General features: G+C 68.0%; 52 protein-coding genes and 4 pseudogenes (2 of these 56 only partly in view). 36 read left to right on the top strand and 20 right to left on the bottom strand.

Translation table 11 applies throughout. From position 1 onward, the window contains the following. Window positions 1-1,235 carry the 5' portion of a calcium-binding protein gene (locus MAA8898_RS19795; RefSeq protein WP_094022758.1) on the bottom strand. The gene continues 1,429 nt to the left of window position 1, outside the view, so 1,235 of the gene's 2,664 nt are visible here — the first part of the coding sequence; the start codon lies at window positions 1,233-1,235; its stop codon lies beyond the left edge, outside the window. Between the two features lie 394 nt (window positions 1,236-1,629). Between MAA8898_RS19795 and MAA8898_RS19790 the strand changes: the two genes are divergently transcribed. Together MAA8898_RS19790 and MAA8898_RS19785 are read left to right on the top strand one after the other, a co-directional pair. Beyond that, entirely contained in the window at window positions 1,630-2,700 is a 1,071-nt protein-coding gene (locus MAA8898_RS19790) for a sterol desaturase family protein (RefSeq protein WP_217900519.1), read from the top strand. Window positions 2,701-2,794: 94 nt separating this feature from the next. Continuing rightward, window positions 2,795-3,793: a LacI family DNA-binding transcriptional regulator gene (locus tag MAA8898_RS19785; RefSeq protein ID WP_094022756.1), complete on the top strand. Its 999-nt coding sequence runs from the start codon at window positions 2,795-2,797 to the stop codon at window positions 3,791-3,793. A 6-nt stretch (window positions 3,794-3,799) separates the two neighbouring features. Here MAA8898_RS19785 and MAA8898_RS19780 read toward each other — a convergent pair whose 3' ends face one another. The 4 genes from MAA8898_RS19780 to ugpB form a co-directional block, all read right to left on the bottom strand. Continuing rightward, a complete protein-coding gene (locus tag MAA8898_RS19780) occupies window positions 3,800-4,801 on the bottom strand; it encodes an ABC transporter ATP-binding protein (protein ID WP_094022755.1) in 1,002 nt (333 codons plus the stop codon). A 71-nt stretch (window positions 4,802-4,872) separates the two neighbouring features. Beyond that, window positions 4,873-5,709, bottom strand: a complete 837-nt coding sequence (ugpE, locus tag MAA8898_RS19775) for a sn-glycerol-3-phosphate ABC transporter permease UgpE (RefSeq protein ID WP_094022794.1) — start codon at window positions 5,707-5,709, stop codon at window positions 4,873-4,875. A 17-nt stretch (window positions 5,710-5,726) separates the two neighbouring features. Next, complete coding sequence (gene ugpA, locus MAA8898_RS19770; protein ID WP_094022754.1) at window positions 5,727-6,608, bottom strand: sn-glycerol-3-phosphate ABC transporter permease UgpA; 882 nt, start codon at window positions 6,606-6,608, stop codon at window positions 5,727-5,729. Window positions 6,609-6,712: 104 nt separating this feature from the next. Further along, window positions 6,713-8,014: a sn-glycerol-3-phosphate ABC transporter substrate-binding protein UgpB gene (gene ugpB, locus MAA8898_RS19765; protein WP_094022753.1), complete on the bottom strand. Its 1,302-nt coding sequence runs from the start codon at window positions 8,012-8,014 to the stop codon at window positions 6,713-6,715. Between the two features lie 280 nt (window positions 8,015-8,294). Between ugpB and MAA8898_RS19760 the strand changes: the two genes are divergently transcribed. The 6 genes from MAA8898_RS19760 to MAA8898_RS19735 all read left to right on the top strand — a co-directional run bounded on the left by MAA8898_RS19760 (window position 8,295) and on the right by MAA8898_RS19735 (window position 14,627). After that, window positions 8,295-9,665 carry a hypothetical protein gene (locus MAA8898_RS19760; RefSeq protein ID WP_094022752.1) on the top strand — a complete coding sequence of 457 codons (1,371 nt, stop codon included), beginning with the start codon at window positions 8,295-8,297 and terminating at the stop codon, window positions 9,663-9,665. A 77-nt stretch (window positions 9,666-9,742) separates the two neighbouring features. Next, window positions 9,743-11,119 carry an aminotransferase family protein gene (locus MAA8898_RS19755; RefSeq protein WP_094022751.1) on the top strand — a complete coding sequence of 459 codons (1,377 nt, stop codon included), beginning with the start codon at window positions 9,743-9,745 and terminating at the stop codon, window positions 11,117-11,119. Between the two features lie 10 nt (window positions 11,120-11,129). Beyond that, on the top strand, window positions 11,130-12,056 hold the full coding sequence (gene kce / locus MAA8898_RS19750; RefSeq protein ID WP_094022750.1) for a 3,5-dioxohexanoate:acetyl-CoA acetone transferase: 927 nt from the start codon (window positions 11,130-11,132) through the stop codon (window positions 12,054-12,056). Beyond that, window positions 12,056-12,517, top strand: a complete 462-nt coding sequence (locus MAA8898_RS19745) for a GNAT family N-acetyltransferase (RefSeq protein ID WP_094022749.1) — start codon at window positions 12,056-12,058, stop codon at window positions 12,515-12,517. Before kce ends, MAA8898_RS19745 begins: the two co-directional genes overlap by 1 nt. Then, entirely contained in the window at window positions 12,514-13,536 is a 1,023-nt protein-coding gene (locus tag MAA8898_RS19740; RefSeq protein ID WP_094022748.1) for a histone deacetylase family protein, read from the top strand. The genes MAA8898_RS19745 and MAA8898_RS19740 overlap by 4 nt, the downstream gene beginning before the upstream one ends. After that, the gene (locus MAA8898_RS19735; protein WP_094022747.1) at window positions 13,533-14,627 is read left to right on the top strand and encodes an NAD(P)/FAD-dependent oxidoreductase; all 1,095 of its coding nucleotides are present in this window, start codon (window positions 13,533-13,535) and stop codon (window positions 14,625-14,627) included. The genes MAA8898_RS19740 and MAA8898_RS19735 overlap by 4 nt, the downstream gene beginning before the upstream one ends. A 188-nt stretch (window positions 14,628-14,815) precedes the next feature. On the opposite strand, the gene MAA8898_RS19730 is transcribed toward MAA8898_RS19735, so the two are convergent. Continuing rightward, a complete protein-coding gene (locus MAA8898_RS19730) occupies window positions 14,816-16,048 on the bottom strand; it encodes a urate hydroxylase PuuD (RefSeq protein ID WP_094022746.1) in 1,233 nt (410 codons plus the stop codon). A gap of 100 nt (window positions 16,049-16,148) precedes the next feature. Here MAA8898_RS19730 and MAA8898_RS19725 point away from each other — a divergent pair, with 100 nt between their 5' ends. Then, window positions 16,149-17,081: a LysR family transcriptional regulator gene (locus MAA8898_RS19725; protein WP_094022745.1), complete on the top strand. Its 933-nt coding sequence runs from the start codon at window positions 16,149-16,151 to the stop codon at window positions 17,079-17,081. On the opposite strand, the gene uraH is transcribed toward MAA8898_RS19725, so the two are convergent. Then, on the bottom strand, window positions 17,066-17,422 hold the full coding sequence (gene uraH / locus MAA8898_RS19720; protein WP_094022744.1) for a hydroxyisourate hydrolase: 357 nt from the start codon (window positions 17,420-17,422) through the stop codon (window positions 17,066-17,068). The genes MAA8898_RS19725 and uraH overlap by 16 nt on opposite strands. A 147-nt stretch (window positions 17,423-17,569) precedes the next feature. On the opposite strand from uraH, the gene puuE reads away from it, so the two are divergent. From puuE to MAA8898_RS19705, 3 genes are all read left to right on the top strand, one after another. Next, entirely contained in the window at window positions 17,570-18,982 is a 1,413-nt protein-coding gene (gene puuE, locus MAA8898_RS19715; RefSeq protein ID WP_094022743.1) for an allantoinase PuuE, read from the top strand. 69 nt (window positions 18,983-19,051) lie between these two features. Continuing rightward, complete coding sequence (locus tag MAA8898_RS19710) at window positions 19,052-20,518, top strand: uracil-xanthine permease family protein (protein WP_094022742.1); 1,467 nt, start codon at window positions 19,052-19,054, stop codon at window positions 20,516-20,518. A 158-nt stretch (window positions 20,519-20,676) separates the two neighbouring features. Beyond that, window positions 20,677-21,105, top strand: coding sequence for a GFA family protein (locus tag MAA8898_RS19705; protein WP_094022741.1), 429 nt, complete (start codon window positions 20,677-20,679; stop codon window positions 21,103-21,105). A 133-nt stretch (window positions 21,106-21,238) separates the two neighbouring features. On the opposite strand, the gene MAA8898_RS19700 is transcribed toward MAA8898_RS19705, so the two are convergent. Continuing rightward, entirely contained in the window at window positions 21,239-22,069 is an 831-nt protein-coding gene (locus MAA8898_RS19700; protein WP_094022740.1) for a bifunctional allantoicase/(S)-ureidoglycine aminohydrolase, read from the bottom strand. A gap of 443 nt (window positions 22,070-22,512) precedes the next feature. Here MAA8898_RS19700 and MAA8898_RS26390 point away from each other — a divergent pair, with 443 nt between their 5' ends. Next, complete coding sequence (locus tag MAA8898_RS26390) at window positions 22,513-22,650, top strand: hypothetical protein (RefSeq protein WP_176445242.1); 138 nt, start codon at window positions 22,513-22,515, stop codon at window positions 22,648-22,650. 24 nt (window positions 22,651-22,674) lie between these two features. Here the strand turns inward: MAA8898_RS26390 and MAA8898_RS19695 are convergent, their stop codons facing one another. The 4 genes and pseudogenes from MAA8898_RS19695 to MAA8898_RS27320 all read right to left on the bottom strand — a co-directional run. Then, window positions 22,675-23,415: a maleate cis-trans isomerase family protein gene (locus tag MAA8898_RS19695; RefSeq protein ID WP_503100497.1), complete on the bottom strand. Its 741-nt coding sequence runs from the start codon at window positions 23,413-23,415 to the stop codon at window positions 22,675-22,677. Continuing rightward, window positions 23,409-24,575 carry a M24 family metallopeptidase gene (locus MAA8898_RS19690; RefSeq protein ID WP_094022738.1) on the bottom strand — a complete coding sequence of 389 codons (1,167 nt, stop codon included), beginning with the start codon at window positions 24,573-24,575 and terminating at the stop codon, window positions 23,409-23,411. Before MAA8898_RS19690 ends, MAA8898_RS19695 begins: the two co-directional genes overlap by 7 nt. Further along, on the bottom strand, window positions 24,568-25,608 hold the full coding sequence (locus MAA8898_RS19685) for a pyridoxal-phosphate dependent enzyme (RefSeq protein ID WP_245853496.1): 1,041 nt from the start codon (window positions 25,606-25,608) through the stop codon (window positions 24,568-24,570). Before MAA8898_RS19685 ends, MAA8898_RS19690 begins: the two co-directional genes overlap by 8 nt. 225 nt (window positions 25,609-25,833) lie before the next feature. Then, window positions 25,834-26,343: pseudogene (locus tag MAA8898_RS27320) on the bottom strand (GNAT family N-acetyltransferase); the annotation flags it as partial. A 123-nt stretch (window positions 26,344-26,466) separates the two neighbouring features. Between MAA8898_RS27320 and MAA8898_RS19680 the strand changes: the two are divergent. From MAA8898_RS19680 to MAA8898_RS19620, 14 genes and pseudogenes are all read left to right on the top strand, one after another. Beyond that, on the top strand, window positions 26,467-26,706 hold the full coding sequence (locus tag MAA8898_RS19680; RefSeq protein ID WP_094022737.1) for a hypothetical protein: 240 nt from the start codon (window positions 26,467-26,469) through the stop codon (window positions 26,704-26,706). Next, window positions 26,700-26,964: pseudogene (locus MAA8898_RS26850) on the top strand (ABC transporter substrate-binding protein); the annotation flags it as partial. The gene MAA8898_RS19680 and the pseudogene MAA8898_RS26850, both read left to right, overlap by 7 nt. A gap of 150 nt (window positions 26,965-27,114) precedes the next feature. Next, window positions 27,115-27,939 (top strand): ABC transporter permease, encoded by an 825-nt coding sequence (locus MAA8898_RS19675; protein WP_094022736.1) that lies wholly within the window; start codon window positions 27,115-27,117, stop codon window positions 27,937-27,939. Between the two features lie 82 nt (window positions 27,940-28,021). Next, window positions 28,022-28,871, top strand: a pseudogene (locus tag MAA8898_RS19670) (ABC transporter permease). Between the two features lie 23 nt (window positions 28,872-28,894). After that, window positions 28,895-29,666, top strand: a pseudogene (locus tag MAA8898_RS27315) (aspartate/glutamate racemase family protein). Then, the gene (locus MAA8898_RS19660) at window positions 29,557-31,083 is read left to right on the top strand and encodes an aldehyde dehydrogenase (NADP(+)) (RefSeq protein WP_094022735.1); all 1,527 of its coding nucleotides are present in this window, start codon (window positions 29,557-29,559) and stop codon (window positions 31,081-31,083) included. Before MAA8898_RS27315 ends, MAA8898_RS19660 begins: the two are co-directional and overlap by 110 nt. 150 nt (window positions 31,084-31,233) lie before the next feature. Continuing rightward, entirely contained in the window at window positions 31,234-31,941 is a 708-nt protein-coding gene (locus tag MAA8898_RS19655) for a DUF1326 domain-containing protein (RefSeq protein WP_094022734.1), read from the top strand. Next, window positions 31,938-32,456, top strand: a complete 519-nt coding sequence (locus tag MAA8898_RS19650; protein ID WP_094022733.1) for a DinB family protein — start codon at window positions 31,938-31,940, stop codon at window positions 32,454-32,456. Before MAA8898_RS19655 ends, MAA8898_RS19650 begins: the two co-directional genes overlap by 4 nt. Window positions 32,457-32,490: 34 nt before the next feature. Then, window positions 32,491-33,486 (top strand): acryloyl-CoA reductase, encoded by a 996-nt coding sequence (gene acuI / locus MAA8898_RS19645; RefSeq protein WP_094022732.1) that lies wholly within the window; start codon window positions 32,491-32,493, stop codon window positions 33,484-33,486. After that, window positions 33,483-33,899 carry an HIT family protein gene (locus tag MAA8898_RS19640; RefSeq protein ID WP_094022731.1) on the top strand — a complete coding sequence of 139 codons (417 nt, stop codon included), beginning with the start codon at window positions 33,483-33,485 and terminating at the stop codon, window positions 33,897-33,899. The genes acuI and MAA8898_RS19640 overlap by 4 nt, the downstream gene beginning before the upstream one ends. Window positions 33,900-34,165: 266 nt before the next feature. Beyond that, entirely contained in the window at window positions 34,166-34,579 is a 414-nt protein-coding gene (locus tag MAA8898_RS19635) for a universal stress protein (RefSeq protein ID WP_094022730.1), read from the top strand. A 69-nt stretch (window positions 34,580-34,648) separates the two neighbouring features. Beyond that, window positions 34,649-36,304, top strand: coding sequence for a BCCT family transporter (locus MAA8898_RS19630; protein ID WP_094022729.1), 1,656 nt, complete (start codon window positions 34,649-34,651; stop codon window positions 36,302-36,304). Between the two features lie 137 nt (window positions 36,305-36,441). Continuing rightward, a complete protein-coding gene (locus tag MAA8898_RS19625; protein WP_094022728.1) occupies window positions 36,442-37,641 on the top strand; it encodes an aminotransferase class V-fold PLP-dependent enzyme in 1,200 nt (399 codons plus the stop codon). A gap of 69 nt (window positions 37,642-37,710) precedes the next feature. Beyond that, on the top strand, window positions 37,711-39,132 hold the full coding sequence (locus MAA8898_RS19620; protein ID WP_094022727.1) for a cryptochrome/photolyase family protein: 1,422 nt from the start codon (window positions 37,711-37,713) through the stop codon (window positions 39,130-39,132). An 8-nt stretch (window positions 39,133-39,140) separates the two neighbouring features. Here the strand turns inward: MAA8898_RS19620 and MAA8898_RS19615 are convergent, their stop codons facing one another. Further along, window positions 39,141-39,479: a hypothetical protein gene (locus MAA8898_RS19615; RefSeq protein WP_176445241.1), complete on the bottom strand. Its 339-nt coding sequence runs from the start codon at window positions 39,477-39,479 to the stop codon at window positions 39,141-39,143. Window positions 39,480-39,697: 218 nt separating this feature from the next. Here MAA8898_RS19615 and MAA8898_RS19610 point away from each other — a divergent pair, with 218 nt between their 5' ends. The 7 genes from MAA8898_RS19610 to MAA8898_RS19580 all read left to right on the top strand — a co-directional run bounded on the left by MAA8898_RS19610 (window position 39,698) and on the right by MAA8898_RS19580 (window position 47,375). Continuing rightward, window positions 39,698-40,903, top strand: coding sequence for an SAM-dependent methyltransferase (locus tag MAA8898_RS19610; RefSeq protein WP_176445240.1), 1,206 nt, complete (start codon window positions 39,698-39,700; stop codon window positions 40,901-40,903). An 18-nt stretch (window positions 40,904-40,921) separates the two neighbouring features. Further along, a complete protein-coding gene (locus MAA8898_RS19605; protein ID WP_094022724.1) occupies window positions 40,922-41,362 on the top strand; it encodes a TrgA family protein in 441 nt (146 codons plus the stop codon). Continuing rightward, the gene (locus MAA8898_RS19600) at window positions 41,343-42,485 is read left to right on the top strand and encodes a gamma-glutamylcyclotransferase (RefSeq protein ID WP_245853494.1); all 1,143 of its coding nucleotides are present in this window, start codon (window positions 41,343-41,345) and stop codon (window positions 42,483-42,485) included. The genes MAA8898_RS19605 and MAA8898_RS19600 overlap by 20 nt, the downstream gene beginning before the upstream one ends. A 280-nt stretch (window positions 42,486-42,765) precedes the next feature. Beyond that, window positions 42,766-43,800: a cysteine synthase A gene (locus MAA8898_RS19595; RefSeq protein WP_094022723.1), complete on the top strand. Its 1,035-nt coding sequence runs from the start codon at window positions 42,766-42,768 to the stop codon at window positions 43,798-43,800. Beyond that, a complete protein-coding gene (locus MAA8898_RS19590) occupies window positions 43,797-46,232 on the top strand; it encodes a DUF3772 domain-containing protein (RefSeq protein WP_094022722.1) in 2,436 nt (811 codons plus the stop codon). The genes MAA8898_RS19595 and MAA8898_RS19590 overlap by 4 nt, the downstream gene beginning before the upstream one ends. Window positions 46,233-46,235: 3 nt before the next feature. Further along, a complete protein-coding gene (locus MAA8898_RS19585) occupies window positions 46,236-46,952 on the top strand; it encodes an alanyl-tRNA editing protein (protein WP_094022721.1) in 717 nt (238 codons plus the stop codon). A gap of 72 nt (window positions 46,953-47,024) precedes the next feature. Further along, window positions 47,025-47,375, top strand: coding sequence for a hypothetical protein (locus MAA8898_RS19580; protein WP_094022720.1), 351 nt, complete (start codon window positions 47,025-47,027; stop codon window positions 47,373-47,375). A gap of 147 nt (window positions 47,376-47,522) precedes the next feature. Here the strand turns inward: MAA8898_RS19580 and MAA8898_RS19575 are convergent, their stop codons facing one another. From MAA8898_RS19575 to MAA8898_RS19565, 3 genes are read right to left on the bottom strand one after another with little or no spacing between them, the layout of a single operon-like run. Then, entirely contained in the window at window positions 47,523-47,936 is a 414-nt protein-coding gene (locus MAA8898_RS19575) for a Fur family transcriptional regulator (RefSeq protein ID WP_094022719.1), read from the bottom strand. After that, window positions 47,933-48,859, bottom strand: coding sequence for a DMT family transporter (locus MAA8898_RS19570; RefSeq protein ID WP_094022718.1), 927 nt, complete (start codon window positions 48,857-48,859; stop codon window positions 47,933-47,935). Before MAA8898_RS19570 ends, MAA8898_RS19575 begins: the two co-directional genes overlap by 4 nt. A gap of 4 nt (window positions 48,860-48,863) precedes the next feature. Next, entirely contained in the window at window positions 48,864-49,694 is an 831-nt protein-coding gene (locus tag MAA8898_RS19565; RefSeq protein ID WP_094022717.1) for a DUF533 domain-containing protein, read from the bottom strand. A 121-nt stretch (window positions 49,695-49,815) separates the two neighbouring features. On the opposite strand from MAA8898_RS19565, the gene MAA8898_RS19560 reads away from it, so the two are divergent. After that, window positions 49,816-50,736 (top strand): DMT family transporter, encoded by a 921-nt coding sequence (locus MAA8898_RS19560; protein WP_176445239.1) that lies wholly within the window; start codon window positions 49,816-49,818, stop codon window positions 50,734-50,736. A 232-nt stretch (window positions 50,737-50,968) separates the two neighbouring features. Here MAA8898_RS19560 and MAA8898_RS19555 read toward each other — a convergent pair whose 3' ends face one another. From MAA8898_RS19555 to MAA8898_RS19540, 4 genes are all read right to left on the bottom strand, one after another. After that, complete coding sequence (locus tag MAA8898_RS19555) at window positions 50,969-52,387, bottom strand: protein adenylyltransferase SelO (protein WP_094022716.1); 1,419 nt, start codon at window positions 52,385-52,387, stop codon at window positions 50,969-50,971. Window positions 52,388-52,463: 76 nt separating this feature from the next. Continuing rightward, entirely contained in the window at window positions 52,464-52,910 is a 447-nt protein-coding gene (locus MAA8898_RS19550) for a GNAT family N-acetyltransferase (protein ID WP_094022715.1), read from the bottom strand. After that, the gene (locus MAA8898_RS19545) at window positions 52,907-53,848 is read right to left on the bottom strand and encodes a nucleoside hydrolase (RefSeq protein WP_094022714.1); all 942 of its coding nucleotides are present in this window, start codon (window positions 53,846-53,848) and stop codon (window positions 52,907-52,909) included. Before MAA8898_RS19545 ends, MAA8898_RS19550 begins: the two co-directional genes overlap by 4 nt. 114 nt (window positions 53,849-53,962) lie before the next feature. Continuing rightward, entirely contained in the window at window positions 53,963-54,910 is a 948-nt protein-coding gene (locus MAA8898_RS19540; RefSeq protein WP_094022713.1) for a radical SAM protein, read from the bottom strand. A 213-nt stretch (window positions 54,911-55,123) separates the two neighbouring features. Between MAA8898_RS19540 and zwf the strand changes: the two genes are divergently transcribed. Then, on the top strand, window positions 55,124-56,027 hold the 5' portion of the coding sequence (zwf, locus tag MAA8898_RS19535; protein ID WP_094022712.1) for a glucose-6-phosphate dehydrogenase. The gene runs 551 nt beyond the window's last position; the window shows 904 of its 1,455 coding nt (coding positions 1-904); its start codon is at window positions 55,124-55,126; its stop codon lies off the right edge, out of view.

Below are 56,027 nucleotides of genomic sequence, written 5' to 3'. Positions count from 1 at the left end.
GAGTTCAAGGCGGCCCCGCCATCGGTGAAGAAGATGCCCTCGTCATCCGTTGTGACCGTGCCGGTATTGGTGATCATGCCGTTGGTCCCGTCGACCCAGATTCCGGTATCGCGCGAGTCGATGTCACCGGAATTCGACACGATGCCGCCGGCACCGTCGATCCAGACGCCGCGCGCGGAGACGGACATGATCTTGCCCGCGTTGTCGACCATGCCGTCGAAACCTTCGAGGTAGACCGCGGCTTGAGACTGACTGGCGATGATGCCGGTGTTCAGCACCTGCTGACGACCTGCGCCTGTCGCCAGACCATCGACCGAGGTGGCATAGATCCCGTAGGTCGCGCCAGAGATCGACCCGGCGTTGGTCACCACAAGCTCGTTTTCGCCCCGGATGCCTTCGAAGGCCTCGCCGACGATGGTGCCATGATTGACCACGGTGGTGTCTTCATCGGTGAACTCGATGCCGGTGCCGCCGGTGATCGAGCCCGAGTTGCTGATCCGCGTGTTGGTGCCCTGCGCGTAGATGCCGTCATCCGCCCCGGCGACCACCCCCGCGTTGTCAAAGGTGGAATTGTCGGTCAGGTTTTGCAGTTCGAGCCCGCGGCTCTGGCCGATGATCGATCCGGTGTTGGACCCGGTGAAGTTTGCCCCCTGGACCTGCACACCGTCGTCATCGGCGTTGATCGTGCCCGAGTTGATCAGCACGGAGTTGCCGTTGGTGCCGTCGTAGTTGCCGAAGTGAATCCCGTCGGTATGCGAAGAGAGCGACCCGGTGTTCGTCACCCGGCCGCCATCAGACAGGAATATCGTGTCGGCGGCAGAGGTCATCGACCCGTTGTTCACCACAACCGGCTCGGACGTCAGGCCGCCGCCGCTGAGCGAGACCGCGTTGCTGCCTGCGACGATGGCGCCGTCGTTGGTCACCATGATGGTGGTGCCGGTGCCGGCGATCCCGTCGGACCCGGCCGCGATCATGCCATTCATGCCGATGGTGATCTCGTGGTTCGATGTGTCGTTGAGTTCCAGCGCATCGTTATCGTCGCTGCCGAGGTAGCCGTCGATCAGGATGGTATGCGCGTTCGAGTTGGTGTTGATGTCGATCGCATTGTTGCTCCCGCCGTCTGCCAGCAGGAAGACCCCGTCGCGGACGATGATGGTAGAGTTGGTCTGTGCAGCGGTGACAGTGAGTGCGTCGCCCGCAGCGGTGTTGACGCTGTTGGGAAGAATGATGGCCATCGTTCTGGCTCCTTTGGATAAATTTCTTGTTCAATGACTCCGGACTCGCAAAAACGAACCGTGAAAAAATAGCGACCGAGAAAATGCAAAGCCCCGGAGACCGCCCGAAAGGTAACACAGTTGTCACAATCTGTAATTGTTTTTTGGGGGGAATAACGGGCGTCGCTGCGCACGACCCGGCCTGCATTCGGTCGCCCGCCGGCGGATGGTCTGTCGCGCACGCGCCTCGATGTCCCCGTTTCCGTTGGCCATTCGGCCAGGAGCCGCGCTGCCGCAGGGGGCGGAGTTCCGGCTGGTGCCACCGTGCGGCGCCGCCATGGAGTTATCCGATCAGAGCATGAAATCGCGCGCGCCCTGCGCCCGTCGCGGTTAGACTGGCCGGGAGGTGAGACGGATGGATCCGGCCTTCGCAGGTTTCCTGATCCGCGCCGACACGACCCGAGAGAGGATTATGGACGACCTGAAGTTCGGCACCCGCGACAAGCGTGGCAATTACACCCCCAACACCCCGGCCGGCACCGCGCCGCTGTTTGTCTGGCCGCCGCGCCCGCGCGCGTTTCTGGCCTGGCTGCCGGGGTACTTCTTTCCGTACAACGTCCTGTTTTTCCTGTCGGCGCTGGCCTGGTGGGCCTGGGTGATCCCGCCGGTCGAGGTGATGCAAAGCCTCGCCTGGGGCTGGGTGCTGAGGTTGCTGGCGGTCAACGCGGTGGCCGTCTTCCTGTGGTACTTTGCCTTTGAGTTGCACCTGTACATCCGCCGCGCGCAGGGCAACCGGTTCAAGTACAACGGCAAGTTCCCCGCCGATCACCCTTCGGACGTCTTCTGGTTCAGGCGCCAGAACCTCGACAACATGCTGCGCAGCTTCCTGTCCGGCGTGCCGATCTGGACCGGGGTGCAGGTGCTGGTGCTCTGGGCCTTTGCCAACGGCTACGCGCCCTGGCTGTCATGGTCGGACAACTCGCTGTGGCTGGCGGTCCTGTGCCTGATTGTGCCGGTGATCCACGAGATCCACTTCTTCTGCATCCACCGGCTGATCCACACGCCGTTCCTCTACAAGTGGGTGCATTCGGTGCACCACAACTCGAACAACCCGTCGCCCTGGTCGTCGCTGTCGATGCACCCGGTCGAGCACCTGCTGTATTTCTCGACGATGTTCTACCATCTCGTCCTGCCGTCGCACCCGATGATCGCGCTCTACCAGCTGCATGTCGCGGGCTTTGGCGCGGTGCCGGGGCACGTGGGGTTCGACAAGGTCGAGATCACCGAAGACATGGCAATCGACAGCCATGCCTACATCCACTACCTGCACCACAAGTATTTCGAGGTCAATTACGGCGACGGGCTGATCCCGATCGACAGGTGGCTCGGCACCTTTCACGATGGGTCGAAGGATGGCGACGCGCGGATGAAGGCGCGCTTCGAGGCCAAGAAGGCCCGGCTGAACGCCCCGAAGGCTTCGTCCTGACCTGGGGCCGCCTGCTGCGGCATCTGTCGTCTTGCGCTTGTGCAGCGGCGCGCCGCACAGTCGGCGCGGATTCCTCCTGTCCGGACCCTGTGCCATGGCCAAGCCGACCTATGCCGACATTGCCACCCGTGCCGGCGTCGGCACCGCCACGGTCGAGCGGGTGCTGAACGGGCGCGGCGGCGTGACGCCCGAGACCGCGCAAAAGGTGGTGCTGGCGGCGCGGGCGCTGGACTGGCCCGGACGACTGCCCGAAAGGCACCGCGGGTTGTTTCGCATCGAGGTCATCCTTGTCCGCCCCGAAACCGGCTTCTTTTCGCGCCTCGCGGCGGCCTTCCGGCGGATCGGGCGGACGCTGGACCGCTCCGTGCAACTGCACGTGTCGTTCATGGACGAAGCCGACCCGGCGGCGCTGGCCCACCACATCGCGCGGCCTCCGGTGCACCGCGCGGGCCTGATCGTCGCCGCACCCGATGTGCCGGCCGTGCGCGCCGCGCTGGAGCAGGTGCAGGGGCAGGGGCTGCCGGTGGTGCAGGTGATGAACCGTATCCTGCACGGAGCGGATTACGTGGGCATCGACAACATGGCCGCCGGGCGCACGGCGGGGCTGATGCTGGCGCGGCTGGGCGCGGTGCGGAGCAGCGTGCTGGCGGTCTGCCATAGTCCGCTCTACCGCGTGCACCGCGACCGGCTGCGCGGCTTTTCCGACTACCTGGCCGACCATCCGCACCCAGGGCTGGCGTTTCGCCGCGTCGTCTTTGGCGGCGACGACCGGCACCGCAACGCCGCGCTGGTGGCTGACGCGCTGCGCGACTGGCCCGACCTTTCCGGCGTCTACAACGCGGGCGGCGGCAACTCCGGCGTGCTGCACGCGCTGGAGCGGGCAGGGCGCGCGGTGTTCTTCGTCGGGCACGAGTTGACCGGGACCACCAGCGCGGCTTTGCAGGTGGGCCGCGCGCATGTCATCCTGGACCAGCTGCCCGAAACCCAGGCGCGGCGCGCGGTGGACCTGATGCTGCGGCGGCTGGAGCTGACCGAGGACGAGGTCGACAACCCGCCGATCCGCTTTGCCACCATCACGCGCGAGAACCTCTGAGCGCGCTCAGAGCCGCTTGCCGGCCTTGTCAAAGCGCATCTCGACGGCCGGGTCCCAGGCCAGCGCGGACTCCGCGCCCTCATGCGGGATGGGGTCGGCCGCGTCCTGACGGACGGTGATCTGTGTGCCGTCCTGGGTGCGCAGGTGGACCAGAGTCTCGGCCCCCAGCGCCTCGGCGTAGACCACGCGCGCGGTCAGCCTGCCGGTCGCGGCCAGGCTGAGATGCTCGGGCCGGATGCCGACCAGCGCCGCGCCCGCGTTTTCGCCCAGCAGCGCGGACTTGAGGAAATTCGTTGGCGGCGAGCCGATGAAGCCCGCGACAAAGGTGGTGCGCGGGTTCGAATAGACTTCCAGCGGCGCGCCGATCTGGTCCGCCACCCCGGCATTCATGACGATCATGCGGTCGGCCAGCGTCATCGCCTCGACCTGGTCATGGGTCACGTACAGCGCCGTCACCCCCAGTTCGCGTTGCAGCGCCTTGATTTCCAGCCGCATCTGCACCCGCAGCTTGGCGTCGAGGTTCGACAGCGGTTCGTCGAACAGGAAGACGGCCGGCTTGCGCACGATGGCGCGGCCCATGGCGACACGCTGGCGCTGGCCGCCCGACAGCTCGCGCGGGCGGCGTTTCAGGTAGGGCTCCAGTTGCAGCATCTTCGCGGCGGTGGCGACGCGGCTCTCGATCTCGGGTTTGGGCGTGCCGGCGATCTTCAGCCCGTAGGCCATGTTGTCGAAGACCGACATGTGCGGGTAGAGCGCGTAGTTCTGGAACACCATGGCGATGTCGCGGTCCATCGGCTCGACCTCGTTCACGCGCTTGCCCTCGATGCGGATCTCGCCCGCGCTGACGGTCTCCAGCCCGGCAACCATGCGCAAGAGCGTGGACTTGCCGCAGCCCGAGGGGCCGACGATCACGATGAATTCGCCGTCCGTGATGTCGATGTTCACGTCGTGGATCACCTCGGTCTTGCCGAAGGATTTCTTGACGTTGTCGAGAGAGAGGGTTGCCATCTAGTGCCTGTCCTGTCGTTTTGTCCCGCCCGGGCGCCCGCCGGCCCGCCCTGCGCCCCGTGCGACATGCCTCATTTCTCGCTGTCCACGAGTCCGCGGATGAACAATCGCTGCATGCCCACCACCACGATCACCGGCGGCACCATGGCCAGGATCGAGGTCGCCATGATCACCGGCCAGTCGGCGAGGTCGTCGCCCGAGGGGAACATCTGCTTGATGCCCATGACGATGGTGTTCATCGACGGGTCCGTGGTGATCAGCAGCGGCCAGAGGTACTGGTTCCAGCCGTAGATGAACAGGATCACGAAGAGTGCTGCGATGTTCGTCCGGCTCATCGGCAGCAGGATGTCGAAGAAGAACCGCATCGGCCGCGCGCCGTCGATCCGCGCGGCCTCGGCCAACTCGTCCGGGACGGTCATGAAGAATTGCCGGAACAGGAAGGTGGCAGTGGCCGAGGCCACCAGCGGCAGGATCAACCCGGAATAGCTGTTCAGCATGCCGAAGTTGGCGATCACCTCGTAGGTCGGCACGATGCGCACCTCGACCGGCAGCATCAGCGTCAGGAAGATCAGCCAGAAGAACAGCTTGCGCCCCGGAAAGCGGAAATAGACGATGGCAAAGGCCGACAGCAGCGATATGGCGATCTTGCCGACCGCGATGCCGATGGCCATGATCATCGAATTCATCAGCATGGTGGCGACAGGCGCGTTCACGCCCGACCGCAGCGCCCTCGAGTAGTTCTCCCACATCTGGTCGCCGGGCAGCAGCGGCATCGGCGGGCGGACGATGTCCGGCTGGCTGACGGTCGAGGCGACAAAGGCCAGCCAGATCGGAAAGAAGATGAACAGCACGCCGACGATCAGCCCGAGGTGCGTCAGCCAGTGACCGGCGCCGCGTCTTTCCACCATGCCTGTCCGCCCGGCCATCAGTAATGCACCCTGCGTTCGATGAACTTGAACTGCACCACCGTCAGAAGCGAGACCAGCACCAGCAGGATGACCGACTGCGCCGCCGAAGATCCCAGGTCCTGCCCGACGAAACCGTCGGCATAGACCTTGTAGACCAGGATCGTGGTGGCCTGTTGCGGCCCTCCGCTGGTGATGGTGTGGATCACGCCGAAGGTCTCGAAGAAGGCGTAGATGATGTTGACCACCATCAGGAAGAAGGTGGTGGGCGACAGCAGCGGCCAGACGATGGTGCTGAACCGCGTCCAGAAGCGCGCGCCGTCGATGGCGGCGGCCTCGATCACGCTGCGCGGGATGGCCTGAAGCCCGGCCAGGAAGAACAGGAAGTTGTAGCTGATCCGCCCCCAGGCGGAGGCGATCACGACAAGGCCCATCGCCTCGCCCTCGTTCAGCACATGGTTCCAGTCATAGCCCAGGAGGCCCAGATACCAGGTCACCACGCCGACGCGGGTGTTGAACATGAACAGCCACAGCACGCCCGCCACGGCCGGAGCCACGGCATAGGGCCAGATCAGCAGGGTGCGGTAGGCGCCGGATCCCTTGATCAGCCGGTCGGCCAGCACGGCGAGGTACAGCGCCACGCCCATCGACACCAGCGTCACAAGGACCGAAAAGACCGCCGTGGTGACGAAACTCGCGCGGTAATAGCGGTCGCCCAGCAGGTATTCGAAGTTGCCCAGGCCCACCCATTGCATCGACAGGCCGAACGGGTCGGGAATGAACAGCGATTGCCAGATCGCCTCGCCCGCCGGGTAGAAGAAGAACACCGCGGTGATGACGATCTGCGGCAGGACCAGCAGCAGCGGCAGCCAGAGGCCCTTGAAGGTGACGCGCTTTTCCATCGGTTCCCGATCCGGCGAAACCCGTCCCGGACATGCTCCGGGACCTCCGCGCCGCTGGGGCGGCAGAGGTCCCGGGTCAGGCCCGGGACGGGCATTTCAGGCGATCAGCGGTTGGCTTGCTCGAAGCGGCGCAGCAACTGGTTGCCGCGCTCGACGGCGGTGTCCAGTGCGGCCTGCGCGTCCTTGTCGCCGGCCCAGACGGCCTCGAGTTCCTCGTCGATGATCGTGCGGATCTGGTCGAAGTTGCCCAGCCGCAGGCCCTTGGAGTTCTCGGTCGGCTCCTTGGCGGTCATCTGGATCACCGCGATGTCGGTGCCCGGGTTGGCGTCATAGAAGCCCTGGGCGCGGGTCAGTTCCCCGGCCTCCGAGGTGATCGGCAGGTAGCCGGTGTCCTGGTGCCACTTGGCCTGGATCTCGGGCGAGGACAGGAAGTCCATGAAGGCGGCGACGCCTTGGTATTCCTCGTCCGACTGGCCCGCCATCACCCACAGCGACGCGCCGCCGATGATGGTGTTCTGCGGCTCGGCCACGACGGCCTCCCAGTAGGGCAGCGGGCGCACCTCGAAGGCGAACTGTGCCTCGGCCTTGATGCCCGCGTAGCCGGCCGAGGATTCGGTGAACAGCGCGCATTCGCCGGCGCGGAAGTTGGCCCCGCCCTCGTTGCGGCGGCCGGCGTACATGAACTTGCCGTCCTTGGCCCACTGGCCCATGGCCGAGATATGCGCGACCTGTGCCGGACCGTTGAAGGCCAGTTCGGTGTCGAGCCCGCCAAAGCCGTTTTCCTTCGTGGCGAAGGGCACGTTGTGGTAGGCCGACAGGTTTTCCAGGTGGATCCAGCTCTGCCAGGCGGTGGTCAGCGGGCAGGAGACGCCGGCCTCCTTCAGCTGGTCCAGCACGGTGCCGACCTTTTCCCAGGTGCTCAGGTCGGTGTCGGGGTCGATCCCGGCCTCCTGCAGCTTGTCGCGGTTCACCCACAGGACGGGCGTGGACGAGTTGAACGGCAGCGACAGCATGTTGCCGTCGGGCGCGGTGTAGTAGCCCTTGACCGAACCGATGTATTTCGACTGGTCAAAACCCTCGCCCATCACCTCGTAGACCGGGACAATGGCTCCCTTGGCGGCCATCATGGTGGCGGTGCCGACCTCGAAGACCATCAGGATGTCGGGCTGTTCCCCGGCGCGGAAGGCGGCGATGCCGGCGTTCAACGTTTCCGAGTAGTTGCCCTTGTGCGTGGCCACGACCATGTAGTCGGACTGGCTGGAATTGAAGGTCGCGACCTGTTCGGCCACAAGATCGCCGAGGCGGCCGGTGAAGGCGTGCCAGAAATCGACCTGCGTCTGGGCCTGCGCGGCCTGCGCGCTGGCCAGTGCGGCGCCAAGCGCGACGACGGACAAAGTATGTTTCATGACTCTTCTCCCTGATGTGTCGGCGGGGGATATCCCACGCGCGGGTCCGGATGCTCTGTTGGTCCGGTTGGTATTAACTGTTTGTAACTGTTTCTTATCAACGACGCGCGCGTCAAGCACCTTGTGGGCACGACATCGGGTCACCCTGTGGGCAGTCCCATGCGCTTGCCCATGGCGGCGCCGCGTCCTACGGTCAGCCGGTTGCCGCGCCGCCGGAGAAAGCCGTGATCCGTAGTCAGCACATCAGGACCCCCGGGGCCGGGGCGCAGGGGCGCGTCGCATGACCGACGCGGCAGAGACCTCCGCGACCGGCGGCATCGGCCTGTCCTCGGCGGTGTTCATCCTGGCCGCCGTCGCGGCGACCGCCGCCTCGCTGACGGGGGTGAAGGCGCTGACCGTGCTGGCCTCATCCGCGCTGGTGCTGTTCGTGGCGCTGGAGGTGCATCGCGTCCCCCTGGCGCAGAAGATCGCCGCCGGGGCGCTGGTGGCGACCGCCATCGTGCTGGCCGTCCGGGCCGGCACCCTGCGCGAAACCTTCGTGCTGGGGGTCGAACGGACGCTGCCCTTTCTGCTGATCTTCGCGTCGATCGGCTGGCTGCGCTCGGGTGCGGGCGAAAGCCCCTCGGTCCACCGGTTGCGGGCGGCGCTGTCGGGGATGGGTCCGGGGCGCCGCTTTGCGGCCCTCAGCCTGTCGTCGCACGGTCTGGGCGCGGCCTTCAACCTGGCGGGCATGGCGCTGCTGGCGCCGATGCTGGACGACAGCCGCGACAGCCCGCGCGATGGCCAGCGGCTGCGCTGCGCGATCCTCTGGGGCTTCAGCGCGGCGACCTGCTGGTCGCCCTTCTACGTCGGCACGGCGGCGGTGCTGGCGGCGCTGCCGGGGCTGTCCTGGGTGCAGATCGTGCCCTACGGCCTGTTGCTGGCGGCGGGTTTCCTGCTGTGGGCCACGCTCTATGACCGGGTCCGGCGACCGCGCCGCGCCGCGGTGGCGCCGCTGCCTGGGGGCGCGCTGGCGGCACCGCTGCGGCGGCTCTCCGTGGCGGTCGTGGTGCTCTACGCGCTGGTGCTGTCGCTGGTCGAAGGGCTGGGCCTGCCGCTGACCACGGCCATCGCGCTGGCGGGGCCAAGCTATGCGCTGGGCTGGATGGCGCTGGTGCATGGGCGGACCGATCCGGGCCGGGTGACGCGCATCGCCGGATCGGTGCTGGCGGGCTATCGCGGGATGCGGACCGAGACGACGCTGTTCACCGCCGCCAACGTCTTTGGCGTGGCGATCGCCGGCGCACTGCCGCACCTGGACGAAGGCGCGGGGCTGATGGCGCTGTCCACCGGCAGCGTCTTTGCCGACGCGCTGCTGCTGATCTGGGGCTACATGGCGATCTGCGCGCTGGGCATCCACCCGGTCGTGCTGCTGGTGGTCTTTACCACGGTGACAGACCCGGCCAGCCTGGGCCTGCCCCTGCCGCTGATGGGGGCGGCGATGATGGCGCTCTGGGGCATGGGCACGGCGGTGTCGCCGCTGTCCGGCACGACGCTCTACATGTCGCAGATGTCGCAGGTCTCGTCCTTTGCCATCGCGTGGAGGTGGAACGGGCTGTTCTACGCCCTGGGCGCGGTCTGGCTGGCGGCGGTCATCGCGCTGGCGGCCTGAGCCTTGCCCCGCCGTGCCGGTTGACGGCACTGGCCCAAGGCGTGCAACTGGCGGCGTATGTGTCGCGGGAGGGGATCATGTCGCGGATCGAGGGCATTGCGGACCAGGGCCGGACCAGCCGGCTGTTCTACCAGACGCGGCTGGCGCGGCCCCGGCTGGACCGGGCCGAGGGCATCTACATGTGGGACATCCACGGGCGGCGCGTCATCGACGGCTCCTCCGGTGCGATGGTCAGCAACATCGGCCATTCCAACCCGCGCGTGCTGGCGGCGATGCAGGCGCAGATGCAGCGCGCGACCTTCGGCTACCGCCTGCATTTCGAAACCGAAAGCGCCGAGGCGCTGGCCGATCGCGCCGCCGCGCTGGCGCCCGAGGGGCTGGAACGGGTGTTCTTTGTCTCGGGCGGCTCCGAGGCGGTGGAAAGCGCGATCAAGCTGGCGCGGCAGTACACCTTGGCGCGGGGCGAGGCGCAACGTTACAAGGTGATCTCGCGGATGCCGTCCTACCACGGGGCGACGCTGGGCGCGCTGGCGCTCACCGGCTACACGCCGATGACCGCGCCCTTTGACCCGATGATGCGCGCCATGCCCAAGATCCCCGCGCCGCGCGCCTACCTCGACGGGCTGGACCCGGCCGACCCGGCCACCGGCCTGCACTACGCGAGGATGCTGGAGGCGAAGATCCTCGACGAAGGGCCGCAGACCGTGCTGGCCTTCATCGTCGAGCCGGTGGGCGGCGCCTCGACCGGGGCGCTGGTGCCGCCCGCGGGCTACATGGCCGAGATCCGCGCGATCTGCGACCGCCACGGCGTGTTGCTGATCCATGACGAGGTGATGTCGGGCGGCGGGCGCACCGGGCGCTTTCTGGGGGCGGACCACTGGGGCGTGGCACCCGACCTTGTCTGCCTGTCCAAGGGCTTTGGCGGCGGCTACGTGCCGTTGGGCGCGGTGATTGCGCGCGACGACATCGTCGAGGCGGTGCTGGACGACGGCGGTTTCATCCACGGCCACACCTATGCGGGCAACCCGCTGGCCTGCGCGGCGGGGCTGGCGGTGCTGGACGAGATTGCGGCGCAGGACCTGATCGGCAACGCCGCCCGCATGGGCGCGCTGCTGGAGGCACGGCTGCGCGGCCTGATGGACCGCTACCCGGTGATCGGCGACGTGCGCGGCAAGGGGCTGCTGCTGGCGTTCGAGCTGATGGCCGACCGGACCACCAAGGTGCCGCTGGACCCGGACCTGGAGGCCTTCGAGCTGTTCGTCGAGATCGCCTATCGCAACGGGTTGATCGTCTACTCGCGGCGTTCGCGTGGCGGCGATGCGGGCGACCATGTCCTTGTCTGCCCGCCGATGATCGTCACCGAGCCGCAGGTTGACGAGATCGCGGCACTGCTGGACAAATCCCTGACGGAATTCATGGCGGCGCTGCCCGCCGGTGCCGTCACCACCGACTGAAGGATCCGCCATGCCCAAGACCATCATCTCCTGCGCGATCACCGGCTCGATCCACACACCGTCGATGTCGCCTTACCTGCCGTGGCGGCCCGAGGACATCGCCGCGCAGGCCATCGGCGCGGCCGAAGCGGGCGCGACGATCCTTCACCTGCACGCGCGCGATCCGCAGAACGGTCATCCCTCGGGCGACCCCGAGCATTTCCGCGCCTTCCTGCCGATGATCGCGCAGGGCTGTGACGCGGTGATCAACCTGACCACCGGCGGCAGCGCCATCATGACGCTGGACGACCGCCTGCGCGCCGCGCTGACGTTTGAGCCGGAAATGTGCTCGCTCAACATGGGGTCGATGAACTTTGCGCTCTACCCCATGGCGGACAAACCGCGCGAGTGGCTGTTCGACTGGGAACTGCCCTTCCTTCAGGGCTCCGACGACCTGGTGTTCAAGAACACGCCGCGCGACATCGCCGGCATCCTCAGCCGCATGGGGCAGGAGCGCCGCGCGCGCTTCGAGTTCGAGTGCTACGACATCAGCCACCTCTACATGCTGCGGCACTTCGTCGACCGGGGCCTGGTGCAGCGGCCGATCTTCGTGCAGTTCGTCTTTGGCGTGCTGGGCGGCATGGGCGCGGACCCGGACACGCTGGACCACATGATCGCGCTCAAGGACAAGCTGCTGGGCGAGGACACGCTGTTTTCCGTGCTGGCGGCGGGGCGGCACCAGGTGCCGATGGCGCTGCGCGGGGCGCGGCGTGGCGGGCATGTGCGCGTCGGGCTGGAGGACAACCTCTACAGGACCAAGGGCGAGCTGGCCGAGAGCAACGCCGAGCAGGTGCGCACCATCCGGGGCCTGCTGGAGGAGATGGGGCACGAGATCGCCACCCCGGCCGAGGCACGCGCCATGCTGGGGCTGAAGGGCGCCGACCGGACGGCGATCTGATGCGCATCGACGAGGTCACGCCTGCGACGCTGCCGCTGCTGGAGCAGGGATTGCGCGCGCTGGCGGATGACCTGGGCGATGCCTATGCGCTGACCTCCGGGGCGCTGCGCGCGGGGCTGTTCGGGCCGCGCCCCGCCTGCCGGGGGCTGGTCGCCGCTGACGGGGACGCTGTGGGGGGCGTGGTGCTGTTCTCGCCGCTCATGTCCACCAGCCTGGGCGGGCCGGGGGCCTATGTCTCGGACCTCTGGGTGTCGGCGGCGCGGCGCGGCACCGGGCTGGGCAGGGCGCTGCTGGCCGAGGTGGCGCGGCACGGCGGGGCGCGGTTCCTGCGCGTCGCGGTCTACGACGACAGCCCCGGTGCGGCGCGCTTTTACGCGCGGCTGGGGTTTGCGCCCAAGCCGGGCGAGGGCATGCTGTTCATGACTGGCACGGCGCTGGACGCGCTGAGGGAGGAAAGATGAAAGCCTATTTCGATGATCGCCAGTGGGCGCACGATCCGCAGCACTTCATGGCCAACGGTGCGGTATTGCCCAACCCCGAGCAGCCCGAACGCATCGCCCGGCTGCGTGCCGGGGCGCAGGCGGCGGGGTGCGTCTTCGAGGCGCCGGAGGATGCCGGGATCGGGCCGATCGCGGCGATCCATACCGCCGAATACCTGGTGTTCCTCCAGACGATCCATACCCGCTGGTCGCGGACCGAGGGCGCGGGGGCCGAGGTGATCCCCAACATCCACCCCGCCAACCGGACCGACAGCTATCCCAAATCGGCCGTGGGGCAGGCGGGCTGGCACCAGGCCGATACTGCCTGTCCGATCGGTTCAGGCACCTGGGAGGCGGCCTACTGGTCGGCGCAGAGCGCCATCGCCGGGGCGGATGCCTTGGCGGAGGGCGCGCGCGCGGCCTATGTCCTGTCACGCCCGCCGGGGCACCATGCCTATGGTGATCTCGCGGGCGGCTTCTGTTTTCTCAACAATTCCGCCATTGCCGCCGAACGGCTGCGCGCCGCCGGATACCGCGTCGCCGTTCTGGACGTGGACGTGCACCATGGCAACGGCACGCAAGGCATCTTTTACGCGCGGGGCGACGTGCTGACCGTGTCCCTGCACGCCGATCCGGCGCGCTTCTACCCGTTCTTCTGGGGCCATGCGCACGAACGGGGCGAAGGCCCGGGGCTGGGGGCGAACCTGAACCTGCCCCTGCCGCGCGGCATGGGCGATGCGGACTACCTCCAGGAACTGGAGGTGGCGCTGGCCCGTATCCGCGCCTTTGGCTGCACCGCGCTGGTGGTGGCCTTGGGCCTGGACGCCTACGCGGGCGACCCGTTCCAGGGGCTGGCGATCACCACCCCCGGCTTTGCCCGCATCGGCGCGGCCATTGCCGGGCTGGGGCTGCCCATGCTCATGGTGCAAGAGGGCGGCTATCTCTGCGATGCGCTGGGCGACAACCTGGCCAGCTTTCTGAGCGGGGTTCAGTCGGCGTGAACACGGCAGAGGTCCTCGTCATCGGCGGCGGCATTGCCGGGATCAGCGCGGCGGCCGAACTGGCGCGGGATGCATCCGTTGTGGTGCTCGAGGCCGAGCCGCAGATCGGCTACCATTCGACCGGGCGCAGCGCGGCGGTCTTCATCCTGAACTACGGCAATGCCACGCTGCGGGCGCTGAACCAGCTGGCGCTGCCAGAGTTGAGCGGGGGATTGTTGGGCGACACCGTGCTGTCGCCGCGGGGCGAATTGCTGCTGGCGGACGAAAGCGCGCTGGCTGCGCTGGAGGCCTATGTCGAGGGCAGCACCGGGCTGCAAAGGCTGACGGCAGGGGAGGCCTGCGCGCTGGTCCCCGTGCTGCGGCGCGACCGGATCGCCGCAGCGGTGCTGGAACCGCAGGCGCTGGACATCGACGTGGACCGGCTTTTGCAGGGCTATGCGCGGCTGTTGCGCGGGCGCGGCGGGCGGATCGAGACCGGCCAGCGGGTGCAGGCCATCGCGCGGCGGGGCGGGGCCTGGCGGGTGGAGACAGCGCAGGGCGCGTTTGAGGCGCCGGTGCTGGTCAACGCGGCGGGTGCCTGGGCCGAAGTTGTCGCGGAAATGGCCGGGGTGGCGCGCGTGGGCTTGCAGCCGTTGCGCCGCTCGGCGGTGATGATGGCGCTGCCTGCGGAGGTCGACAGCACGGGCTGGCCGCTGTTCGCCTCGGCGGCCGACGACTGGTATGCCAAACCCGAAGGCGCGCGGCTGATGATCTCCCCGGCCGACGAGGACCCGGTAGACCCGCAGGACGCCTGGCCCGACGACATGGTGCTGGCCGAGGGGCTGGACCGGTTTTCGCAGATGGTGGATGTGCCTCTGGTGCGCCCCTCGCACAGCTGGGCCGGGCTGCGCAGCTTCGTGCCAGATCGGACGCCCGTGGTAGGGTTCGCGCCGGAGGCACAGGGCTTTTTCTGGCTGGCGGGGCAGGGCGGCTACGGCGTGCAGACCGCGCCCGCGCTGGCGGCGATCACCCGGCGGCTGGTCGCCGGCGGCGGCGCGGCGGTGGATGCGGCGCTGCTGGCGGCGCTGAGCCCGGCGCGGTTTGACGGGTAGGTCGGCCTGGTGCGAAGGGCCGCGCCCGAGCCTGGGAGGGCGCATTCAAGTCGTTTGAGCCCTGTGTGACTCTTCAAGGCCTGAAAGACGGTCGGGTTGGGCAAGACAACGACAAAGCGCCCTCCCGGGGGGAGGGTCGGGCGCGGCCCGGGCTGACGCCCGTGCCAAGGCATGGGGTTGTTGTCGCCTTACCGCGTCGCTTCGCGATACCACGCCACAAGCAGCGCACGGGTCTCACCGTCCATCGGCAGTTGGGCTCCGGGGGGCGGCATGGCGTGGCTCAGGCCCGCCTGCACGTAGATCTGGTCGGCGTGGCGCGCGACATCGCCCTCGGTCTCCAGCACCACGCCCTTGGGCGGCCAGAGCAGGCCCGGCCAGACGGGTTCGCGCGCGTGGCACATCGAACAGTTGCCCACCACGGCGTCATAGGCGTCGGGGAAACTCTCGGCCGAGGCAAAGACCTGCTCGTAGGGGGTGAGGGGCCGCGCGGCGGCTTCGTCGTAGGTTTCGCGCATCGGCACGCTCGACAGCCAGGCGATCAGGATGAACAGGATCACGGTGACGGCCCAGGTCCAGTAAGGCTGGCCCTTGCGCGCGTGCATCGAGTTGAAGAAATGCCGGATGGTGACACCCATCAGGAACACCAGGCAGGCGATGATCCAGGCGTAATCGGTGGCAAAGGCCAGCGGGTAGTGGTTCGACAGCATCAGGAAGACGACCGGCAGCGTCAGGTAGTTGTTGTGGGTCGAGCGCAGCTTGGCAATCTTGCCGTACTTCGGGTCCGGCGTGCGGCCCTCCTGAAGGTCCTTCACCACGACACGCTGGTTCGGCATGATGATGAAGAAGACGTTGGCCGTCATGATCGTCGCCGTGAAGGCGCCAAGGTGCAACAGCGCCGCGCGTCCGGTAAAGACCTGGTTCAGACCCCAGCTCATCACCACGATGATGGCAAAGAGGACAACCATCATCAGCGTCGGATGATCGCCCAGCGTGGACTTGCACAGCGTGTCGTACAGCAGCCAGCCCACGGCGATCGTCGCGGCCGAAATGGCGATGCCCTGCCACAGCGCAAGCTCCGCCTTGGACGGGTCGAGCAGGAACAGCTCACCGCCGACCCAGTAGACGATCATCAACAGCGCCGCGCCGGACAGCCAGGTCGAATAGCTTTCCCATTTGAACCAGGTCAGGTGGTCCGGCATCTCGGCCGGGGCGACCAGGTACTTGCGGATGTGGTAGAAGCCGCCGCCATGCACCTGCCATTCCTCGCCATGCGCGCCGGCCGGCAGGTCCGCCGCCTTGCGCAGACCCAGGTCCAGGGCGATGAAATAGAAGGACGAGCCGATCCAGGCGATCGCCGTGATCACGTGCAGCCAGCGCACGGCGAAGGCGATCCACTCCCAAAGAACTGCGAAATCATACATGGCGTCCCTCCGGTCTGTCTGCCTGCGCAGCACCCTATGCCGCGCAGGATTGTTCTGCTATCCAGTGCAAAGGCAAGGCTGCATCAAAAATTTCCGAAGAATGTCCTATCTCGAGAATATCCGAACCTTTGTGCGTGTCTACGAACTGGGCAGCATGTCCGCCGCGGGGCGCGACCTGCGCATTTCGCCGGCCGTGACCTCGGCCCGGATCTCGCAGCTTGAGGAACATCTCAGCGTGCGGCTGTTCCAGCGCACCACGCGCAACCTGACCCCGACAGAGCAGGGCAAGGCGTTCTACGGTGGCGCCTGCGCGGTGCTGGAGGCGGTCGAGGAGGCCGAGGCGCAGGTGGTCGACATCACCGAAAACCCCAAGGGCGCGCTGTTCGTGGCGGCTCCGCTGGGGGTGGGGCGGCGGCTGATCGCGCCGCAGGTGCCGGGCTTCCTGGCGGCCTACCCGGAGGTCAGCGTGCGCCTGCGCCTGACCGACCGCAAGGTGGACCTGACGACCGAGGGGCTGGACCTGGCGTTCTTCCTCGGCCAGCCCGAGGACAGCACGCTGCGGATTCGCAAGATCGCCGACGTGGCGCGGGTGCTCTGCGCCTCGCCCGCCTACATCGCGGACCGCGGGATGCCGGAGACTGGCGAGGATCTGGTCAAGGACGGGCACGAATGCCTGAACCTGCGCTTTCCCGGCGCGACGGAATTCCAGTGGCGGCTGGTGACGCCCGAGGGCGTGCGGCGCTTTCGCGTCGCGGGGCGCTACGAATCCGATGACGGCGACGTGCTGACCGACTGGGCGCTGGCCGGGCACGGCATCGCGCTGAAACCGGTGTTCGAGGTGGCCGAGTACCTCCAGACCGGGCGGCTGGTGCCGGTGGCACTGGACACTCCGCCCGAGCCGATCCAGATGGCGTGCCTGTTCACCCACCGTCGTCGGCAGGACCCCAAGACGCGCCTGTTCATGGACTGGATGATCGAGCAGATCGAAACGGTGGTCAAGGCGGCGGACCGCGCCGGTCAGCTGCCCCGGTAGGTGGAATAGCCGTAAGGCGACAGCAGCAGCGGCACGTGGTAATGCGCCTCGGCGTCGTTCATGCCAAAGCGGATCGGCACCTGGTCCAGAAACAGGATCTCTTCGCTGACCTGCCCGGTAGCGCGCAGGTAGTCGCCGGCAAAAAACACCAGTTCGTAGGTGCCGGTCTTGTAGGCCGTCTGCGGCAGGATCGGCGCATCGGTGCGGCCGTCGGCGTTGGTCACCGTCTCGGCGATCATCTTGTGCGAATTGCCCGACACGCGATACAGCGCGATGCGGATGCCTTCGGCCGGGCAGCCGCGCGCGGTGTCCAGAACGTGGGTCGTCAGATAGCCTGCCATGGTCGTCTCCTGATCTCTGGCCTTCCTTATCCCGCGAACGGATGCCGGCGTCCAATGTTGCGTGCTTGAGGCAGCTTCAAAAACAATTTGAAAAACTCCGGGATTATTCTGGATTACAAAGAGCCCCGACGCGACGGGAGGGTCAGGGTGAACAGGTATCCACGGGACTTGACGGGCCATGGTGCGCAGCCGCCGGCGGCGGACTGGCCGGGCGGGGCAAAGATCGCCGTGCAGATCGTGCTGAACTACGAGGAAGGCGGCGAAAACAACGTGCTGCATGGCGATGCCGCCTCCGAGGCCTTTCTGTCCGAGATCACCGGTGCGCAGCCCTGGCACGGGCAGCGGCACTGGAACATGGAATCGCTCTACGAATACGGCGCGCGGGCCGGGTTCTGGCGGGTGCACCGGCTGCTGAAGGATCTGCCGGTCACGGTCTACGGCGTGGCCACCGCGCTGGCGCGGGCGCCCGAGCAGGTCAAGGCGATGCAGGCCGCGGGCTGGGAGATCGCCAGCCACGGGCTGAAGTGGATCGAGCACAAGGACATGCCCGAGGCCGAAGAGCGCGCCCAGATCGCCGAGGCGATCCGCCTGCATGCGCTGGTGACGGGCGAGGCGCCGCGCGGCTGGTACACCGGGCGCTGCTCGATGAACACGGTGCGGCTGGCGGCCGAGACCGGGCAGTTTGCCTATGTCGCCGACAGCTATGCCGACGATCTGCCTTACTGGATGCGCCTGGGCGACCGGGACCAGCTGATCGTGCCCTACACGATGGACTGCAACGACATGCGCTTTGCCATACAGGCGGGATTCGCCGAGGGCGCGCAGTTCGAACGGTTGCTCCGCGACAGTTTCGACATGCTCTATGCCGAAGGCTGTGACGGCGCGCCCAGGATGCTGTCGATCGGGCTGCACTGCCGGCTGATCGGCCGCCCGGGCCGGGCGCTGGCGCTGAAACGGGCGCTGGACCACATGCGCGGGCACGACGGCGTCTGGTTCGCCACCCGGCTGGAGATCGCGCAGCACTGGGCGCAGCGGCATCCGCCGGTGACGCGCTTGCGCCCGTCGGACATGGACCGCGAGACCTTTGTCCGCGCCTACGGCGGTGTCTTTGAACATTCGCCCTGGGTGGCCGAGGGCGCCTGGGACCTGGACCTGGGGCCGACGCATGACACCGCCACGGGGGTGCATTCGGCGCTGGCGCGGGTGTTCCGTGCGGCCCCCCCCGAGCGGCGGATGGAAGTCCTGCGCGCGCACCCGGACCTGGCCGGGAAACTGGCACAGGCGCAGCGCCTGACAGCGGAGTCGACGGCCGAGCAGGCCTCGGTCGGGCTGGACGCGCTGACGGACGAGATGCGCGGCGAATTTACCCGCCTCAACGACGCGTATGCCGCGCGCTTCGGCTTTCCCTTCATCATCGCGGTGCGGGACAACACGCAGGCGTCGATCCTCGCGGCCTTCCAGCGCCGCCTGGAGAACGACCGCGACACCGAATTCGCCGAGGCCTGCCGCCAGGTCGAACGCATCGCCGAATTGCGCCTGGCCGACATGTTCGGCGCCTGACGCCGCGACCGGCAAGGCCATCGCCCGCCGTGCAGGGCGCGAGACAAGAGAAAAACGGGAGGAACCACAATGACCATGTCATCCATCGGGACGCCAGAGCAGCTGCGCGACCCGGACTATACCCCGGCGCTGCACCGCGCCATACCGCTGGGCATCCAGCACGTGCTGGCGATGTTCGTGTCGAACGTCACGCCGGCGATCATCGTCGCGGGCGCGGCGGGCTTCGGCTTTGGCTCGAACAGCCCGGATTTCCCGGAACTGCTGTACCTGATCCAGATGTCGATGCTGTTCGCCGGGGTGGCGACATTGTTGCAGACAATCACCATCGGCCCGGTGGGCGCGGCGCTGCCGATCGTGCAGGGCACCTCCTTTGCCTTCATCCCGATCATGATCCCGCTGGTGGCGGGCAAGGGCGTGGACGGGCTGGCCGCGCTGTTCGGCGGCGTGGTGATCGGCGGCATCTTTCACGCTCTGCTGGGCACGGTGATCGGCAAGATCCGTTTTGCCTTGCCGCCGCTGGTGACCGGCCTCGTGGTGACGATGATCGGCCTTGCGCTGGTCAAGGTGGGGATCGAATACGCCGCCGGCGGCGTGCCGGCCAAGGCGTCGGGCTCGGACGCCTACGGATCGCTGCAAAGCTGGTCGGTCGCGCTGATCGTGGTCTTTGTCACGCTGGGGCTGAAGTTCTTTGCCCGCGGCATGCTGGCGGTTTCGGCGGTGCTGGTGGGCATCCTTGTCGGCTATGTCTACTGCATCGTGATCGGCAAGCTGCCGCTGGACGCGATCACCGGCTCCTGGGAACGCTCAGCCGCCTTTGCCCTGCCGATGCCGTTCAAGTACGGCTTTGAATTCTCCATCGCGGCGATCATCGGTTTCTGCCTGATGGCCTTCGTCTCGGCGGTGGAAACGGTGGGCGACGTGTCCGGGATCACCAAGGGCGGCGCGGGCCGCGAGGCGACCGACAAGGAGATCCAGGGCGCGACCTACGCTGACGGCCTCGGCACCGCCGTCGCGGGCATCTTCGGCGGCTTTCCCAACACCTCGTTCAGCCAGAACGTCGGCCTGATCGCCATGACCGGCGTCATGAGCCGCCATGTCGTGACCATCGGCGCGATCTTCCTGATCGTCTGCGGGCTGGTGCCCAAGGTCGGCGGGGTGATCCGCACGGTGCCCATCGAGGTGCTGGGCGGCGGCGTGATCGTGATGTTCGGCATGGTGGTCGCGGCAGGCATCTCGATGCTGTCGGACGTGGTCTGGAACCGGCGCAACATGGTGATCTTTGCGGTGGCGCTGTCGGTTGGCCTGGGGCTGCAACTGGAGGTGATGAACACCGCGCCGGGCGCGGCCAACGCGCTCCAGCACCTGCCCGAGACGCTGCGCATCCTCGGCTCGTCGGGCATCCTGCCTTCAGCGCTGATCGCCATCGTGCTGAACCTTGTGCTGCCCGAGCACCTGTCGGACGAGTCGACCGAAGAAGTCAGCGGCGGCATGTCGGGGCACGGCAAGGGCGCGCTGTCGGGAAACTCCAGGACCTGATCGCGCTGCCATGACCGGAAAGGCCCGCCCGAAAGGCGCGGGCCTTTTTCGTTGGCAGGGGCGACCGGCGGCGCGCTGGCCATGACGTCAGAATTACAGACCGGTTTCGGACAGGCCGTGTTAGTGTCGCCTCTCAACATCATGGAAAGCAGGTCAGCATGTCAGACACGCACAAGGGTCAGTGTTTTTGTGGCGCCGTCGAGATCGAGGTCACCGGAGAGCCGGCCGGCATGGGCTATTGCCATTGCGAAAGCTGCCGGCACTGGTCGGCCGGGCCGGTCAACGCCTTCACGCTGTGGGAGCCGGGCAAGGTCCGGGTGGTCAGGGGCGAAGAGCACCTGCGCCAGTACAACAAGACCGAAAGCAGCGACCGCAAGTGGTGCGCCCAATGCGGCGGCCACGTCATGTCGGGGCATCCCGGCCTGAAGCTGGTCGATGTCTACGCCGCGATCATCCCGAGCGTTGCCTTCAAGCCCGGCCTGCACGTGAACTATGCCGAGACGGTTCTGCCGATGAAGGACGGGTTGCCGAAGATGAAGGATTTCCCCTCCGAATTCGGCGGATCGGGAGAACTGCTGCCCGAGTGACCGTGTTCCCGCTGCCTCGCATCCTGCGCGCCGGGTAACGGGCGGTCTTTCCATGCACCGCGCCTAATTGGCAATGCAAAGTACCCGCCTTTCACAAGACGGGTACTTCGGGTACTTCGGGTTCGGAGACCGCTCAGCCGCCGAAGGGGCGCAGCGGCATGTGGCGGTTGACGTCCTTGTACAGCAGGTAGCGGAACCGGCCCGGTCCGCCGGCATAGCAGGCCTGCGGGCAGAAGGCGCGCAGCCACATGTAGTCGCCGGCCTCGACCTCGACCCAGTCGGCGTTCAGCCGGTAGACTGCCTTGCCCTCCAGCACGTAGAGCCCGTGCTCCATGACATGCGTTTCGGCAAAGGGGATCACCGCGCCGGGCTGGAAGGTGACGACGGTGACATGCATGTCGTGGCGCAGGTCGGCGGGGTCGACAAAGCGCGTCGTTGCCCATTTGCCATCGGTGCCCGGCATCGGTGTCGGCGCGACCTGCGCCTCGTTGGTGACGATCGGCTCGGGCAGGGGCAGGCCCTCGACCGGCTGGAACAGCTTGCGGATCCAGTGGAACCGCAGGACCGAATCGTCGCGGTTGTGCAGTGTCCAGGCGGTGCCGGGCGGGATGTAGGCATAGCCGCCCGCGGTCATCTGGTGCGCGGTGCCCTCGATGGTCAGCGAGGCCACGCCGTCGACCACGAACAGCACGCCCTCGGCCCCGGCCTCGGTCTCCGGCCGGTCGGACCCGCCGCCGGGCGACACCTCCATGATGTACTGCGAAAAGGTCTCGGCAAAGCCCGACAGCGGGCGCGACAGGACCCACAGGCGGGTGCGGTCCCAGAACGGCAGAAAGCTGGTGACGATGTCACGCATCGTGCCGCGCGGGATCACTGCGTAGGCTTCGGTGAACACGGCGCGGTCGGTCAGGAGCTGGTCCTGTCCCGGGTGCCCGCCGCGCGGGGCGTAATAACTGGCGGTCATGGCGACTCCTGCAAACTGCTGAACTCATGACAGAATGGGCCGGTCCGGGCGCGCGCGCCAGCGCTGTTTCCCGAACAGCTGTTTTCGGATTCATTTGACAGTGCGGGGGATTGCCGGGCGTTTGCCGAAAGATCAGGCAAAGAGCGGGCCGGGACAGCCGCATCGGGGCGATACGGGCCGCGCAGGTCGTCCGGGCCGTGCGGCTGCCACGCGCGTACACTGTCGGCCCTGCTGTCGGTGCTGGGGCGGTGCTGCCGGCGGGCCCGGCCCCCTGTCCCGTGTCCGGCTGCCGCCGTGGCGCTGCGATGACGGTGTCATGAGCAAGGCGAAGGCCATCGACACCTTCGAGGAGGGGCCTACGTTAGATCGCGATCGCGGGCTGACCCAGGTTCATCGAGGTCGAGGAGGTCGAGACCCTGCCCGATACCCTCCGCATCTTCACCTTGATCGCGCTGGGCGATCCCGGGTCCACGGGCGAGGATATGGAACAGGTCAAGACGGCGGTGCTGCAATCGCTGGACAGCTCGGCGCACCGGCGGGACCAGTCCCCGACCTGCCGCGCGCCAGACGCCGAACACTGAGCGGCGAACCCTTCCTGGTCGGGTTCAGCCGCGGGCGAGCAGGGCCAGTGGCTCGGTTGCCTGCAAGGCAAACCCCGCCCGCCGCGCCATGTCCCAGGCCAGCGCTAGGTTGCTGCCAAAGACCGGCACGCCCAGGTCGGCCTCGAGCGGTCCCATCAGGTCCAGCGTCTTGAGGTTGGTGCAGGACAGGAACACCGCCTGCGCCCCCGATCCGTCCACCGCCGCGCGCGCCGCCTCGCAGACGCTTTCGGGCGAGATGCGGGCGACGTTGGCCTCGATCTCCTCGCCGAAATGGAGGGCGCGCACCACCTCGACCCCGGCCGTGCCGAGTGCGGCGCAGAGCGGCTCCGCGATGCTGGCGGTGTAGGGCGAGACGACCGCCAGCCGCGTGATCCCCAGTGCGGCACAGGCCGCCTGCGCGGCGTTGAGCGGGTTGCAGACCGCATCGGTGCGGCATGCGCCTGCGACCAGCGCCGCCACCCGCTCCGCGCCGATCAGCGTGGTGCCCGAGGTGCAGGCATAGCCCACGGCGGCATAGACGGGCACCTGCGGCAGCAGCGCGGCCGCGCGGGGCAGGTCATGCGCCATCTGCGCGATGGTCTCGGGCGTCAGTTCCGCGCCCGAGGGGATGCGGCTGACATAAAGCGGTCTGTCGGCGGGCAGCAGGCGGCGGAAATCGCTCTCGATGGTCTCGTCGACCTGCAGGACGATCAGGCCGAGGGGTGCAGGGCCTTCAGGCATCAGGGTATAGGGAAAGCTCATGATACGATCACCGGCAGGTCAGAGGGCGCGCGGCGCGACAGCAGCTCCGGCCCCGAGGCGCGCAGCACGATGTTTTCCTCGTGGACGATGATGCGCCCTGCACCGATCTCCACCCCCGGTTCCAGCGTCAGCACCATGCCTTCGCGCAGTTCGGTGGTGTCGCGGTCGGTGAAGGACGGCCATTCGGTCAGCGTCACGCCCAGCCCGTGGCCCAGCCGCCCGCCGCCCGGAACCGCGCCCTGCGCGCGCAGCGCATCGCAGAGGATGCGGTGGACATCACAGGCCAGCATCCCCGGGCGCAGCGTTTCCAGCGCGGTTTCGGTCGCGGACCAGAGCGCGGCATGGGCGCGGCGCGACTCCTCGGGGGCTTTGCCGATCGCCCAGTTGCGGTCGAAGTCGCAGAAATAGCCGTCGCGCACCGCGCCGGTGTCCAGCATCAGCACATCGCCGCGCTGCAACGGCGTGCGCGGCGCGGGCGAGATCACGTCGCCATAGCCGCCCGGACCGGCGCCGCCCGCAACGTAGCTGACCCAGTCCGCGCCTTGCTCCAGCAGCACCGACTGAAAGCGCCGGAACACGGCGTCGAGGCCGGTGCCTTCGGTCGCGAACTCGGGCACGCGGTGATAGGCGGCGTCGGCGATGCCGCAGATCGTGCGGATCCTGGCGATCTCGGCCTCGGACTTGATCTCGCGCACGCGCTGGACGGTGTGCGTGGCATCGACAAAGGCGCGGGGTGCGAGGCGTGTCATCACCCGGGCGTAGTCGGCCACCGGCATCCGCAGGCAGGTCTCCAGCCCCATCGGCAGGCCGATCCGGCCGTTCTCGGGCACCAGCGCGGCCAGCGTGTCCGACAGCAGCGATACGCCATCGTCCTGCGGGTCGGGGGCGGGCCAGGTGCGGATCTCGCCGGTCCAGCAGCGCGCCATCAGCGCCTCGCCGATGGCGGGGATCACCGCGACCGGGCGGGCGTTGGCCGGGATCACGACGAACCAGGGCCGCGCCGGGCTTTCCCAGAAGCGGGTGAGAAAGCCGGTGACATAGAAGATGTCGGCCGGAGAGGTCAGCAGCAGCGCGTCCATCCCCTCGGCCTTCATGCCCGCCTGCAAGGCGGCGCAGCGCCGGGCGAACTCCGCATCGGCCAAGCCGCTGGGATTGTCAGCCATTCTCGGGCCCTTCGCTGAGGATCGTCAGCACGCGGGCCTCGGGCCCCATCCCTGGCAGCCCGGCGATCAGCGCGGCAAGGCCCGCGCCGCCCGACGGCGTGGTGGCAAAGCCGTGCTGGGACAGGGTGGCAACGCCGTCCTCGGCCTCGGCCTCGGAAATCGTGACAAAGCTGTCGGCGTCCTGCGACAACCCGCGCAACGCGACCATCGAAGGTGTCTTGCAGTCCAGCCGCCCCATGTTCGACACCGGCCCGGTGGAAGTCACCAGTTCCCCGGCGCGGATGCTGTCGTAGAGCGCGGGCGCGGCCTCGGGTTCGACGACGATGATCTGCGGTGCGTCGCCCCAGGCGGCACGGAAATGCCCCGCCAGCGCGGCAGCAAGCCCGCCGACCCCGGCCTGCAACAGCACATGTGTGGGCGGCGCGGGCATCTGCACCACGCATTCGGCGGCCATCTGGAGATAGCCCTCCATCACCGCCGAGGGCAGGTCGGTGTAGCCGGGCCAGGAACTGTCCGACAGCAGCGTCCAGCCGTTATCCTGCGCGGCCCGTTCGGCGGCTTCCATGCTGTCCTCGTAGGTGGCACCCGCGCGCACCACCTCGGCGCCCTTGGCGCGCAGGCGGGTGGCAAAGGCCTCGGGCACCGTGTCGGACAGGTAGATCACCGCACGCGCGCCAAAGACGGCGGCCCCGGCGGCGACGGACAGCCCGTGGTTGCCGGCGCTGGCGGCGACATAGGTGCGGCCCTTGGCTGAGGGCGTCTCGGCCGAAACGCGCGCCGCATCCCGCGCGATGGCAAAGGCGGCCCCCAGCGCCTTGAAGCTGCCCAGCCCCATGCGCGTGCTCTCGTCCTTGATCCAGACCTCGGCCACACCGCAGGTGCGGGCCAGGTCCGGGGCCTGCCGCAGCGGTGTGGCGGCATGTTTCGGACAGCGCGCCAGCAGGGCCGAGACGCCCGAGGCGTCCGAAACGGGGCGCAGGGCGCCGGGCGACAGGCCGGGTCCGCGGTGCGGGTTGGTCAGGACATGGGGCACGCGGGCAGGCTCCTTTTCGACGGCTGCGCCTGAGCCTAGGCGCTTTGTTTCCCGCGTGCAAACGGCGGACGCCTGGCCCAGTTCCAGCGTCATCACCCGGTGACAAGCGGTGCGGGTCTTTCCGGCCCCCGGCGCACAGCTGCCGCGACAACGGATCGTCCGCCCCGGCCGGGCAGATCCGGAGCGGGCATAATTCGCCTGCTGGTCCGGCATCCGGTCCAGCCCTACGGAGCGCGTCCCCGCATGGCGCAGCACCGCCTGCCACAGCGCAAAGCCGTGCCCCTGGCCGCGAAACTCCGGCCGGGAGAGGTAGAAACCCCGGAAGGCGTTTGCCGCGTCGGGATTGACGACCGAGATGGCAGCGGCCGGGCGGCCGTCGACCTTGGTCAGGAAATCCCTCTGCGGATCGGCGGCCTGCCCGTTGCCGCGCCGCAGCGCCTCAAGCAGGGCAAGGTCGGTCGCCGTCGCCCGGTCTGCCGCGCGCCGCGCCAGCGCGTGCAGCGCGGGGCGGATGATGGGGCGCAAGACGCCGTAGATCTCGGCCAGACCGTCCTCGCCGAGCTTGGTGCCTGGGGCGTCGTCGCGGCGCGGGGTGTCAGAGGCTGGTTTCACGTCGTCCCATCCCTGGCAGTGCGCCAGTGAGGGAACAAGCGAAACGGATCCGGCAGGGGTCTGCACGCAAGCAGGGGTCTGCACGCAAGAGTGTATCCAATCCTGTGCCCGGAAATGTGGCATTCCCCGCCAGAGCCGACAGGCAAACGGGCATCGGTGAATTCCCCCTCCGCCCCGACCGCGGGAAACCGTTCCCCAACGCCCGGAATCAGGCACCTGATGCCCATGACACGCGATGGGGCGGGAATGTCGGACAGCGGCAAGGAACTGGAACTGGTCAAGATGACCAAGCGAAATGGCCTCACCAAGGCCGTGGATGCCGTGAGCCATCATTTCAAACACGCGACCTGTGCCTGCCTGCTGGGGCTGTCCAGTTGCGGCAAAAGCTCGACCCTGCGGATGATCGCCGATGCCGATGCCGCCAAAATTGAGCAGCCAAGAAGCCCGGGCGGTGCAGGCGGCGTGACCTGGGGCGCCGATTTCTGATGCGCCAGGGCGGCTGCTCGGCGGTTCCGGAGACCTCGAAGGCCTACATGAGCGAGAACGAGGGGGGCCAGATGGTTCGAGGCCAAGCCCGGGACCGAGGTCATCACAACCCCCTTCGGCGACCCGATGGTGCGGGTCGGCGAGACCCGCGACGGCGGCTCCGTCGACCACCGGATGGGCGCGGCGGACTGCTGGAACGCGGTCATGGACGAGACCCAGAACATGGTCCGCAAGTGCAACGCGTTCATCGCGGCTTGAGCCACGACGGGCGCCGTGCGGCCCAGCGTCGTGAGCCAGTGGAGTGGGGGGCGGACCGCCCCCCACGCCGGATCTTTGCGGTGGGGGGCTGTCTGCCCCCCACACCCCCCGAAGGTATTTGAAAAACCAAAGAAGACAGGGTGACGGCGGATGAACAGAAGTGTGAAGAGCTGGCTGATGGTGTCGCCGCTGGCCGGTGTCATGCTGGTTTTCCTGGTGTTGCCGATCGCGATGATCGTCGTGCTCAGCTTCTGGCGGGCGACCGAATCTTCCGTCGTGCCGGACTTCGTGTTCGAGGAGTCCGAGTTCCTGTTCGGCTCGCCTCTCACCTGCAAGGTGTTTCTCAACACCTTCGAATGTGCGCTGGTCATCTGGGTGCGGACCCCGCTGATCGGCTTTTCGGGGGCCTGTGTCCTGGCCTTGCGCGTGCGCAGCCTGACCTGGCAGATTGTGCTGTTCCTGCTGTGGACGATCCCGTTCAGGACCTCGAACACCGTCGGGATGATTTCCCGGATCCCCTTCCTGGGGCGCAACGGCATCGCCAATTCCTCGCTGATCTCCATGGCGGTGATCGACGCGCCGCTGGTCTGGCTGCTGTTCTCCGACTTCGCGGTGATCCCGGCCTTTGTGCATCTCTACACGCTGTTCGTGGTGGTGCAGATCTTCGATACCATGATGCGGATCGACCGGTCGCTGATCGAGGCGGCGCAGATCCTGTGGAACGTCATCGTGCCGCTGACCAAGCCCGGTATCATGATCGGAACCTTTTTCGTGATGACGCTGGTGATGGGCGATTTCATCACCGTGCGGTGCATGTCCGGGTCACAGTCGGCCAACGCGGGGCGGCTGATCTCCAATGACATCGCGCTGTTGCAGTACCCCTCGGCGGCGGCGACGGCGGTGATCCTGCTGGTCTCCGTGCTGCTGGTGATCGGCGTCCTGCTGCGCTTTGTCGGCATCCGCAAGGTTTTGTAACGTGATGCGACAGGTCCCTTGCGTGCCGCGCCGGTCGGGTGAAACCCCACCTTGCCACATCCTCGACCGGAGGACCTGAAACATGGAACCGCGCCCGCGCTCCTTCTACATTCTCGCGGCCTTCTTCGGGCTGTTTCTGCTGTTTCTCTACGGGCCGACGCTGACCATCGCGGTGCTGTCGTTCCAGGGGCCGCGCGGCGGGCTGACCTTTGCGATGAACGGTGTCTCGCTGCACTGGTTCCATGACCTGTTCGAGCAGCGGGCGGTGGGCGACATCTGGGGCAGTTTCGTTCTGGGCTTCATGGTCATGGTGACCACGGTCGTGGTCTCGGTCTCGGTCTCGGTCATGGGCGGGCTGGCGTTTCGGGGCCGCTTTCCCGGCTCGGACCTGCTGTTCTACCTGGTCATCACCGCGCTGGTGATCCCGTCGATCCTGGTCTCGCTGGGGGTGGGGCTGTTGTTCAGCCGCTCGGGGCTGGAGGTGCTCCTCGGCGACCTCCGGCGTTGGCGCGCAGCTGACCCGGACGCTGCCCTTTGGCCTGCTGATCATGTTCGCGGTCTTCAACCGCTTCGACAAGAGCTACGAGGAGGCGGCGCGCGACCAGGGGGCGACCTCCTGGCAGACCATCCGCCATGTCGTCCTGCCGATCTTCGCGCCCTCGCTGATCGGGGTGGCTCTGTTCGGCTTTCCGCTGTCGTATGACGAGTTCGCGCGGGCCCTGCTGACCTCGGGCAGCTACACCACCCTGCCGCTGGAGATCTTTGGCATGACGATCAACGTCACTACGCCGGTACTCTATGCCCTTGGCACGCTGACGACGCTGTTTTCCTTCCTGCTGATCGGGGTTTTTTTGCTGTTGGCCTGGGTCAATGCGCGCAAGCGGGCCAAGGCCGGGTCGGACGCCGGGAAGGGCATGGTAGGATCGTCCTGATCAACCCCAACTCCACCGCGTCGATGACCGAGGAGATGCGCGCCACGGCGCAGGCGGTGGCCGGGGCGGTGCCTCTTGCCGGATGGACCTGCGACGACGGGCCGCCGTCGATCAAGGGGCCGGAGGACGGCGCGTTGGCCGTGCCGCCTTTGCCGGAGCTGGTGCGGCGCGCCTCGGACGAGGGGGCGCGCGCGATCCTGATCGGCTGTTTCGACGACACCGGCCTGGCCGGGGCGCAGGCCATCGCGCTGCCCGGTGATCGGCATCGGCCAGGCGGCCCATCACCTGGCGGTCATGCCGGGGGGCCTGTTCTCGGTGGTCACGACAAGGCCGGTCTCGGTCCCGATGCTGGAGGAGAACATCCGCGCCTATGGGCTGGGCGCGCACCTGGGCCGGGTGCGCGACGAGATCGTCGCGGCGGAGCGTGAGGACGGCGTGTCCACGGTGGTGCTGGGCTGCGTGCGGCGGCATGGTCCACCTGTCAGAGCGCGCGCCCGCAGCGGGCTGCGCCTGATCGACGGCGTGCGCGCGGCGACGGGCGTGACGCTGGGGCTGATCCAAACCCGTCCCCCGAACATGGACATCCGGCCCGTTGGCGGCGTAGATGACGACATGACGCCTGACCGCCGCCCGGCGGCAGGCCGGTTGCCCCGCAGTGCCGGGGCCTGTCCAGGGGGAAACATACATGCTCGACAAATCCGTTTTCACGCCGCACGGCAAACATCTGATCGCCGGCGACTGGGTGGCCGGCGAGGCCACCTTTGCCTCCGAGCCCGCGCATGGCCCGGCGCATGACTTCAGCATGGGCACGCCCGCGCTGGTGGACCGCGCCTGCGTGGCGGCGGAAGAGGCGTTCTGGACCTACGCCTATTCGACGCGTGAAGAGCGCGCCGCCTTTCTCAACGCCATCGCAGACGAGATCGAGGCCCGCGCCGAGGCGATCACCGAGATCGGCACGCAGGAGAGCGGCCTGCCGGAAGCACGGCTTCAGGGCGAACGCGGGCGCACGACCGGGCAGCTGCGGCTGTTCGCCTCGCATATCCTGAAGGGCGATTACCTCGACCGCCGTCACGACGTGGCGCTGCCCGACCGCGCGCCGGCGCCGCGCCCGGACCTGAAGATGGTGCAGCGCCCGATCGGGCCGGTGGCTGTCTTTGGTGCGTCGAACTTTCCGCTCGCCTTCTCGACCGCGGGCGGCGACACGGCCAGCGCTCTGGCGGCGGGCTGCCCGGTGGTGGTCAAGGGCCATTCGGCCCATCCCGGCACCGCCGAGATCGTCGCCGAGGCGATCCATGCCGCCATCGCGAAATGCGGTGTGCATCCCGGCGTCTTCAGCCTGATCCAGGGCGGCAAGCGCGACGTGGGCACCGCGCTGGTCCAGCATCCGCTGATCAAGGCGGTGGGCTTTACCGGATCGCTGGGCGGCGGGCGCGCGCTGTTCGACCTCTGCGCCGCGCGGCCGGAACCGATCCCCTTCTTTGGCGAGTTGGGCAGCGTGAACCCGATGTTCCTGCTGCCCGAGGCGACAAAGGCGCGCGGCGGTGAGATCGCCAAGGGCTGGGCCGGGTCGCTGACCATGGGGGCAGGGCAGTTCTGCACCAACCCCGGCATTGCCGTGGTGATCGAGGGGCCAGAGGCCGATGCCTTCATCGAAGCGTCGACCAAGGCGCTGGAGCCGGTCGGCGCGCAGACCATGCTGACCGACGGCATCGCCGCCGCCTACCGCGCCGGGCGCGACCGGGTGGCAGGGGCCGCGGGGGTGCAGGCGCTGCTGACCTCCATGTGTGACCTGCGCAACGCCACGCCCTACCTCTTTGCCACCACCGGCAAGGAGTGGCTGGCGAACGCGGCGCTGGGGGAAGAGGTATTCGGCCCGCTCGGGCTGATCGTGCGGGTTTCGGACGTGGACGAGATGGAGCAGGTGGCGCGGTCCTTGCACGGCCAGCTGACCTGCACGCTGCACCTGGACGCCGGCGACACCGCGCTGGGCCAGCGGCTGATGCCGGTGCTGGAGCGCAAGGCGGGCCGCGTGCTGGCCAACGGCTTTCCGACCGGCGTGGAGGTCTGCGAGTCGATGGTGCATGGCGGGCCTTACCCGGCCTCGACCAACTTTGGCGCGACCTCGGTCGGCACGCTGGCGATCCGCCGCTTCCTGCGGCCGGTCTGTTACCAGAACATGCCCGACGCGCTGCTGCCGGGCGACCTGCGCTGAGGCCCGGCCACGCGGCGGGGCAGGGCGCGCGGGGCGGGCGCTGAAACCCGGTCCGCCGCGCCGGACGGGTCTTGCGCGTTGCCGCCAGAGCCCTTTTAACTGGCGACGGGCTGGCCCCATGGGCCGCCGCCGCAACCCGATGGAGGACCCATGGCCCTGACCCGCCGCCCCGACGCCGACCGCCTGCCGATCAGCCAGCGCATCGACCAGCGGATGCCGAACCCCAAGCGCCGCCAGATGCGCCCGACCGACTGGGCGATCAAGGGCGAGCTGTTCCTCAACTGCTCGTGCGAGGTGTTCTGCCCCTGTGTCGTCAGCCTGGGCAAGCACGCGCCGACCGAGGGCACCTGCAAGGCCTGGATGGCCATCGCCATCGACGAGGGCCATTTCGAGGGCGAGGACCTCACCGGCATCAACGTCGGCCTGATGGTCGAGATCCCCGGCAAGATGGCCGAGGGTGACTGGAAGGTCGCCGCCTACATCGACGACAGCGCCACGCCCCGCGCCTACAACGGCTTGCTCAAGATCCTGTCGGGCGAGGCGGGTGGCACCACCGGCCTGTTCACCCTGCTGGTGTCGGAGATCATCGGGCACGAGCGCGAGAAGGTCGAGATCGTGCGCGAGGGGACGAAGCGTGGCCTCTACATCGGGCGCAAGATTCAGGGCGAGATCGAGATGGTGCAGGGCGCCAAGCCGGACGAGCCGATCCTGATCCAGAACACGAAATACTGGATGGGGCCGGACATCGTCGTGGCCAAGGGTCTGAAAAGCAAGGTGCGCGATTACGGCCGTGTCTGGGACTTTACCGGCAAGTCGGGCGAGATCTGCGCGATCGACTGGAAAGGCCCCGGCAAATGAAGCTGACGCCCGACTACTGTGTGATGATGGCGCGCTACAACGCGTGGCAGAACCGCCAGTTGAAGGCGTCCTTTGCCACGCTGGACGCGGCCGCGCTGAATGCCGACCGGGGGGCCTTTTTCGGCTCGATCCTGGGCACGGCGAACCACCTGCTGTGGGGCGACCGGATGTGGATGGCGCGCTTTGCCGGGACACCCGCGCCCACGGCGGGCATCCCCGACAGCCCCGGCTTGACCGCCTCGCGCGCCGACTGGGAGGTGGAGCGGTTCCGCACCGATGGCGACATCCTGCTCTGGGCCGAGCGGGTGCGCGCGGTCGACCTGGCCGGGGATCTGCGCTGGCACTCCGGCGCGCTGGGGCGCGAGGTGTCCAAGCCGATGGCCGTCTGCGTCGTGCACATGTTCAACCACCAGACTCACCATCGCGGCCAGATCCATGCCATGCTGACGGCGGCGGGGGCCAAGGCGCCGGTCAGCGACCTGGCCTTCATGCCGGAACACGGACCCTGGCTGTAGGTCCGCCACTGATAAGAAAAGCGAAGGAGACAGGATGTTCAAGGCACTGATCGTCGACAAGGACGAGGACAGCGGCAAGACCGCGGCCACGGTGAAGGAGATCGGTCTCGATGATCTGCCCGAGGCCGAGGTCACGGTGGCCGTCGAGTTTTCGACGGTGAACTACAAGGACGGGCTCTGCATCGGTCCGGGCGCGGGGCTGGTGCGCAAGTATCCGCACGTGCCGGGCATCGACTTTGCCGGCACGGTCGAGGCGTCCTCGGACGACCGCTACAAGCCGGGGGACAAGGTGGTGCTGACCGGCTGGCGTGTGGGCGAGGCGCATTGGGGCGGCTACGCGCAAAAGGCGCGGGTCAAGGCCGACTGGCTGGTGCCGCTGCCCGAGGGGCTGGACGCGCGCGCCGCCATGGCGGTGGGCACGGCGGGGCTGACGGCGATGCTGGCGGTCATGGCGCTGGAGGATCACGGGCTGGTGCCGGGGCACGGGCCGGTGCTGGTGACCGGGGCGGCGGGCGGCGTCGGCTCGGTCGCGGTGGCGCTCTTGGCCAAGCTGGGGCACGAGGTGGCGGCCGTCACCGGGCGGCCGGAGCAGGCGGACTACCTCAAGGGCCTCGGCGCATCCGAGATCGTCGCCCGCGAAGAGCTGACCGAGGTGACGAAGAAACCGCTGGAGGGCGAACGCTGGGCCGGCTGCGTCGACGCGGTGGCCGGCGCAATGCTGGGCCGGGTGCTGAAGCAGATGAAATACGGCACTTCGGTTGCTGCGATCGGCCTGGCCGGGGGCGCGGCGATCGAAGGCGCGCTCATCACGCCCTTCATCCTGCGCGGCGTGAACCTGCTGGGCATCGACAGCGTGATGCAGCCCTATGCCAACCGTGTCCGTGCCTGGCAGCGCATCGCGCAGGACCTGCCGATGGACAAGCTGGAAACGATGATCCAGGCGGCGACGCTGGCGGACCTGCCGCAGCTGGGCCGCGACATTCTCAAGGGCCAGGTCAAGGGCCGCGTGGTGGTGGATGTGAACGCATGAGCTATGACGACCAGAACATTTTCGCCAGGATCCTGCGGGGCGAGATCCCGTCGACCCGGGTCTACGAAGACGACCATACCCTGTGCTTCATGGACATCTTCCCGCGCGCCGACGGGCATTGCCTGGTGATCCCGAAAACTCCCTGCCGCAACCTGCTGGATGCCTCGCAAGAGCAGCTTTCGGTGGTCATGGCGACGACGCAGAAGGTGGCGCAGGCGGCGATGAGCGCGCTTGCGGCGGACGGCGTGACGATCCAGCAGTTCAACGAGGGGCCGGGCGGGCAGGAGGTGTTCCACCTGCATTTCCACATCCTGCCGCGCTGGGAAGGGGTCAGGCTGCGCCCGCCGGGACAGGCCGGAGACATGGCGCAGATCGCCGAGATCGCGGCCAAGTTGCGCGCGGCGCTGGGCTGACCGACAGCACCAGCGCCCGTTTCACCGCGGTTCGAAAGGGACCCCCGCTGCCCCGACAGGCAGCGGGGGTCTGCTTTGGGGCAGGAAAAATCCGGCATCTGGTGTCGGTTTCTTTGCACGGATCGTCCGACAGGTTTGTTTCGCGGCCCGTTTCCGCGTAGGCTTGTCCAGTCGGGAAAGGCGGACGCCCGGCGCTGACATCGCCGGGAGGGCCGGTCCGTCACCCCGAGACACCCCCCGGCGGAAACAACCAAAGGGAGTGGGACGTGTTCAAACGCATATTGGTGCCGGTTGACCTTGCGCATGCCGGGCGGCTGGAAAAGGCGCTGGGATGCGCGGCCGACCTTGCGCGACACCACAAGGCGACGGTGATCTACGTCGGAGTCGCGGCCAACACGCCGGGGCCGGTGGCGCACACGCCGAAGGAATTCGCCGCCAAGCTGGACGCCTTTGCCAAGGCCCAGGCCGAGGAGCGGGGCATCACAACGGAGGCCCACGCGGTCACCAGCCACGACCCCTCGATCGATCTCGATCCGACGCTGCTGAAGGCGGTGGACGAGACCGGCGCGGACCTCGTGGTCATGGCGAGCCATGTTCCGAACATCACCGACTACGTCTGGCCGTCGAACGGCGGCACCGTCGCCGGCCACGCCAAGGTTTCGGTCATGGTGGTCCGGTGAGGCGGCAGGCGCCGCGGGCCATCGCGCGCCCGGCCAAACAGGGAAACGACAAAACAGGAGGCCAGACACATGTCTGACACCACAAACGGTCAGGGCATCCCCGAGCCCGAAGGCATCTCGGATCTGATCCAGACCGACTACGAGATCGGGCAGGACAACATCGAGACCAGACTGGGCCCGATCCCGGTCGACATCCACAACCCGGTGTTCCTGATCTCGGGTCTGTCGATCGTCGCCTTCGTGGTCTACGCGCTGGCGGCCCCGGAACAGGCGGGCGCCTTTTTCGGCTGGCTGCGCCCGGCGCTGACATCGACCTTTGACTGGTTCTTTCTGCTGGCGGCCAACGTCTTTGTGCTGTTCTGCCTGCTGCTGATCGTCTCGCCGATGGGATCGGTCCGGCTGGGCGGCGCGGATGCGACGCCCGACTACGGCTATCCGGGCTGGTTCGCCATGCTGTTCGCCGCCGGCATGGGCATCGGGCTGATGTTCTTCGGCGTGCTGGAACCGGCCTATTATTTCGGCACGCCCTGGGGCGACGCGCCGCTGGGCACGGTGCGGCCCTTTGCCGAGGATGGCAGCCTGATCGCGGCCAATGTCGATGAGGCGCGGCGCATGGCCCTGGCGGCGACATCCTACCACTGGGCGCTGCACCCCTGGGCGATCTACGCCGTCGTCGCGCTGGCGCTGGCGCTGTTCAGCTACAACAAGGGCCTGCCGCTTTCGATCCGGTCGGCCTTCTACCCGATCCTTGGGGACCGGATCTGGGGCTGGTGGGGCCATGTCATCGACACGCTTGCGGTCTTTGCCACGCTGTTCGGGCTGGCGACCTCGCTGGGCGTCGGGGCGCAACAGGCGAACGCCGGGCTGGACTATGTCTATGGTATTCCCAACACCATCACCGTGCAGGTGATCCTGATCGTCGTCATCACCGCGATCGCGCTCATTTCGGTTCTGCGCGGACTTGATGGCGGGGTGAAGATCCTGTCGGAGATCAACATGGTGATCGCGGCGGCGCTGTTGCTGTTCGTGCTCTTCGCCGCCGGTGCGGGCGCCATCCTGTCCGAGTTCGTGTCCGGTCTGGGCGCCTACGCGCAGAACGTCATCCCGCTGTCGAACCCGTTCGGCCGCGAGGACACCGGCTACATGCAGGGCTGGACGGCCTTCTACTGGGCCTGGTGGATCAGCTGGTCGCCCTTCGTTGGGATGTTCATCGCCCGCGTCAGCCGGGGCCGCACGGTGCGCGAATTCCTGATCTGCGTGCTGATCATCCCGTCGATGGTCTGCGTGCTGTGGATGACGGTGTTCGGCGGCACGGCGATCAGCGACATGATCGCCAACCCCGAAAGCTCGGTCGTCAAGGCCAACGTGATCGACGCCTACCGGCCCGAACTGTCGTTGTTTGCCATGCTGGAGGGCCTGCCGTTCACGGCGATCACCTCGACCATCGGGATCATCCTGGTGATCGTGTTCTTTGTCACCTCGTCGGATTCGGGGTCGCTGGTGATCGACACGATCACTGCGGGCGGCAAGGTGGATGCGCCGGTGCCGCAGCGGGTGTTCTGGTGCACCTTCGAAGGGCTGGTGGCGATCGCGCTGCTGATCGGCGGCGGATTGACCTCGTTGCAGGCCATGGTGATCTCGACCGGCCTGCCGTTCACCGTGGTGCTGTTGCTGATGTGCTGGGCCATCTGGAAAGGCCTCGCGGCCGAGCGCAAGCTGCACTGAGCCTTTGGTCCGCAGGGCATGAGAGGGTCCGGTTCACGCCGGGCCCTCTTTTTGCTGGCGCGGACAGGCCTTCCTTGGCTTGACGCCGGGCGCAACAGGGGCATTGTCTGCCCCGGGGATCAAACAGGGTGGGCTAGATGCTGGATGTCGATTTCGTGCGGGCGCAATTTCCCGCCTTTTCCGAACCTTCGTTGCAGGGGCAGGCGTTTTTCGAGAATGCCGGGGGGTCCCATGCCTGCGGCCCGGTGATCGACCGGCTGACGCGGTTCTACCGCGAACGCAAGGTGCAACCCTATGGACCCTACGCCGCCAGCCAGGCGGGCGGGGCCGAGATGGACGAGGCGCGCACACGGCTTGCCGCGCTGCTGGGCGTCGACTCCGACGAGCTGAGCTTTGGCCCGTCCACGACCCAGAACACCTATGTGCTGGCCCGCGCCTTTCGCCAGTTCATGTCCGAGGGCGAGGCCATCGTCGTCACCAACCAGGACCACGAAGCCAACTCCGGCCCCTGGCGGCGGCTGGCGCAGGAGGGCATCGAGATCCGCGAATGGAAGATCGACCCCGAGACCGGCAGCCTGGACCCGGAAGACCTGGAAAAGCTGCTGGACGAAAAGGTGCGGCTGGTCTGTTTCCCGCATTGCTCCAACGTGGTGGGCGAGATCAACCCGGTGGTCGAGATCACCGCGCGGGCCCATGCGGCGGGGGCCTTTGTCTGCGTTGACGGGGTCAGCTATGCGCCGCACGGCTTTCCCAACGTGGGTGAGATGGGCCCCGACATCTACCTGTTTTCCACCTACAAGACATACGGGCCGCACCAGGGCATCATGGTGATGCGCCGCGCGCTGGCCGAGACGCTGCCGAACCAGGGGCACTACTTCAACGGTAAGGCGCTGACCAAGCGGTTTACCCCCGCCGGGCCGGACCACGCGCAGATCGCCGCCTGCGCCGGCATGGTGGACTATGTCGAGGCGCTGGCCGCGCACCACGACGTTTCCCCGCACGAGGTGCATGACCTGATGCGCGCGCACGAGGTGCGGCTGTTGCAGCCCTTGCTGGACGCGGTCGCGGGGCGCAACGCCGTCCGCCTGCTGGGGCCGTCGCGCGCCGAGGGACGCGCGCCCACGGTGGCGCTGGCGCTGAATCGCCCGGGCGAGGAGGTTGCGGCCAGGCTGGCGGCGCACGGGATCATGGCGGGCGGCGGCGATTTCTACGCGGTGCGTCCGCTGCACGCGCTGGGGGTGGACCCGGACCACGGCGTGCTGCGGCTTTCCTTTGTCCATTACACGACCGAGGCCGAGGTGGCGCAGCTGATCGAGGCGCTCGACGCGGTGCTGTGACGCGCGGGGCTTGTTCTCTGGCGTTGCGGGCTATCTGCCCTCAGGGCAAGTGACTGACAGGAGGACGCCGTGTCCGACCGATCCCCGATCCTCGTCTGGTTCCGGCGCGACCTGCGCCTGTCCGACCATGCCGCGCTGAGCGCCGCCGCCGAGAGCGGGCGGCCGGTGATCCCGGTCTGCCTGCGCGACGGGTTGGTCGACGGGCTGGGGGCCGCGCCGAAATGGCGCTGGGGGCTGGGTGTCGGCCACCTGGCCGGGCGGCTGGAGGGCATGGGGTCGCGGCTGGTGCTGCGCTCGGGCGAGGCGGTCGAGGTGCTGACGGCGCTGGCGCAGGAGACGGGGGCGGGTGCGGTGCACTGGATGCGCGCCTATGACCCGGACAGCGTGGCGCGCGACACAGACGTGAAGGCGGCGCTGAAGGAGGCGGGGATCGAGGCGCGCAGCTTTGCCGGGCACGTGATGTTCGAACCCTGGACCGTGGAGACCGGGCAGGGCGGCTACTACAAGGTCTACACCCCCTACTGGAAATCGGTGCGCGGGCGCGACGTGGCGACGCCGCTGGCCGCACCATCCAGGCTGCCCGCGCCAGACACCTGGCCCAAGAGCGAGGCGCTGGACGATTGGCACCTGGGCCGGGCGATGCAGCGCGGCGCGGCCGTGGTGCGGCCCTGGGTCCGGCTGGGCGAAGAGGCGGCGCAGGACCGGCTGGGCCATTTCCTGGAGGACATCGTCGCCCGCTACGACGAGACGCGCGACTTGCCGTGGACCGACGGCACCTCCTGCCTGAGCGAAAACCTCGCCGTGGGCGAAATATCTCCGGCGCAATGCTGGCACGCGGGGCGGCGCGCGCTGGAGGATGGCAAGCAGGGGGCCGAGACCTTTCTCAAGGAGCTGGTCTGGCGCGAGTTCGCCTACCACCTGATGTGGCACACGCCCCGCATCCTCGATGCCAACTGGCGCGAGGAATGGGAGGCTTTCCCGTGGAACACCGACGAGCGGCTGAAGGAGGTGCGCGACTGGAAGCGGGGCCGCACCGGCATGTCCTTTGTCGATGCCGGACTGCGCGAGATGTACGTTACCGGGCGGATGCACAACCGCGCGCGGATGATCACCGCCTCCTACCTGACGAAACACCTGCTCTGTCACTGGAAAATTGGCCAAAAGTGGTTCGAGGATTGCCTGATCGACTGGGACCCGGCCTCGAACGCCATGGGCTGGCAGTGGTCGGCGGGGTCGGGGCCGGATGCGACGCCCTATTTCCGGGTCTTCAACCCGGTCTCCCAGCGCGAGAAGTTCGACCCCAAGCGGCGCTATGTCGACCGCTGGATCGCGGAAGGCCACCGCGCGCCCTCCGACGAGGCGCTGAGCTATTTCGAGGCGATCCCCAAGAGCTGGGGCATGTCACCCAAAGATCCCTACCCCGAGCCGGTGGTCGGCGCGGACACGGGCCGCAAGCGGGCCCTGGAGGCCTATCGGAACCGCGGGTTCTGAGCGGCGGCTCAGTTGGTCACGCCACCCATGCGGTCCATCCTGACCCAGCCTGTCGCGCTTCCGGCGTAGGCGATCTTGCAGACCGGCTCGGCGTCCGAGCAGGTTTCGATGTAGCCGCCTTCGCCCGGTGCCAGCGTGCCGACCTTCTGCGTGAAGGCCGCGTCGCTGTAGACCGCGACCGGCAGCGGCGACATGTTGAAATAGGGGATATCGCGCGCGAGGTTCTTTTCCCACGACCCGTTGGCAACCGCCTGCGGCGCGGGCTGCACCGTGCGCACCGGCTCGGACAGGGTGACGGCCGGCGCCCGCGCCACGGGCGCGATGGTCTCCCCCTTTTCCAATCCCACAAACGACAACATCTTTCCGCACCCGGAAGTGGCAAGCGCCAGAAGGCACAGAACCGCAAATTTCTTGTTCATCTGAAATCTCCCGTTCAGAGGGAACGTTTCGCCCCGGAGTGACACCAGAAAACACCAAGTTCGTCATTTTCCAAAGCACAAATCCTTGTCAGAGGGGCCTTGCGCCATAAACTCCTTTGTTATCCGCACCCTTGGAAAGACAGTTGATGCACCTGACGGACACACATGGCCACACCGACCTGCCGCGATATTTCGGCCGCGTCTTTGACATGGCGCGCGGAATGGAGCGCGGGCGCCTCGATTTCGTGCTGCAGGACGGGCGGGTCTTTCGCGCCGAAGGCCGCGCACCGGGGCCGGTGGCCGAACTGCGCCTGCACAACGACGACATCTTTGCCCGCCTGATCCGCGAGGGCGACCTGGGCTTTTGCGAGGCCTACCTGGACGAATGGTGGTCCACCCCGGACCTGATGGCCTTTCTCGACCTGGTGCATGCCAACGAGGAGATGTTCGACGGCTACCCGGGCGGCGGGCTGGTGCGCGCCTTCGAGCGGTTCCGCTTCTGGCTGCAATCCAACTCCAGGCGGCAGGCGCGCAAGAACATCGCGCACCATTACGACCTGGGCAACGACTTCTACCGGCTCTGGCTGGACGAGACGATGACCTATTCCTCGGCGCTGTTCGTGACCGGGCAGGAAAGCCTGGAAAAGGCGCAAGAGCTGAAATACGCGTCGATGATCGACCAGATGGGCGCGGTTCCGGGTGACCACGTGCTGGAAATCGGCTGCGGCTGGGGCGGATTTGCCGAATACGCGGCGCGCGAACGCGGGTTGCGGGTGACCGGGCTGACCATCAGCCGCGAACAGTTCACCTACGCGCAGGAGCGTATCGCGCGGGCCGGACTTTCGAACCGGGTGGATTTCAAGCTGCAGGACTACCGCGACGAAACGGGCAGCTATGACGGCATCGCCTCTATCGAGATGTTCGAGGCGGTGGGCGAACGCTACTGGCCGACCTACTTCGAGACGGTCAAGGCGCGGCTGAAACCCGGTCGGCAGGCCACGTTGCAGATCATCACGGTGCAGCACAAGCGCTGGGAGATCTACCGCAAGGGCGTGGATTTCATCCAGAAATACATCTTTCCCGGCGGCATGCTGCCGTCCCCCGTGGTGCTGCGCCACGAGGTCGAGCGGGCAGGGTTGCAAGTGGTGCGCAGCTTTGAGTTCGGCGAAAGCTATTCGCAAACGCTGCGCCGCTGGCACGAAACCTTCAACGAACGCTGGGACGAGGTGGCGCAGCTGGGCTTTGACGAGCGGTTCCGGAGGATGTGGAATTTCTACCTCGCCTCTTGCGCCGCGACCTTTCACAGCGGTAACTGTGACGTGACACAGATCACGATTGCCAGACCTGCCTGAGAAAGACCGCCCGCCGAGATGCCCACAGCCTCCAAACTCCTTGCCGCGCTGTCGTTGGCGGCGCTTGGGTGGATCGCCTCCGAGATGATCAAGCCGCTGGTGCCGTTCAGCACACAGTGGGGCTGGTTCAACCAAGTCAACGCGATCGTCGGCTTTGTCGTCGGGTGGATGTTCCTGGGGTCACGGGCCGGCGGTGGATTGACCTCGGCAATCAACAACGGCGTGACCAGCGCATTCGCCATGGCGGTGATCGGCGTGCTGGTGCAGGCGACAAACGAGATGGTGCGCTTGTCTTTTGCGCGCCGCTACGACTCGCCGTTCGAGGCCGTCACCGCGATCTTTGAAATCAGTATCGACTATGCCGAGATCCTGCTGGACGTGCCGTTGCTCTTGACGCTGCTGATCGGCGGGGTGATTGCCGCCATCCTTGTCGAGGTGGTTGGCAAGTACTGGAGGTAACCCCCTGTCAGACCTGTTCTTCTACGGTACGCTCCAGTACCGGCCGCTGCTTGAGCTGATCCTTGGGCGGGTGCCCGAGATGCTGCCGGCGCGGTTGCCGGGACATGCCGCCGTCTGGGCAGAGGGGCAGGCCTTTCCGATGATCGTGCCGCGCGCGGGCGCGGCGGCCGAGGGGGTGGTGGTGCGCAGCCTCAGCGACGCGGACCGCGCAGCGCTGGATTATTACGAGGGCGGCTTTGTCTTTGCCCTGCGGTCGCTCACGGTCGAGACGGCCGGAGGGCCGGTCGCGGCGCAGGTCTATTTCGCCGAAGAAGGCCGCTGGACACCGGGCGCGCCCTGGTCGCTGGAGGCCTGGGCGGAACGCTGGGGCGCGATCACCCTGGGCGCGGCGCGCGAATTGATGGACCGGCGCGGGCGCTACAGCGCGGCCGAGGCGGCCGGGATGCTGCCGTTCTTCCGCGCGCGGGCCTGGGCCGGGCAGATCGCCGCGACACCGGCGCCGCAGACGCTGCGCCGCGCCAGCGGCATGGAGGACATCGATTACCACGGCCTGCGCGGTCACCCGTTCAAGGGGTTCTTCCGCATCGACCCGTTTCGCCTGCGCTACCGCCGCTTTGACGGGGAATGGAGCGCGCCGCTGGAGCGCGAGTGCTTTATCGCCTTCGACGTGGCGCTGGTGCTGCCCTACGATCCGGTCACCGACCAGGTGCTGCTGATCGAGCAGATGCGCTTTGGCCCGATCCACCGGGGCGACCCGGCGCCCTGGGTGCTGGAGGCCGTGGCGGGCGTGGTCGACGCGGGTGAAAGCCCGGAGGCGGCGGCACGGCGCGAGGCGGTGGAGGAGGCGGGGGTCGAGGTGACGCAGCTGCTGCCCGCTGCGCGCGGCTATGCCTCGCCGGGCTATACGACCGAATTCTATCACGCCTTCGTGGGGATCTGTGACCTGTCCGGCCGCGACAAGGACATGGGCGGGCTGGACGAGGAACACGAGGACATCCGCAGCCACGTGGTGCCCTTCGACCTGGCGATGGATCTGGTGGAGACGGGTGAGATCAACGCCCTGCCGCTGGCCATGCTGATCAACTGGGTGGCGGCGCGGCGTCCGTCGCTGCGCGGGGCCTGATCCTGTATCATCAAGGGCTTGCGCCGGGATCTTCGTGTCTTGTGTCAATTCTGCGGGGATGGTGGACGACGCGCGTTCACGCCCTTGCGTCGCGGCGGGCGGCTTGACGCGGCAGGGCGGGAACCACGCGACCGGTTGCGGCGTTGGCGTCTGACGCGGGCGGTCCGCCTGCTGCGCTGCATGGCGCGCGTGCGGCGGCGGGCCGACCTGCACCGGCTTGAGTTTGCGCCCTGACGGACCTAAACCGGCGGGAACCATGTTTCGGAAAGGACACACCGCCATGCGCACTTCGCAGGACCTTGCCCAGGCTGTCGGACAGACGCCGCTGATCCGGCTCAGGAAGGCGTCCGAGCTGACGGGCTGCGAGATCTGGGGCAAGGCGGAGTTCATGAACCCGGGCCAGTCGGTCAAGGACCGCGCGGCGCTCTACATCATCAAGGACGCCATCGCCAGGGGCCAGCTGGAGCCCGGCGGCACCATCGTCGAGGGCACGGCCGGCAACACCGGCATCGGGCTGGCGTTGGTCGGCGCGTCGATGGGCTTCAAGACGGTGATCGTGATGCCCGAGACGCAGAGCCAGGAAAAGAAGGACATGCTGCGGCTGGCCGGGGCCGAACTGGTGCTGGTGCCCGCCGCGCCCTACAAGAACCCCAACAACTACGTGCGCTATTCCGGCCGGCTGGCCGAGGAGATGGCAAAGACCGCGCCGCACGGGGTGATCTGGGCCAACCAGTTCGACAACGTCGCCAACCGCCAGTCGCATGTCGAGACGACCGGCCCCGAGATCTGGGAACAGACCGGCGGCAAGGTCGACGGCTTCATCTGCGCGGTGGGCTCTGGCGGCACGGCGGCGGGTGTCGGCATGGCGCTGCAACCGCGGGGCGTGAAATGCGGCATCGCCGATCCCATGGGGTCCGGCATCTACACGCTGTATACCGAGGGCGCGGCCAACGCGCAGGGCAATTCGATCACCGAGGGCATCGGCCAGGGGCGGATCACCGCCAACCTCGAAGGCTTCCAGCCCGATTTCCTGACCCAGGTGACCGACGAGGAAGCGCTGCCCATCGTTTTTGACCTGCTGGCCGAAGAGGGGCTGTGCATGGGCGGATCGACCGGGATCAACGTGGCGGGCGCCATGCATATGGCGCGCGAGATGGGACCGGGGCACACCATCGTCACGATCCTGTGCGACTATGGCACGCGCTACCAGTCCAAGCTCTTCAACCCCGATTTCCTGCGCGACAAGGGCCTGCCGACGCCGCCGTGGATGACCCGCGGCCCGGCCAGCATTCCCGGAGTGTTCGAAGACGCATGACCCGACAGATCGACGCATTCAGCCGGGCGCTGGTCGCCCTGATCCTTGTTGTCGTGCTCTGGACCGGGGCCGCGCTGGCCCAGCAGGCGTCAACGCCCGACTACACCGCCTGGGAAACCCTGGCCACCCGAGCCGAGTCCATGGTGGACACGGAGCGCGCCGATGACGCGCGGCTCGAGACGATCCGCACGCAGGTCGCGGAATACCGCGAGCAGTTCCTGGCCGCCCGCAACGCCAACACCGCGCGCATCGAGGCGCTCCAGGCGCAACTCGACGCGCTGGGCGCGCCGCCCGAGGACGGCTCCGAGTCGCCCGAGATCTCGGAGCAGCGCGCGGCGCTGACCAAGCAGCTGGCCGACGTCAGGGCGCCCGTGGTCCGGGCCGAGACGGCCTATTCGCGGGCCAATGCCATCATCACCGGGATCGACCGGATCATTCGCGAACGCCAGGCCGATGCCCTGCTGGAATTCGGCCCTTCGGGGCTGAACCCGGTACATTGGCCCAAGGCCATCGCCGACGTCACCCAGACCTTTTCCAACCTGTGGACCGAGGTTTCGGACAACGTCACCTCGCAGTCCTACCGGACGCGGGCGATGCAGAACGCGCCCGTGATCCTGTTTTACCTGGTGCTGGGGATTGCCCTGATCGCGCGGGGTCGGCCGCTGGCGCACAAGGGCATCGAGATGCTCAGCAGCGGCACGCGGCGCGGCACCGGGGTGTTCCGCTTCCTGCTGTCGCTGGGGCTGATCCTGCTGCCGTACCTCGGCGTCGTGTGCCTGGTGCAGGGCCTGAATGCCACCGGCTTTACAGTCGACGAATGGAACGTCCTGCTGGCCAGGCTGCCGCTCTGGGCCGCGATGCTGTTCGGCATCCTGTGGCTTGCCGACCAGGCCTTCAACGACGATGACGAGATCGCCGCCCTGCCGCTGCCCAAGGCCGAGCGCCCCCGGGCGCGCCGGATCTCGAACGCGCTGGCCTGGCTCTACGTGCTGGAATCGCTGGTCGGCACGCTGATCGAGCTGGACAACTACCCGACCGAGACGGTCGCCGTGGTGCAGTTCCCGATCCTGCTTCTGTCGGGGTTCTTCCTGTTCCGCCTGGGCCGTGTGCGCAACGACGCGGCCATGGTCGGCTCGCGCGAGGCGCGCGATGCCGGGCCGGGCGACTTTCGCCTGCGCTTTGCGCGGCTGCTGGGGCGGTCGATCCAGATCCTGGGCGTGCTGGGCCCGTTGCTGGCCGCGATCGGCTATTTCCGCGTCGGCGAGGCGCTGGTCTATCCGGCGGTCGCGACACTGGCGCTGGTCGGCCTTGTCATGGTGCTGCAGAAGTTCCTGATCAGCCTCTACGAAATGGTGACGGGCCGCCATTCCAAGGGCAACGACAGCCTGCTGCCGGTGCTGGGCGGCTTTGCCCTGGCGCTGTTGGCGATGCCCTTCCTGGCGCTGATCTGGGGCGCGCGCGAGGCCGACCTGACCGAGATCTGGACCCGCATCCAGGAGGGCGTCAGCATCGGCGACGCCCGCATCACGCCGATGAGCTTCTTTGTCGTGCTGGCGGTCTTTGCCACCGGCTACATGCTGACACGGCTGTTGCAGGGGGCGCTGCGCACCTCGGTCCTGCCCAAGACCAAGATCGACCAGGGCGGGCAGAACGCCATTGTTTCGGGCGTGGGCTATGTCGGGGTCATCACCGCGGTGATCGTCGCGGTGACGACCGGCGGGCTGGACCTGTCGTCGCTGGCCATCGTCGCCGGTGCGCTGTCGGTCGGCATCGGTTTCGGCTTGCAGAACATCGTGTCGAACTTTGTCTCTGGGATCATCCTGCTGATCGAACGGCCGATCGGCGAGGGCGACTGGATCGAGGTGAACGGCACCCACGGCATCGTCAAGGACATCTCGGTCCGCTCCACCCGGCTGGAAACCTTCGACAAGTACGACATGATCATCCCCAACGCGGACCTGGTGTCGGGGACGGTGTCGAACTACACGCGCGGCAATTCGCTGGGCCGGATCATCGTCGAGGTGGGCGTGGCCTATGGCACCGACACCCGCAAGGTGGAACGCATCCTGCTGAACATCGCGCGCGAACACGAGGCGGTGCTGATGAACCCGGCGCCGGCGGTGGATTTCATGGGCTTTGGGGCGGATTCGCTGGATTTCCGCATCCGCGCCGTGCTGCACGACATCGGGCTGGGTGTCGCGGTGCGCACCGAGATGCGGCACCAGATCGTCGAACGCTTTACCAAGGAGGGGATCGAGATCCCCTTTGCCCAGCGCGATGTCTGGCTGCGCAACCCCGAGGCGCTGGCCGAGGCGATGGACAAGCGCAACGAACCACCCGCCGCGCCGGAGGCCATAGCACCGGAAAAGCCGCGCAGCACCGCGCCGCGTCCGCTGGTGTCGGATCCGTCGTCCGTGGAACCGGAGGACTGAGCCATGTCGGAGGCGCTCTATCGCGACGATGCCTACCTGCGCGACGCCCCGGCCGAGGTGATCGGCCTGACGGCGGAGGGCGGCGTCGTGCTGTCGCACGCGCTGTTCTATCCCACCGGCGGCGGCCAGCCGGGCGACAGCGGTCGGCTGGAGTGGGGCGGCCAGAGCCTGACCGTGGCCACCACGGTCAAGGGCGAGGGCGGCGTGTCGGTGCTGGTGCCGGCGGAACCGGCCGCGCTGCCGCCGGTGGGCACGCAGGTCAGGCAGGTGCTGGACTGGGAGCGGCGGCACAGGCACATGCGGGTGCACACCGCGCTGCACCTGCTGAGCGTGGTGATCCCCCTGCCGGTCACCGGCGGGCAGATCGGTGCCGGGACCGGGCGGCTGGACTTCCTCATGCCCGAACCGCCCTCGGACCGCGACGCGCTGGAGCAGGCGTTGAACCTCTTTGTCGCGCGTGATCTTGCGGTCACCGAGACCTGGATATCCGAAGCGGAACTGGACGCGCAGCCGGACCTGGTCAAGACCATGTCGGTGCAGCCGCCGCGCGGGGCCGGGCGCATCCGGCTTGTGCGGATCGGCACCGCGACCGAGCAGGTGGACCTGCAACCCTGCGGCGGCACCCACGTCGCCTGGACCGGCGAGATCGGCCGGGTGAAGATCGGCAAGATCGAGAACAAGGGCAAGCAGAACCGCCGCGTGAACATCTCGCTGGCCTGAAGACGGCGGGCTGGGACGGCGCCAAGTTTGCCGCTAGACTGGCCGGGGTGTCACCGACCGGAGGATGTTCCGATGCGCCTTGCCGTTGTCCTTTGCGCGGGTCTTGCCGCCTCTGCGGGCCTGGCAGACACCTCGACCGAGGCCTTTCTGGAAAGCTGCCGCGCGCTGCACGAGGGCCGCGAGGGCGGCGCCACCTGCGAAGCCATGCTGGAGGGCGCCCTGGGGGCTTTCGGGCTGCTGGGCAAGGATTATTCGCCGATCTCGTCCGCGCTTGGCTATTGCCTCGACCCCTTCATGACACCGGCCGAGGCGGCGGCGGTGATCGTGCGCTATGCCGAGACGGACCCGGACTGCGCCCGGCTGGCGCATTTCTCGATGTGCATGAACCTGGCCTTCCAGGAGACCCGGGCCGGGTCCTGCTGAGGGGGCGGGATCCAAAGGAGCGCTGCCGCGCGCTGGATGTCGCCTGTGGCGGCGTGACGCTCTTGTCGGGTGGTCGTCCCGAGGCGCGGGCGGTGGCCGCTTCCGGAGTCACCGGAACGAAGACCGGCGGATCGCGGTGGCGCGCGGTCAGCGCTTCTTGATCGGGACGCCGTAGAGCTCCATGCGGTGGCCCTTGAGCCGGTAGCCGAGTTTCTCGGCGATCTTTTCCTGCAGCGCCTCGATCTCGGGATCGACGAATTCGATCACCGCGCCGGTGGTGAGGTCGATCAGGTGGTCGTGGTGTTCGCGCTCGGCGTCCTCGTAGCGGGCGCGGCCGTCGCCGAAATCGACGCGGTCGAGGATGCCGGCCTCCTCGAACAGCTTTACCGTGCGGTAAACCGTGGCGAGCGAGATGTTCGGGTCGCGCGCGGAGGCGCGGGCGTAGAGGTCCTCCACGTCCGGGTGATCGGTGGCGCGATCCAGCACCTCGGCGATGGTGCGGCGCTGGTCGGTCATGCGCAGCCCCCGGGCGGCGCAGCGGTCTGCGATGGTGTCGGTCATGGGCCCGGCGTCGTTGTTTCGGGGGGTGTTGTAGGCAAGGGCGGGACCGAGGCCAAGCGCTCTCGGCGCCGCGGCCGCAGGACGTAGATGGCCAGTGTCACCACCACCACGGCGCCGCCGGCCAGCATCCGGCCGGTCGGCGCCTCGCCGAGGGCGAGCCAGACCCAGAGCGGCGCCAGCACGGTTTCCAGCAGCATCAGCAGGCTGACGTTGGCCGCGGCGGTGTAGCGCGAGGCGAGGCTGAGCAGGAAGAAGGCGGTGGGCAGGATCAGCAGCGCGGTGAAGAGGATGGCGGGGACGTTGCCCTGGGTCATCCGGGCCGGGCCGGCGAAGATCCAGCCGGCGCAGCCGGCGATGAAGGCGCCGAGTCCGATCGCCAGCAGCAGCGGCACCTGCGGGTTGTGGCGCAGGGTGACGAAGTTCACCGCCAGCGCCAGCGCGACGCCCAGCCCGCAGGCCGCACCGGTGAGCGCGCCCGCGTCAAGCGCCGCGTCGCCGTGGTCGGTCACCGCCAGGGCGATCCCGGCCAGCACCAGCGCGATGGCGGTCCAGGTGGCGGCCGAGGCGCGTTCGCCGTGCAGCACCCGGGCCAGCAGCGCCGACCAGACCGGCACGGTGGCCACGCCCAGCAGCACCGGCGTGACCGGGGCCAGCGCGATGCCCAGCGGGAACAGCGTCGCGTTGCCGGCCTGGCAGAGCACGACGAGCGGCGCGGCACCGCCGGCCAGCGCGGCGAGGTCGCTCTTGCGGGTGCGGCTGGTCAGGCCCCAGGCGAGGACGAAGACCAGCGCCATGCAGAGGCCGCGCCAGCCCAGCATCTGCGCGGCGGACATGCCGGACCAGCGCATGAACACCACGTCCGGGGTCAGGATCAATGCACCGGCCAGGGCCAGGCCGATGCCGAAGGCACTGCCGCGCGCCATGGGATCAGGCGTAGAGCGGCTGCAGGCCCATTTGCAGGTGCAGCACGTTCACCGTCGCCTCGTCCAGTTCGAGCGTGCGGGCGAGCTGGTCCAGGTACTCGGCCTCGGCCTGGGTGTCGACGCGGATGGTCATCAGCGAGGCCGAGTAGACCTGCATCCGCATCGGCTGCGGCGTGTCGGCGGCCAGCGCTTCGGGATCGACCGGCGCGGCCAGCTGGGCCTTGACAAAGGCGCGGTCCTCGGCATCGGCGTCGTCGCCCAGGGTTTCGAGGATCTTGGCCTGTTCGGCCTTGTCGATGCCGCCGTCGCTTTTCGCGGCCATGATCATGGCGCGCAGCATCAGGCCGGCGGCCTTGTCGGCCTCGGGCGCGCTTTCCTGCGTCTTGAAGGCGTCGAGCATGGCGCCCGCGCCCTGTGCCTGCGCGGCGGCGGCGGTGCCGGCCATGGCCGACATCATGCCGGCCAGCCCGGTGCCGCCGCTGCCCAGTTGCGACAGCAGTCCGCCGCCGTCGGACTTGCCCGCGCGGCCCATGATGGCGGACAGGTCCATGCCGCCGGACTGCATGGATTTCATGAGCTCCGCCATGGGGTTGGCCGCCCCGGTGGCACCGCCTTGCAGGGCCTTCATCATGTCGGCCATGCCGCCGCCCTCGGGCATCTTGCCGCCGACCAGGTCCTTCATCTTGTCCTGCATCGCCGAGGCGGAGGTGCGGCCCTTGACCTGCGCGCCGCCGCCCAGCAGCGTGCCCAGCCCCTGGCCGCCGGACATCCGGTCCACGCCACGCGCCGCCGCGTAGCCGATTGCCAGTTTCGCAAGCGTTCCCATGAGACTCATTGGCTGTCCTTTCGTTCCGGTTCTGGTTCTTCCCTCCCGACCATGACAGATGCGGGCCGCTTCGCACAGGGGAAGGCTGCGCAGGATTGACCTTGACGCGGGCAGGGTGTCCAAGGGGGGCATGATGCGCAAGGACTCCATGGACCTGGCGGGCGTCGTCGGCATGGTCGTCTTTGCCAACGTTCTGGCCTTCAACCAGGTCACGATCAAGTTCACCAACGCCGGGTTTTCGCCGGTCTTCGCGGCGGGCGTCCGGTCGGGGCTGGCGCTGCTGGTGCTGGGGCTGTGGGTGCTGCTGACCGGGCGCAAGATCACCGGGCTGCGCGCGACGCTGTGGCCGGGGCTGTTGCTGGGTCTCGTGTTCAGCTCCGAATTCCTGTTTCTTTTCACGGCCCTGGACATGACCAGCGTGTCGCGCGCCTCGGTGGTGTTTTACTCGATGCCGGTCTGGCTGGCGGCGATCGCGCATTTTGTCCTGCCGGGCGAGCGGCTGTCGGCGCGGCGCGCGCTGGGGCTGGTGCTGGCGATGGCGGGGGTGGCGCTGGCGCTGTCGGACCCGCAGAGCCGGGGCGCGGGCGACCTGCGGGGCGACGTGCTGGCGGTGCTGGCCTCGCTCAGCTGGGCGGGAATCGCGCTGATCGTGCGGCTGACGAAGGTGTCGACCCTGCCGCCGGAGGGGCAGCTGTTCTGGCAGATCACGGTGTCGGCGGTGGTGCTGACGGGGCTCGCGCCGCTGTTCGGGCCGCTGCTGCGCGAGGTGGACCTGCTGAGCCTGTTCGGGCTGGGCTATGGCACGCTGGTGGCGTCGATGGGATTCCTGTTCTGGTTGCGGGTGATGACGATCTACCCGGCGTCGGACATCGCGTCGTTCAGTTTCCTGTCGCCGGTGATGGCGGTGGCCTTTGGCTGGCTGATCTTCGACGAGCCGGTGGGGATCAAGTTCCTCGGCGCGCTGGGGCTGGTGGCGGTGGGGGTCGTGCTGATCAACCGCAGATCGCGCAAACGGGTCAAACCCGTCGAAAACGGGCGTCCGCCCGGTTAACCCCGGGCAATCAAGCGGTTATTAACCGGGAGTCGGTCAGGTTTCCTGACCGCTTCGGCGGGTTTGGACGGTCTGCGCGTGCCGCGCGCGCCGGGGCGAATCGTACAAAAGGTACGTCTTGTACGCGAAAAATGTCGTTTGGTACAAAACCCGGGGTCGACGACCCTCGGACGGCCAGAAGCGCCGGTCACAAGGGCGTGAGCGGGGCAAATATTCCGGCGGCGGGGGCGGCTCAGGTGCCGCAGAAGGTGGCGCGCACGCGTTCGTCCGGCTTTGGCGGCTGGCGCAGGTCGTCCTGCGCGGGGTCCGCGTCGAAGGGGCGGGCGAGCGCCGCGTTCAGCCGGTGGAAGGGGGCGTCGTCGCCGGCGACGGCGGCCTCGATCATCTGTTCGATGCGGTGGTTGCGCGGGATCAGCACCGGGTTCACGCGGGCCATGAGCGCCTGCGGGTCGCCCTCGGATTCTAGCCGCCGCTGCCAGCGCGACTCCCACTCGGCATAGGCCTGCCGGTCGGCGATCTGGTCGCGGGCGCTGCCCTCGGCCAGCGCGCGGAAGGTGTTGGTGAAGTCCGAGCCGCCCGCCTGCATCAGCGACAGCAGGTCGCCGATCAGGGCGAAGTCGTCCGGGGTGGGGGCCGACAGGCCGATCTTGGCACCGAAGCGGGCCAGCCATTCGCCGCGCAGCAGGTCCGGCATGGCGTGGACGGCGGCGGTGAAATCCGTGATCGCCTTGTCGGTGTCGGGCATCAGGGGGACCAGCGCGGTGGCCAGCTGCGCCATGTTCCAGGCGATGATGTCGGCCTGCGCGGCATAGCCGTAGCGGCCATAGCGGTCGATGGAGGAAAACACCGTGTCCGGGTCGTAGGCATCCATGAAGGCACAGGGGCCGTAGTCGATGGTTTCGCCCGACAGCGTGCAGTTGTCGGTGTTCATCACGCCGTGGATGAAGCCGATGGACATCCACTGCGCCACCAGCGCGGCCTGCCGCTTGATCACCTGTTCGAGCAGGTCGAGCGGGTCCGTGACGCCGGGGTAGTGGCGGTCGGCGGTGTAGTCGAAGAGGGTGCGCAGGTGGTCGGTTTCGCGGCGGGCGGCAAAGACCTGGAAGGTGCCGACGCGGATGTGGCTTTGCGCGACGCGGGTCAGCACGGCGCCGGGCAGGGGGCGTTCGCGGATCACCTCCTCACCCGTGCGGACGGCGGCCAGCGCGCGGGTGGTGGGCACGCCAAGCGCGTGCATCGCCTCGGACACCACGTATTCGCGCAGCACGGGGCCGAGCCAGGCGCGGCCGTCGCCCATGCGGGAATAGGGGGTGGGGCCGGAGCCCTTCAACTGGATGTCGCGGCGGATGCCGTCGGTGCCGATCACCTCACCCAGCAGCAGCGCGCGGCCATCGCCGAGCTGCGGGTTGAACTGGCCGAACTGGTGGCCGGCGTAGAGCTGGGCCAGCGGCTCGGCCCCCTCGGGGACGGTGTTGCCGGCGAATTGCGCGGCCAGCGTGGGGTCGTCCGCGCCGGTGATGCCCAACGTTTCGGCCAGAGCGTGGTTGAAGGCGATGGTCTGCGGCGCCTTGACCGGGGTCGGGCCCTGGCGCGTGTAGAAACGGCCGGGCAGGCGGGCATAGGAGTTGTCAAAGGGGATGTGCAGGGTCATGCGCCGGATATAGGGCGCGCGGGGCCGTCGCGCCAGCGGGTTCGCGTGTCTGGCGGCAGGCTGCGGGGCGAAGTGTTCAGAGCGTGCGGCTCATGAAGATGTAGTTTTCACGCGGGCGGAACAGCGCCTTGGCGTAGAGGCGGCGGGCGTTGTCGTCGGTGCTGTCGACCTCGAGATGCAGGGCGCGCACGCCGGCGGATTTCATCGACTTGGCGATGCCGTCGAGCGCCTCGAGCCCCATGCCGCGGCCGCGCACGGCGGGGCGGATGTAGATCTCGTCGACGATGGCGTCGAGCCCGCCGAATTCCAGCGACCAGCCGAAGGTCAGCACGATGTAGCCCACCGGGGCGCGGCGCGGGCCGATCAGCCAGGCGGCGCCGTGCGGCGAGCCCGAGAGCAGCGGGGCGAGGGCGGCGGTGCGGTGGGCTTCGTCGGTGTCAAAGCCCATCTCGGCATGGAAGGCGGCGACCATCGGCAGCAGCTTGTCGGCGTCGTCCTCGGTGGCGAGGTGCAGCGATTTCATAGCCGGGCCAGCCGTTCGGTCAGCAGCGCGAAAAAGCCGTCGGCATCGACCGCGCCCATGAACATGGCGTTGGGCGCGCGGTCGGTGACGCCCCACCAGTCGGCGACGGTCATGCCGCGGGTGAGCGGCGAGCCGGTTTCGATCTCGACGTTGACGTGGCGGCCGGTGAACAGCTCGGGGCGGATCAGGTAGGCGGTGACGCAGGGATCGTGCAGGGGGGCGCCGAGCGAGCCGTATTTCTCCTTGTCGTAGCGTTCGAAGAACTCGGTCATCTGGGCGACGGCGACGCCGACCGGGGTGCCGAGGCGGCGGAAGGCGTCGTTGCGCGGGGCGGTGACCAGCGCCTTGTGCGTGACGTCGAGCGGCATCACGGTCAGCGGCGCGCCGGATCTGAACACGATGTCAGCGGCTTCGGGGTCAACGTAGATGTTGAATTCGGCCGCCGGGGTGATGTTGCCGACCTCGAAATAGGCGCCGCCCATCAGCACGATCTCGGCGATGCGGGGGGCAATGTCGGGGGCGCGCTGCAGCGCGGTGGCGATGTTGGTGAGCGGGCCGAGCGGGCAGAGCGTGACGCTGCCGGAGGGGTGCGCGCGCAGGGTGTCGATGAGGAAATCGACGGCGTGGGTGTCCTGCAGCGGCATGGTGGGTTCGGGCAGGTCGGGGCCGTCGAGCCCGGTCTTGCCGTGGACATGCTCGGCCGTCACCAGCGTGTGCGCCAGCGGCCGGTCGCAGCCGGCAAACACGGGGGTGTCACGCTTGCCGGCCAGTTCGCAGACCATGCGAGCGTTGCGCTGGGTCAAGGGCAGCGGCACGTTGCCGGCGACGGCGGTGATGCCCAGCACCTCAAGCTCATCCGGGGAGGCGAGTGCCAGCAGGATGGCGACGGCGTCGTCCTGACCGGGGTCGGTGTCGATGATGATCTTTCTGCGGGTCATGCCTGCCTCCTGTCCGGTCGCTGGCGCGGGTGGCAGAGCAGTCGCACGGGGGCGTCGCGGGTGCAAGTTGGCAGGTGGTGTCGGCAAAGACTTGCCGCCCATCGCGGACGTGGGTCAGCCGGAGCAGCTGGCCCCGCCCAGCACGCAGAACTTGGCGCAATGGGGGTGGTTGAGCGGCACCGGGCGTTCGGCCTGTTCCAGCGTTTCGCCCAGGTCGAACTCGGCCTCGTAGGGCAGGAGGGTGCAGGCGACGACGGAGGGGCTGGCGGCGCCGCGACGTTTCACCACCATGCGCGAGGAGGCGCACATCACCTCGTCGGGCGATTTGTCCAGGATGTCCCAGCAGGCGGTGGTGATCTCGGGCACCTCGACGGTGACGTCCATTTCCGGGAAGAGCACGCAGGCGCCCGGGTCGGCGGCGTCGATGGCAAAGCCTTCGGCCGCGAAGAGGCGGGCAAAGCCGGCGCGGGCCTCGGTCTCGGTCTCGCCCCAGAGGGAGCGGCCGGCGACGGTCATGGTCACGCCGGCGTCGCGCAGGAAGCGCATGCCTTGCAGCGTCTTGTCGAAGGTGCCGGTGCCGCGTTCGGCGTCGTGCTGCGCGGCGGACCAGTGATCGAGCGAAATGCGCAGGGTGAGTTCGTCGCCGTAGTCGGCCACCAGCGCCTGGAGCCCCTGGCGCATGGCGGGGCGCATCATCGGGCGCATGGCGTTGGTCAGGATCAGCACCCGGTAGCCGCGCGCGAGGCTGCGGCGGGCCATCTCGATCATCTGCGGGTTCATGAATGGCTCGCCGCCGGTAAAGCCGATCTCGGTCACGCCCCAGGCGCGGTCGGCGAGCTGGTCGAGGTAGGACGACACCTCGTCGGCGGTGATGTAGACCAGGCGGTCGTTCTCGGGCGAGCTTTCGATGTAGCAGTTCACGCAGGTGATGTTGCACAGGGTGCCGGTGTTGAACCACAGCGTGGTGGGGTTGGTCAGGGCCACCTGCGCGCGCGGCTCGCCCTTGGCGGTCAGCTGGGGATTCTCGAACTTGCCGATGTTCGCGGCGACGGCGTCTTTCATGCGGGTGTCCTCACGGTGTCGGATCAAGGCGTAGTGCGGCCTCCGGGACCGGACCACCCCCAAAGATTTTTCCTGACGCCATTGTGAAGCATGCGATGGGTGTTAGACTTTCGTTCGGACATGGGTTATCCGGGGGCCGAAAAACCCGTTAGCGCTAACGGGTCCAGAATCGGACCCGACGGCGCGGCGCGGAGCGGAAAAGGCAGAAGACTCATGGTTTCACGCGTAATTCCCGTCGATCCTTTCGACCTTGTCATCTTTGGCGCCACCGGCGACCTGGCGCGGCGCAAGATCCTGCCGGGGCTGTTCCGGCGATTCTGCAGCGGGCAGATGCCCGAGGGCGCGCGCATCGTCGGCGCGGCGCGCAGCGACATGGACGATGCCGGGTTCCGCGCCATGGTGGCCGAGTCCATCGCCGAGTTCGGCGGCGGCCGCAGCTGCGAGGCCGGCACGCTGGACGCCTTTCTGGAGCGGCTGGGCTACGAGGCGGTCGACGCCAAGGGCGAGGGCGGCTGGGAAGCGCTGAAGGCGCGGCTGCGGCCGGACACGGTGCGGGCGTTCTACTTCTCGGTCGCGCCCTCGCTGTTCGGCGCGCTGGCGGAACGGCTCAAGGGGTTCGGCCTGGCCGACGACGAGTCGCGCGTGGTGGTCGAAAAGCCGTTTGGCCACGACCTGGAAAGCGCCAAGGCGCTGAACGACACGCTGCGCCGGCATTTCGACGAGACGCAGATCTACCGGATCGACCATTACCTGGGCAAGGAAACGGTCCAGAACCTGATGGCGGTCCGCTTTGGCAACATGCTGTTCGAGCCGCTGTGGAACGCGCAATACGTCGACCACATCCAGATCACCGTGGCCGAGACGGTCGACGTGGGCGGGCGCGGCGGCTACTACGACACCTCGGGCGCGATGCGGGACATGGTGCAGAACCACCTGATGCAGCTGTTGTGCCTGATCGCCATGGAGCCGCCCGCGCGGTTCGAGCCGGACGCGGTGCGCGACGAAAAGCTGAAGGTGATCCGGGCGCTGGACCCGGTGGAATACCATCACATCGTGCGCGGGCAATACGCCGCCGACGACAGCCAGCCGGGCTATCGCGCGCATGTGGAAAACCCGC

Origin of the sequence: Antarctobacter aquimaris (assembly GCF_900184945.1) — a bacterium.
Lineage (GTDB): Bacteria > Pseudomonadota > Alphaproteobacteria > Rhodobacterales > Rhodobacteraceae > Maliponia > Maliponia aquimaris.
The sequence above is the reverse complement of the archived record's forward strand: the minus strand, read 5'-3'. Positions and strand labels throughout refer to the sequence as shown.

Excerpts from the sequence above, each read along its gene's own strand:
- ugpE (WP_094022794.1), bottom strand. The coding sequence starts at position 5,709 with ATGGTGGAAAGACGCGGCGCCGGTCACTGGCTGACGCACCTCGGGCTG.
- MAA8898_RS19590 (WP_094022722.1), top strand. The coding sequence starts at position 43,797 with ATGACCCGACAGATCGACGCATTCAGCCGGGCGCTGGTCGCCCTGATC.
- MAA8898_RS19640 (WP_094022731.1), top strand. The coding sequence starts at position 33,483 with ATGAGCTATGACGACCAGAACATTTTCGCCAGGATCCTGCGGGGCGAG.
- uraH (WP_094022744.1), bottom strand. The coding sequence starts at position 17,422 with ATGGCAGGCTATCTGACGACCCACGTTCTGGACACCGCGCGCGGCTGC.
- MAA8898_RS19710 (WP_094022742.1), top strand. The coding sequence starts at position 19,052 with ATGACCATGTCATCCATCGGGACGCCAGAGCAGCTGCGCGACCCGGAC.
- MAA8898_RS19785 (WP_094022756.1), top strand. The coding sequence starts at position 2,795 with ATGGCCAAGCCGACCTATGCCGACATTGCCACCCGTGCCGGCGTCGGC.
- MAA8898_RS19630 (WP_094022729.1), top strand. The coding sequence starts at position 34,649 with ATGTCTGACACCACAAACGGTCAGGGCATCCCCGAGCCCGAAGGCATC.
- acuI (WP_094022732.1), top strand. The coding sequence starts at position 32,491 with ATGTTCAAGGCACTGATCGTCGACAAGGACGAGGACAGCGGCAAGACC.
- MAA8898_RS19575 (WP_094022719.1), bottom strand. The coding sequence starts at position 47,936 with ATGACCGACACCATCGCAGACCGCTGCGCCGCCCGGGGGCTGCGCATG.
- MAA8898_RS19690 (WP_094022738.1), bottom strand. The coding sequence starts at position 24,575 with ATGGCTGACAATCCCAGCGGCTTGGCCGATGCGGAGTTCGCCCGGCGC.
- MAA8898_RS19755 (WP_094022751.1), top strand. The coding sequence starts at position 9,743 with ATGTCGCGGATCGAGGGCATTGCGGACCAGGGCCGGACCAGCCGGCTG.
- MAA8898_RS19700 (WP_094022740.1), bottom strand. The coding sequence starts at position 22,069 with ATGACCGCCAGTTATTACGCCCCGCGCGGCGGGCACCCGGGACAGGAC.
- MAA8898_RS19555 (WP_094022716.1), bottom strand. The coding sequence starts at position 52,387 with ATGACCCTGCACATCCCCTTTGACAACTCCTATGCCCGCCTGCCCGGC.
- MAA8898_RS19740 (WP_094022748.1), top strand. The coding sequence starts at position 12,514 with ATGAAAGCCTATTTCGATGATCGCCAGTGGGCGCACGATCCGCAGCAC.
- MAA8898_RS19730 (WP_094022746.1), bottom strand. The coding sequence starts at position 16,048 with ATGTATGATTTCGCAGTTCTTTGGGAGTGGATCGCCTTCGCCGTGCGC.
- ugpB (WP_094022753.1), bottom strand. The coding sequence starts at position 8,014 with ATGAAACATACTTTGTCCGTCGTCGCGCTTGGCGCCGCACTGGCCAGC.
- MAA8898_RS19705 (WP_094022741.1), top strand. The coding sequence starts at position 20,677 with ATGTCAGACACGCACAAGGGTCAGTGTTTTTGTGGCGCCGTCGAGATC.
- MAA8898_RS19790 (WP_217900519.1), top strand. The coding sequence starts at position 1,630 with ATGGATCCGGCCTTCGCAGGTTTCCTGATCCGCGCCGACACGACCCGA.
- MAA8898_RS19745 (WP_094022749.1), top strand. The coding sequence starts at position 12,056 with ATGCGCATCGACGAGGTCACGCCTGCGACGCTGCCGCTGCTGGAGCAG.
- ugpA (WP_094022754.1), bottom strand. The coding sequence starts at position 6,608 with ATGGAAAAGCGCGTCACCTTCAAGGGCCTCTGGCTGCCGCTGCTGCTG.
- MAA8898_RS19660 (WP_094022735.1), top strand. The coding sequence starts at position 29,557 with ATGCTCGACAAATCCGTTTTCACGCCGCACGGCAAACATCTGATCGCC.
- MAA8898_RS19595 (WP_094022723.1), top strand. The coding sequence starts at position 42,766 with ATGCGCACTTCGCAGGACCTTGCCCAGGCTGTCGGACAGACGCCGCTG.
- MAA8898_RS19560 (WP_176445239.1), top strand. The coding sequence starts at position 49,816 with ATGATGCGCAAGGACTCCATGGACCTGGCGGGCGTCGTCGGCATGGTC.
- MAA8898_RS19580 (WP_094022720.1), top strand. The coding sequence starts at position 47,025 with ATGCGCCTTGCCGTTGTCCTTTGCGCGGGTCTTGCCGCCTCTGCGGGC.
- MAA8898_RS19760 (WP_094022752.1), top strand. The coding sequence starts at position 8,295 with ATGACCGACGCGGCAGAGACCTCCGCGACCGGCGGCATCGGCCTGTCC.
- MAA8898_RS19680 (WP_094022737.1), top strand. The coding sequence starts at position 26,467 with ATGTCGGACAGCGGCAAGGAACTGGAACTGGTCAAGATGACCAAGCGA.
- MAA8898_RS19565 (WP_094022717.1), bottom strand. The coding sequence starts at position 49,694 with ATGAGTCTCATGGGAACGCTTGCGAAACTGGCAATCGGCTACGCGGCG.
- MAA8898_RS19550 (WP_094022715.1), bottom strand. The coding sequence starts at position 52,910 with ATGAAATCGCTGCACCTCGCCACCGAGGACGACGCCGACAAGCTGCTG.
- MAA8898_RS19585 (WP_094022721.1), top strand. The coding sequence starts at position 46,236 with ATGTCGGAGGCGCTCTATCGCGACGATGCCTACCTGCGCGACGCCCCG.
- MAA8898_RS19540 (WP_094022713.1), bottom strand. The coding sequence starts at position 54,910 with ATGAAAGACGCCGTCGCCGCGAACATCGGCAAGTTCGAGAATCCCCAG.
- MAA8898_RS19675 (WP_094022736.1), top strand. The coding sequence starts at position 27,115 with ATGAACAGAAGTGTGAAGAGCTGGCTGATGGTGTCGCCGCTGGCCGGT.
- MAA8898_RS19625 (WP_094022728.1), top strand. The coding sequence starts at position 36,442 with ATGCTGGATGTCGATTTCGTGCGGGCGCAATTTCCCGCCTTTTCCGAA.
- MAA8898_RS19780 (WP_094022755.1), bottom strand. The coding sequence starts at position 4,801 with ATGGCAACCCTCTCTCTCGACAACGTCAAGAAATCCTTCGGCAAGACC.
- kce (WP_094022750.1), top strand. The coding sequence starts at position 11,130 with ATGCCCAAGACCATCATCTCCTGCGCGATCACCGGCTCGATCCACACA.
- MAA8898_RS19545 (WP_094022714.1), bottom strand. The coding sequence starts at position 53,848 with ATGACCCGCAGAAAGATCATCATCGACACCGACCCCGGTCAGGACGAC.
- MAA8898_RS19610 (WP_176445240.1), top strand. The coding sequence starts at position 39,698 with ATGCACCTGACGGACACACATGGCCACACCGACCTGCCGCGATATTTC.
- MAA8898_RS19725 (WP_094022745.1), top strand. The coding sequence starts at position 16,149 with ATGTCCTATCTCGAGAATATCCGAACCTTTGTGCGTGTCTACGAACTG.
- MAA8898_RS19655 (WP_094022734.1), top strand. The coding sequence starts at position 31,234 with ATGGCCCTGACCCGCCGCCCCGACGCCGACCGCCTGCCGATCAGCCAG.
- MAA8898_RS19650 (WP_094022733.1), top strand. The coding sequence starts at position 31,938 with ATGAAGCTGACGCCCGACTACTGTGTGATGATGGCGCGCTACAACGCG.
- MAA8898_RS19605 (WP_094022724.1), top strand. The coding sequence starts at position 40,922 with ATGCCCACAGCCTCCAAACTCCTTGCCGCGCTGTCGTTGGCGGCGCTT.
- MAA8898_RS19570 (WP_094022718.1), bottom strand. The coding sequence starts at position 48,859 with ATGGCGCGCGGCAGTGCCTTCGGCATCGGCCTGGCCCTGGCCGGTGCA.